A 54,887-nucleotide genomic window follows, 5' to 3' on the forward strand; every position below is an offset into this window, starting at 1 on the left:
ACAGCAGCGCGTACTGGGTGGCGGAAAAGGAGCGGTTGCACAGCGTCATCAGCAGCGCCACGAAGGCGGCCGTGCCCATGCCGCCGCACAGGTTCTCCACGAAGATGGTGGCGCCCATGCTCCACAGGTGCGGCGGCGTCACCGCCAGCAGCCAGTAGCCGAGGTTGGACACGGCCTGCAGCACGCCGAACAGCAGCAGCGAGCGGTACAGGCCAAGGCGCACCATCAGCGTGCCGCCAAACAGCGCGCCGACGATGGTGGCGGCCAGTCCCAGCGTCTTGTTGACCAGGCCCACTTCGCCGGCCGAGAAGCCCACGCCGCGGATCAGGAAGGTGGTGGAAAGGCTGCCGGCAAAGGCATCGCCAAGCTTGTACAGCACGATCAGCAGCAGCAGCCACCACGCGCCCGGACGCGAGAAGAAGTCGCGCAGCGGCCCCAGCACCGCCTCCTCCATCGAGCGCGGCGTGCGTGCCGGCGACTCGGCCTCGGGCGCCCACCACAGCGAAAAGATACCGATGCCCATCAGGCCGGCCATCAGGATGTACATCTGCTGCCAGCCCATCACGCGGTCGGCCAGCCACAGCGCCAGCCCGCCCGACACCAGCATCGCCAGCCGGTAGCCCAGCACCTTGACCGCCGCGCCGACGCCGCGCTCGGGCGCGCGCAGCACGTCGGTGCTGTAGGCGTCGAAAACGATGTCCTGCGAGGCCGACAGGAAGGCCACCAGCGTGGCCAGTGCGGCCAGCGTCCACAACGCCTCGCGCGGCGGGCAGAAGGCCATCCCGGCGATGCCCAGCACCAGCGCGAGCTGCGTGACCAGCAGCCAGCCGCGGCGCCGGCCAAGCAGCGGTGGCGTGTAGCGGTCCATCAGCGGAGCCCACAGGAACTTGAAGATATAGGCCTGGCCCACCAGCGAAAAGAAGCCGATGGTCTTGATGTCGAGGCCTTCCACCGTCATCCAGGCCTGCAAGGTGCCGGAAGTGAGCGCCAGCGGCAGGCCGGAAGCAAAGCCCAGCGTCAGCATGGCGCCGATGCGGCGGTTGCGGAAAATGTCGAGATAGTCTTGGAAGGTCATGAATCAGTGGGCATCAGGCCGGGCGAGGCGCCGTGTATTATTGCATTACCGTTGCGGCCGGCCCCGGTGGATGTCCGGCCCTTTTCCAGTCCAAATCGTTCCGCGTGCCGCCGACCGCTTCCGGGGAATCTTCCATGTCCGATTGCCAGCGTTGTCAGAACCGCCACCGGCGGGCCGGGATGGCGATGCCGCGGCGGTTCGCCGCACTGGCCCTGGCCGCCTCGGCCGCGTTCGGCATGACGGCGGGCCTGGCGCAGGAGGCCGGGCCCGACGACGGCATCCGCGTGCAGCGCGGCGGCGCCTCGGTGCGGCAGATCGTCCCGGTCGAGGTGATCGAGCAGCAGGCCTCGCAGGAGTACGAGCAGCTCAAGGAAGAGGCGCAGTCCAAGCGCACGCTGATGCCGGACAGCAATCCGCAGCTGATCCGCCTGCGCGCCCTCGCCAAGCGGATCCTGCCGCAGACGCCACGCTGGAACGAGCGTGCGCGGCAGTGGAAGTGGGAGGTCAACCTGATCAGCTCGAAGCAGGTCAATGCCTTCTGCATGCCGGGCGGCAAGATCGCTTTCTACACCGGCCTGCTCGAGCAGCTAAAGCTGACCGACGACGAGGTCGCCATGGTGATGGGGCACGAGATCGCCCACGCCCTGCAGGAGCATGCGCGCGAGCGCGCCGCCAAGTCCGAGATCACCAATCTCGGCGCCAATGTCATCTCGCAGCTGTTCGGCTTCGGCAACCTGGGCAATATGGCCATCGGCGCCAGCGCGCAGCTGCTCACGCTGCGCTTCTCGCGCTCCGACGAGACCGAGGCGGACCTGGTCGGCATGGATATCGCCGCGCGCGCCGGCTTCGACCCGCGCGCCGCGATCTCGCTGTGGCAGAAGATGGGCATGGTGTCGCAGGTCGCGGCGCAGCCCGGCTCCGAGTTCCTCTCCACCCATCCCTCCGGCCGGACCCGTATCGCCGAGCTCGAGAAACACATGCCCGAGGTGTTGCCGCTGTACGCGCGCGCCATCGAGTCCAACATGGCCAGGCTGCCGGCTTACCGCGCCAATATGGCCAACCTGGGCGACGCGCCGGTCGACAGCGGCGACGACGACCGCCAGGCGCCACTAAAAAAGTAAAGACGGCCAGGGCCTCCGCCTTGCGGCGTATCGCATACGATGAAAGGCAGGCGTGGCTGGCGTGGTCCGGGCCGCCCGCCGGGTGCCATGGCGCGCAGCGCCGATGGCATTTCCCGTTGCGTCGCTGAGCAAGGAGCGGAACATGAAACGATGGGTGCGGTTCAGCCTGATGGCCGGTGCCCTGCTGGCCGGAGCCAACGCGCAGGCCGGCGACCAGTTGCTCAACCAGCCGATCGACAAGGCGCTGGCGTCGGCCGATGCCAAGGCGCGCGTCGATCCGTCGATCAAGCTCCAGTTCGGCTTGAACCGGCCGGCCGATGTCCAGGGCGGGCAGTCGTTCAAGACCGTCAAGCGCATCCGCCGGCCCATCGACACTAGCAGCGCCACCGGCGGCCCGCCGCCGCCGGGCGACGAGGAACTGTGCGCCACCACCTTCGTGCAGGCCGTGCAGGAGCTGCAGCAGCGCGCGATGAAGGAGGGGGGCAACGCGGTGATCGATATCCGCAGCAACTGGAAGAACGACGAGACCGCCAGCGACAGCACCTATGTCTGCGCCAAGGGCGGCGTCTTTATCGGCGTCGCGCTCAAGGGCGTGGTGGTCCGCACGGGCAGCTGAGCCCGGCTGCGGCCGCCCACGAAAAAAGCCGGCGGCTGCCGGCTTTTTTCGTTTGCCGCGAGCGGCAGGGCGAGGATCAGGCGCTGAGCCCGGTTGCCTCGTCCGCGCCCACGTGCACGTTCATGCATTGCACGGCGGCGCCGGCGGCGCCCTTGCCCAGGTTATCCAGGCGCGCCATCAGCACGATGCGCTCGGCCGAGCCGAACACGAACAGGTCCACGCGGTTGGTATCGTTGCTGGCCTGCACGTCGAAGAAGCCGCCGTCGAGATTGGCCTCATCGCCCACCGGCATCACGCGCACGAACTGCTCGCCTTCATAGTGCTTGCGATAGATGTCGGCGATCTGCTCCGGCGTGACCTTGCGCGCCAGGCGGTCCGGGTACACCGGCACGGTCACCGCCAGGCCCTTGAGGAAGTTGCCGACGATCGGGTTGAAGATCGGTGCCTGCGCCAGGCCGGTCTGCACGCGCATTTCCGGCAGGTGCTTGTGCGCCAGGCCCAGGCCGTAGGGACGCGGGCTGTTCAGCTTCGGGTTACCGCCGGCTTCGAACTCGGCAATCATCTGCTTGCCGCCGCCGCTGTAGCCGGTCAGCGAGAAAGCCGAGACCGGATAGTCGGCCTGCATCACGCCGGCTTCCACCAGCGGGCGCACGGCCAGCACGAAGGCACTGGCATGGCAGCCCGGCACGGCGATGCGCTTGCTCGCGCGGATCTTCTCGCGCTGGCCGCGCGTCAGTTCCGGCAGGCCGTAGGCCCAGCTGTCGGTGGTGCGGAAGGCCGTGCTGGCGTCGATCACGCAGGTGTCCGGGTTGGTCACCAGAGACACGGCTTCGCGCGAGGCCACGTCGGGCAGGCACAGGAAAGCGACGTCGGCGGCATTCAGGAATCGTGCTCGTTCGGCCGGATCCTTGCGCTTGTCGTCGGCGATACGCAGCAGTTCCACGTCGGAACGGCCGGAGAGATAGTCGAGCAACCGGAGGCCGGTGGTGCCTTCCTGACCATCTACGAACACTTTGAAAACCATGGCGGACTCACTCGGAAATACGAAGGTTCCCGTGCCGGAATCGGACGGGAGCCTGCATTGTAACTAGGTTGGAACAGGTTCGGGCCGCTACAGCGGGAAGTCGTAGTCGATCGACAGCGGCGCATGGTCGCTGAACTTCTCGTCCTTGTAGATCGAGGTGGCGTGCGCCGTCCCGGCGATCTTCGCGGTCGCCAGGTGGTAGTCGATGCGCCAGCCGACGTTCTTCGCGTAGGCCTGGCCGCGGTTGCTCCACCAGGTGTACTGCTCGGGGCGCGGGTCCAGCTTGCGGAATACGTCCACATAGCCGTGCACATCGAACAATTCGCCGATCCAGCTGCGCTCTTCTGGCAGGAAGCCCGAGTTTTTCAGGTTGCCCTTCCAGTTCTTGATGTCGATTTCCTTGTGCGCGATGTTGACGTCGCCGCACAGCACGATCTCGCGTCCGCTGGCCTTGAGTTGCAGCAGGTGGGGCAGGAAGGCTTCCATGAAGCGGAACTTGGCGAGCTGGCGCTCTTCGCCGCTGGAGCCGGACGGCACGTAGACGGAAATCACGGCCAGGTGCGGATACTGCACCTCGACGTAACGGCCCTCGCTGTCGAACTCGGCGCAGCCGAAGCCGGTGATCACGCGCTCGGGCTTGTGGCGGGTGTAGAGGCCGACGCCGCTATATCCTTTCTTCTCCGCGTAGTGGAAATAGCCGTGGTAGCCGTGCGGCGCAAGGAACGCTTCGGTCATGTCGGCGGCCTGGGCCTTGAGCTCCTGGACGCAGACCATGTCGGCGTCCTGCTTGGCCATCCATTCGAAAAAGCCTTTCTTGGCCGCGGAGCGGATGCCGTTGAGGTTGGCGCTGATAATCCGTAACATCTCGGGAAATTTTGAAATCAGAGAGAAAAGATGACGCAGCAGACGACGCCGCAGCCCGGCGCTGGTGACCTCAGCCAGACTTTCATCCGCTTCGCGCTGGACGCCGGCGTGCTGTCCTTTGGTGAATTCGTGACCAAGGCCGGCCGCAAGTCGCCGTACTTCTTCAACGCGGGCCTGTTCAACCAGGGTGCAATGCTGGGCCAGGTGGCGCAATTCTATGCGAAAACCCTGCTGGCCTCGGGTCTGGACTTCGACGTCCTGTTCGGACCGGCCTACAAGGGCATCACCCTGGCCTCGGCCACCGCGGTGGCGCTGTCCGGCCTCGGACGTGACGTGGGCTTCGCCTACAACCGCAAGGAGGCCAAGGACCACGGCGAAGGCGGCACGCTGGTAGGCGCCAAGCTCAAGGGCAAGGTGGTGATCGTCGACGACGTGATCTCCGCCGGCACCTCGGTGCGCGAATCGATGCAGATGATCCGCGCCGCCGGTGCCGAGCCTGCCGCCGTGCTGATCGCGCTCGACCGCATGGAAAAGAGCGGCACGGCCGATCAGGTCGGCACCCATTCCGCGGTGCAGGATGTACAGCGCGAATATGGCGTGCCGGTCATCTCCATCGCCAGCCTGAAGGACCTGCTCGCCTACCTGGACGCTTCCCAGGATCCCGCTCTGGGCGGCTCGCGCGAGGCGGTTGCTGCCTATCGCCAGCGCTACGGCGTATAGTCTGGTTTCTGTCGCCCGGGGCATTGCAAGGTTTTGTCGCCATGCAGCAGGCCACGGGAACCGCGCGGAAAAATCGCCGGTCTGATTGATCTCGCTGGCCGGCCGGGATGGTCCCGTCGCCAGCGATTCGCCTTGCCGCCCGGCAAGGCGGCGCAGCATCTCTTCAGGAGGTTAGCTGGCGATGGACATCAAGACGATCCGCGAGCAGGCATTCGCCATGCCGCTCACCAGTCCGGCCTATCCGATGGGGCCGTACCGCTTCATCCACCGGGAATTCTTCATCATCACCTACCGCACCGATCCCGCGCTGCTGCGCGCGGTGGTGCCGGAACCGCTGGAGATCACGGATGCCGTGGTCAACTACGAGTTCATCCGCATGCCCGATTCCACCGGGTTTGGCGACTACACCGAATCGGGCCAGGTGATTCCCGTCACCTACGAAGGCAAGGCCGGTACCTACACCCATGCCATGTACCTGGACGACCATCCGCCGCTGGCGGGCGGGCGCGAGTTGTGGGGCTTCCCGAAGAAGCTCGCCAGCCCCAGGCTCGAGGTCCACACCGATACCCTGGTCGGCACGCTCGACTACGGTCCGGTGCGCGTGGCCACCGGCACCATGGGCTACAAGCACCGCGAACTCGACAAGGACGCGCTCGGCCTGGCGCTCTCCAGCACGCCCAACTACCTGCTCAAGGTCATTCCGCACGTGGACGGCAGCCCGCGCATCTGCGAGCTGGTGTGCTACTTCCTCAAGGACGTGGAGATGAAGGGCGCCTGGACCGGCCCGGCAGCACTGTCGCTGTCGCCGCACGCGCTGGCGCCGGTGGCCGCGCTGCCGGTGCTGGAGGTGCTCGGCGCCAGGCACTTCGTGGCCGACCTCACGCTCGGGCTGGGCGAGGTGGTGTTCGACTACCTCGCCTGAGCGGCCCGCACGCTCGCCGGTGCGGCCGGCCCTGCCCGGCCTGCCGTCCGGTTCTTCGCTCTTTTCGATTCCCGCGCACCGCGGGCATTGCGCCCGCAGCAACCAACCCGCATCAACCATACGAGGTGTCTTCATGAAGCTCCAGGGAAAAACCGCCATCGTCACCGGCGCCGCCAGCGGCATCGGCAAAGCCATTGCCGACCTGCTGGCCAGGGAAGGCGCGGCGGTCGCCATCGCCGACCTGAATCTCGAAGCGGCGCAGAAGGCCGCGGCCGACATCGAGGCGGCCGGCGGCCGCGCCATCGCGGTGGCGATGGACGTAACCAGCGAGGATGCCGTCAACAGCGCCACCGACGAGGTCGCCAAGGCCTTCGGCGGCATCGATATCCTGATCTCCAACGCCGGCATCCAGATCGTCAACCCGATCCAGAACTACGCCTTCTCCGACTGGAAGAAGATGCAGGCCATCCACGTCGACGGCGCGTTCCTCACCACCAAGGCCGCGCTCAAGTACATGTACAAGGACAAGCGCGGTGGCACCGTGATCTACATGGGCTCGGTCCACTCGCACGAAGCGTCGCCGCTGAAATCCGCCTACGTCGCCGCCAAGCACGCGCTGCTCGGCCTGGCGCGGGTGCTGGCCAAGGAAGGCGCGGAGTACAACGTGCGCTCGCACGTGATCTGCCCGGGCTTCGTGCGCACGCCCCTGGTGGACAAGCAGATCCCGGAACAGGCCAAGGAGCTGGGCATCAGCGAAGAGGAGGTGATCCGCCGCGTGATGCTGGGCGGCACCGTGGACGGCGTCTTCACCACCGTGGACGATGTGGCCCAGACCGCGCTGTTCCTTTGCGCATTCCCGTCGGCGGCGCTGACCGGCCAGTCGTTCATCGTCAGCCACGGCTGGTACATGCAGTAAGCAAGGACGGCCGGCGCGGCGGCACCATGCCGCCTGCCGGCCGCGCGAAGGACAAAACCATCAAGGAGAAGCCGTGGCAGGCGGACGTCGGCAGAAAGCAAATCAGGCAGTGACGAAGATCGAGAAGAACGGCGCGCGCAGCGAAGCCGCGGCCGTGGTGGCCGACCCCGCCGCGCCCGAGGTGAGGCAGGCGGTGGCAAAGGCGAAGGCCAAGGCACCAAGGGAGCCGGAACCCAATTTCCTGCCTCCCGGCGGCTGCGCGGCGCCCGACCTGGCGCCCGAGGGCGCCGGCCGCAAGCGCCCCGCGCACCACGAATACACGGTCAGGGCGCTGGTGCTGCAGGGCGGCGGCGCGCTCGGCTCCTACCAGGCCGGCGTGTACCAGGGCATGGCCGAAGCCGGTATCGAGCCCAACTGGGTGGCGGGCATCTCCATCGGCGCGCTCAACGCGGCGGTGATCGCCGGCAACGCCCCCGAGCGCCGGGTCGAGCAGCTGCGCGCGTTCTGGGAGTACATCTGCCAGCAGCCCTGGCTGCCCAGCCTGCTGCCTTACGAGATGGTCGCGCAAAGCGCCAGCCAGTGGCCCGACCCCGTGCGCATCTGGTTCGACGGCATCGAAGCCGCCCGTGCCGTGCTCGAAGGCCAGCGCGGCTTCTTCCAGCCGCGTCCATGGCCGATGCTGTTCGAGCACCAGGGCGGACCCGGCCAGGCCAGCTACTACGACACCGGGCCGCTCAAGACCACGCTCGAACGCTTCGTCGACTTCGACCGGATCAACCACCACCACAACGAAATGCGGGTATCGGTGGGCGCGGTCAATGTGCACAGCGGAAATTTCGCCTATTTCGACAACACGCGCCGCAAGCTGCGCGCCGAACACTTCATGGCATCCGGCGCGCTGCCGCCCGGCTTCCCGGCCGTGGAGATCGACGGCGAGTTCTACTGGGACGGCGGCCTGGTTTCGAACACCCCGCTGTCCGAAGTCCTCACCGCCCAGCCCCGCCGCGATGCGCTGATCTTCCAGGTCGACCTGTGGAGCGCGCGCGGCAAGCTGCCGCACAACCTGCTGGACGTGGCCGAACGGCAGAAAGACATCCAGTACTCCAGCCGCACGCGCACCATCACCGACTACATGGGCGAGCAGCAGAACTACCGCCGCATGCTCAGCGAAATCATGGCGCTGGTGCCGCAGGCGCAGCGCGACAACGACTGGTACCGCAAGGCAGCCGAGTACGCGTGCGACGCGCGGCGCAACGTGATTCAGCTCATCTACCGGGACAAGACCTTCGAGGGCAACGCGAAGGATTACCAGTTCGGCCTGCTCACCATGAACGAGCACTGGACGAGCGGGCTGGATGATATCCGCGAAACGTTGCGGCATCCGGAGTGGCTGGCGATGCCCACCCACGAGAGGCCGTTTGTCACGCATGACATCCATCGGGGGAATGGCGGGAAGTAGCGGGAAGTAATGAGAAGTAGCGGCGCGAAGTGACGGGATTTGCGTGGTTTCGCCTTGGCGATACCACGTTCAAATTCAAAGGCTTAAAGTCTTAAAGGCTTAGAGGCAGCCTGGAAAGCCTTTGGATCTGCCTTCGTTGCCGAACCTGATCCCGGATTTGCGGCGAAAGCCCCGGGCCCCGCAAAACCGGAGCCCCCCAGGAAAGACCTCCTGCCCTCATACCACTTTCAATTTCCCTAAGCCCGGAGCCGCGGCCGGGTAAGCCGGCTTCAACCTGGAAAACACCTCGGAAATAATCTCCGCCACCATCAGGTTCCGATGCGTCTTGGAATCCGCCGGAACGATATGCCAGGGTGCTTCCGGCGTGCTGGTCGCGGCGATCGCGGCCTCGTAGGCCGTCATATAGCTCTTCCAGTACTGCCGTTCCTCCAGGTCCTTCGGGTCGAATTTCCAGTGTTTCTGCGGATCTGCCAGGCGGGCTTCCAGCCGGGATTTCTGCTCATCCCTGGAGATGTGCAGGAAGCACTTGATGATGGTGGTGCCAGTTTCCATCAGCAGCGTCTCGAAGGCGCGCAACTGCTTGTAGCGGCGCTGGCATTCGTCTTCGTCGATCCACTCGTGCACGCGCGTGATCAGCACGTCTTCGTAATGGCTGCGGTTGAACACCACGATCTCGCCGGTGCGCGGGACCTGGGCGTGGATGCGCCACAGGTAGTCGTGCGCGAGTTCTTCGGCGGTGGGGGATTTGAAGCTGACCACGCGGATGCCCAGCGGGTCGAAGCTGCGGAAGACGCCACGCACGGTGCCGTCCTTGCCGCTGGTGTCCATCCCTTGCAACACCACCAGCAGCTTGCGCTTGTGCTCGGCGTAGAAAATGTCCTGCTGCTGGTCGAGCTGGACGCTCAGTTCCGCGATGCGGGCCAGGTCGGCGGCCTTGTCGCCGCTGGAGAGCGGCTTGGCGCCGGCGTCGAAGTCGGCCAGTCGGAAGTTCTTGCCAGAGGTGACGCGGAAATCGGCGAGCGGCATTGGCACTCCATCAGGGGGGCGGCCCGGCCGGGCCGCGAGCCCCTATGGTCAGCCAGGCAGCCGCTCCAGGTCAATGCTGCCTTCGAACACGGTGGTGGCCGGGCCGGTCATGCGTACCGGCTCGCCTTCGCCGTCCCAGGCGATGGTGAGGTCGCCGCCGTGCGTATGCACCAGCACCGGCGAGTCGAGCAGGCCGCGGCGGATGCCCGCGACCACCGCCGCGCAGGCGCCGGTGCCGCAGGCCAGCGTTTCGCCGGCGCCGCGCTCGAACACGCGCAGGCGCACGGTGTGGCGTTCCTGCACCTGCATGAAGCCGGCGTTGACGCGGTTGGGGAAGCTCGCGTGATGCTCGATGATGGGGCCGTCCTGCAGCACCGGGAAGGCCTCGGTGTCGTCCACCACCTGCACCGCGTGCGGGTTGCCCATCGAGACGGCGGAAATCCATTCCGTGCGGCCGTTTACCTCGAGCCCGTAAAGGGTGTCGCGGCCTTCGGCGCGGGTCGGCAGGCCGTCGGGGCGGAAGGGCACACGGGCCGGTTCCAGTTCGGGCGCGCCCATGTCGACGGTGACCTGGCCGTCGTCCTGCAGCGTCAGCGTGATCACGCCGTTCATGATTTCCACGCGCACCGAGCGCTTGTCCGTCAGGCCCTGATCGGTGACGAAACGCACGAAGCAGCGTGCGCCGTTGCCGCAGTGCTCCACTTCGCCGCCGTCGGCGTTGAAGATGCGGTAGCGGAAGTCGACGTCGTCGCGGGTGGGCTTCTCCACCACCAGGATCTGGTCGGCGCCCACGCCGAAATGCCGGCTGGCGAGCGCGCGCCACTGCGCGGGTGTCAGGTTCAGGGTCTGGCGGATGCCGTCGAGCACGACGAAGTCGTTGCCGGCGCCATGCATCTTGGTGAACTGGAGTTTCATGGTGCGATTGTATTCCTCGCCGGGCGTGCCTGCCGGACACGCCGCGGGCGGTTTCAGTAGATCTCGGGCTCGCCCGGCGGGCGGTGCTTGAAGCGCTTGTGCACCCAGTAATACTCGGCGATGCGCGGGCGGATGCAGTCTTCGAAGAAGGCGTTCATGCGCCGCGTGTCGTCGGTCACGCTGTCGCCGGGATAGTCTTCCCAGGCAGGCAGCACATGCAGCACATAGCCCTGGTAGTCGGGCAGCATCTCGGTGTAGATCGGCACCACCCTGGCACCGGTCAGGCGCGCCAGGCGCGACACGGAGGTCAGCGTCAGGGCCTGCACGCCGAAGAAGGGGACGAACTCGGAGTCGCGCTCGCCGAAGTCCATGTCGGCGATCAGTTGCAGCGCTTCGCCCTTGCGCAGGCAGCGGATGATGTCGCGCGCGCTGTCGTTGCGGGCGATCATGTTGGCGCCGAAGCGGCCGCGCGCATGCTTGAGGAAGCCGTCGAACAGGTCGTTCTTCTGCTTGGTGTAGAGCGAGGCGCCCGAACGGCCCACATGGTCGCGCAGGTGGATGGTCAGGCGGATCGCGCCGGCTTCCACGCCGGACAAGTGCTGCGTGACCAGGATGTGCGGCTTGCCGTCCAGCGCCACCAGGTCGGCATGATCCTCGATGCGCACCCAACGGCGCATCTGCTTCTCGCTGCCGGTCCAGAAGATGCCGCGCTCGGCAAAGCTGCGGAACACGGTGCGGAAGGTCTGGCGCGACAGCGCCTCGATCTCGGCGTCGCTGCGCTCGGGAAAGCACAGGCGCAGGTTGGTCTGCACCACCTTGCGGCGGCTGCTGGGGATGAGGTAGAGCAAGCTGCCCAGTCCTTCGCCGAAGCGCGCCACCAGCGGATAGGGCAACTTGCCCAGCACGGTCAGCAGGGCAATGCCCAGCCAGGTAAAGATACGGCTCATTTGTTCTAGTTGGAGAGCGGCGCGGGTTCGGGAGGGGCCTCGGCGCCGCGCGGTTGCTTGTATCGGTTGTAGCCCCACAGGTACTGCGTGGGCGCGGCGCGGACCAATGCCTCGATGGCCTGGTTGAGCACGGCGGCAGCCTCGCCCGGATCGTCCGGCAAGGGTTCTTCGATCACCTTCATATGCCCGAGGAAGCCTTCGCCGCGCGGCAGGCGCTCGGCGAAGATCGCGGCGATGGGCGAGCCGGTGTGCTGCTGCAGGCGCTGCACCAGGGTCATGGTGTAGGCGGGCTTGCCGAAGAACGGCGCCCACGCGCCTTCACCGCCAGGCGGTACCTGGTCAGGCAGGATGCCAACCGCTTCGCCGCGCTTGAGTGCCTTGAGCAGCATGCGCACGCCGCGCGGCTCCGCGGGTGCCATGGCAAGATTGTGACGAGTACGCATCTTCAGGATCCAGGCGCGCAGCCAGGCCTGGTGGGGTGGCTTGTAGAGCGCGGTGACCGGATGCTTGAGCGCGAACGCCTGCGGCAGCACTTCGAAGCAGCCCAGGTGGGGAACCAGGATGATCAGCCCGCGGCCTTGCGCCATCAGGCGGTCCAGTTCAGGCCACAGTGGCAGGGCAAAGCCGTACAAGCGCCGCGGCGGGTTGCGGCGGCACCAGAAATACGGCATCTCCAGGATCATGCGGCCGGTGGCGCGCGCGGCTTCTGCCAGCGTGGCCGCGTCAGCGCCCGGATAGGCCTGGCGCATGTGCGCGGTCAGCCGCGTGCCGTAGCGTCCCGGCAGGCGCGCTGCCAGCAGGCCCAGCGCACCGCCGGCGGCGTGCAGCCACGACAGCGGCAAGCGGGAAATCAGCCAGAACAAAAAGGTCATCGGATCGTGCTCTGCGGCACGGTGGCCGGGTTCAGTGATTCATGTTTTGCCCGCCGCTGCCGTTAGAGGGGGCAATCGAAATGACATGGGGATCCGTTACCGGGCCCGCACACCGCTTGCACTGTCAGACAGGCGCCTGTGCCTGCGGTTTCACTGCGAAAAGGCCGCCACCGGCCCCGGCAGCGCCGCACGGGCAACCCCAATCGGAACGGGGGCGCTGCAGGCCGGCTCGCAGCCGCGTATAATAACGCGTATCGCCGAGTTAACTGACAACTTGCGGGGCGATACCGTTCTACCGGAACGGCTTGAAAATACCGCTAAAGCGTCGCCGCCAGGACTGAATAGGTTGGCACGCAATAGCCAACCTGGAGAATAAGTTCGTGGCAAACGACTTCCTGTTCACTTCGGAATCCGTCTCCGAAGGCCATCCCGACAAGGTCGCAGACCAGATTTCCGACGCAGTCCTGGACGCCATCCTGGCCCAGGACAAGTACGCGCGTGTAGCGGCCGAAACCCTTTGCAACACCGGGCTGGTAGTCCTCGCCGGGGAAATCACCACGACCGCCAACGTCGACTACATCCAAGTCGCGCGCGACACCATCAAGCGCATCGGCTACGACAACACCGACTACGGCATCGACTACAAGGGCTGCGCCGTGCTGGTCGCCTACGACAAGCAGTCGCCCGACATCGCGCAGGGCGTGGACCGCGCCTCCGACGACTACCTGAACCAGGGCGCCGGCGACCAGGGCCTGATGTTCGGCTACGCCTGTGACGAGACGCCGGAGCTGATGCCCTTCCCGATCTATTACTCGCACCGCCTGGTCGAGCGCCAGTCGCAGCTGCGCCGCGACGGCCGCCTGCCCTGGCTGCGCCCGGATGCCAAGTCGCAGGTGACCGTGCGCTACGTCGATGGCCGCCCGCACAGCGTGGACACCGTGGTGCTGTCGACCCAGCACGCGCCGGACATCAGCCAGGCGCAGATCCGCGAAGCCGTGATCGAAGAGATCATCAAGCCGGTGCTGCCGGCCGCGATGCTCAAGGACACCAAGTACCTGGTCAACCCGACCGGTCGCTTCGTCATCGGCGGCCCGCAAGGCGACTGCGGCCTGACCGGCCGCAAGATCATCGTCGACACCTACGGCGGCGCCTCGCCGCACGGTGGCGGCGCGTTCTCGGGCAAGGATCCGTCCAAGGTCGACCGCTCGGCCGCCTATGCCGCCCGCTACGTGGCCAAGAACGTGGTCGCCGCCGGCCTGGCGCGCCAGTGCCAGGTGCAGGTCAGCTACGCCATCGGCGTGGCCCGCCCGATCAACGTGACCGTGTACACGGAAGGCACCGGCAAGATCTCCGACGAGGCGATCGCCGCGCTGGTGCAGGAGCATTTCGACCTGCGCCCGAAGGGCATCGTGCAGATGCTGGACCTGCTGCGCCCGATCTACGAGAAGACCGCCGCCTACGGCCACTTCGGCCGCGAAGAGCCGGAATTCTCGTGGGAAGCGACCGACAAGGCTGCCGTCCTGCGCGCTGCCGCCGGCCTGTAAGGCTGTCGCGTCCGTACCGAAAAGCGCCGCCTCCGGGCGGCGTTTTTCTTGTGCCCGCGGCAGGGGCGCGAAAGCCGCCCGGCTTGCCGGAGATCAACCGCGGCGCTGGCCAGGCGTGGCGCGGCGGGGCCGCGAGGGTAGAATCGCGGGATCGCAAGGCTGCCCGTGCAAGTGGCGCCTTGTCATCCCGCCGGAGCCCGCTGGATTCCGCCGGAGCCCGCATACCGAGGATGCCCATGCCACAAGAATCGACTCATTCGACCCGCCCGGTCTCCACGCCCGCCGTCTCCGGCCCGGCTACCGTGCCCGGGGCGAGCGAGCCTGCCTTCAACCTGATCCGCACGCAGCCCTACACGGACTGGGCGCCGCAGGTCGACGCCGCCACCGCGGCAGGCCTGCGCCAGCAGCTGGAGCAGGGCGCGGTGCTCTACTTCCCGCAGTTGCAATTCCGCTTCGAGCCCGGCGAGGAGCGTTTTCTCGACAGCCGCTGGTCCGACGGCAAGTCCAAGAACATCAACCTGCGCGCCAACGACCGCGCCGTGCGCGGCGCCACCGGCAGCGAGCAGGATCTCGGCGACCTGTACCGGCTGATCAAGCGTTATGCCGAGTCCAGCGAAAAGCTGGTGCTGAGCCTGTTCCCGGAATACGGCCCGCACATGGTGCGCGCCGGCACCTCGCTGCGCCCGAGCGAAATCGCCGGCCGCCCGGTGAGCTGGCGCAAGGACGACACCCGGCTGCACGTGGATTCCTTCCCGTCCAACCCGCTGCTGGGCCAGCGCCTGCTGCGCGTGTTCCACAACATCGACCCGCAGGCGCCGCGCGTGTGGCGCGTGGGCGAGCCCTTCGGCGATTTCGCACGCCGCTTCGTGCCGCAGACCAAGGGCATGTGGCCGGGTCAGGCCCGCCTGATGGAGTTGCTGCGCATCACCAAGCGCCGCCGCTCGGAGTACGACCATCGCATGCTGCAGCTGCATGACCTGGCCAAGGCGGACCTGGCATACCAGGCCAGCGTGCCGCAGCAGGAATTCCACTTCCCGCCGGGTTCCACCTGGATCGTGTTCAGCGACCAGGTGCTGCATGCGGCCATGCGCGGCCGGGCGATGATGGAACAGACCTACTACCTGTCGCCGAAGGCCATCAGCGATCACACGCACTCGCCGGAGGCGGTGCTGGCGCGCATGCTGGGCCGGCCAATGCTGTCATCCTGACGCGGGTCCGGCCCTGGGGCGCGGGCCGGCGGCGCCGCGTCAGCGCATCAGCATCCGGATCATCGTCTCGAAGCGCTTGCCGTACGGCGGCTTGAGCAGTCCGGCGCCGTTCAGTCCGGATTGCCGGAAGATCGGCTTGAGCTTGGAGAACGTCTCGAAGCCCGCTTCGCCGTGGTACGCGCCCATGCCGCTGGGCCCTACGCCGCCGAAGGGCAGGTCTTCCTGCGCGATGTGCAGCAAGGTCTCGTTGATGCTGACGCCGCCTGCCACGGTCTGCGCCATCACGCGGTCGATCGCGCCGCGCTCCTTCTCGAACAGGTAGAGCGCGAGCGGCCGCGGGCGCGCGTTGACATAGCCGATGGCCTCGTCCAGCGAGCGGTACGTCACCAGCGGCAGCACCGGGCCGAAGATTTCTTCCTGCCTCACGGTCGCGCCGTCGGGCACGTCGAGCAGCAGCACCGGCGCCAGCCGGCGCCGCTGCGGGTCGGAGTGCGCCTGCGTCAGCGGCACCACGCGGGCGCCCGCGCGGGCGGCGTCGCCGACCAGGCCGTCGAGCCGCGCGAAATGGCGCGCACTGATGATGGTGGTGTAGTCGGGATTGCTGCCGAGGTCCGGGTAGAGCCTGCCCGCGCAGGCGCGCGCCGCTTCGACGAAGCGATCGCGCATCGCCTCCGGCAGCAGCACGTAGTCGGGCGCGATGCAGGTCTGGCCGGCGTTGAGCAGCTTGCCGACCAGGATGCGCTCGACCGCGCGCTCCAGGTCGGCACCCGGGCCGACGATGGCCGGCGACTTGCCGCCCAGCTCCAGCGTGACCGGCGTGAGGTTGGCGGCCGCCGCGCGCATCACATGGTGGCCGACCTGGGTCGACCCGGTGAACAGCAGGTGATCGAAGGGCAGGGCGGAGAAGGCGCTTGCCACCCCGGCGTCGCCGTTGACCACCGTGAGCTCGTCGGCGGCGAAGGCCTGCTGCGCCAGCGTGGCGAAGAGCGCGGCAAAGCGCGGCGTGTACTCGGAGAGCTTGACCATGGCGCGGTTGCCCGCGGCCAGCGCGCCCGCGAGCGGGCCGATGGTCAGGTAGAGCGGATAGTTCCATGGCACCACGATGCCGATCACGCCCAGCGGCTGCGGCATCAGCCGCGAGCTGGCCGGCTTGAACCACAGCCCGGTGCGCGCGCGCCGCACCCGCATCCAGCGCTTGCCGTGGCGCAGCGCGCCGTCGATGCCGGCCARGCTCGGGAAGACCTCCAGCAGCGCGGTTTCCTGGCGCGGCCGGTTGCCGAAATCCGCGCTGATGGCCTGCGAGATCTCGTCCTGATGATCCGTCACCAGCTTGCGCAGACGGCGCAGGCGGTCGGCGCGCACGGTCCAGGCCGGTGCCTGGTCGCTGCGCGAGGCGGCGCGCATGGCGTCGAATACGGATGACATCTCGGGCACTTCTCTCATGTGGCGATCTCCCATGGGCCATGCGCTGCCCGTGGCGCGCGCGGCGTTATCGATTCCCGCACCATATGCCATGCCGTGCGCGGTGACAATGCCGGCCGCCCTGGCGGGAACCGCTTCAAACGGGCGTATTCCGGCCGTATTCCGGGCGTATTCCCGCAGGACTGGCGGGTGTCTCCGGGCGCATGCGGCTGCCTCCGCGGGACCTGCCGCCGGCACGCTCGCAGGTGCATTCCCCGCCCCGCTTCCGGCTTGGTTCCGCCTTCGTTCCGCCTGCGTGCCCGTGCATCTCCGGCGGCCGGCCAGCCACCTTGCGCGTCTCCCGCTTCCCCCTTTTCAGCTCCCGTGCAAAGCGCCTACACTGGTTTTCAGACCGGATCTGCGGGCAGCCGCGGCGGGCGCCGCAAGCCCGGGCGCACCGACCTCCGACCACGCGGAGAGACAGATGGAAACCACCTTTGACTATCTCGTCGTCGGCGCCGGTTCGGCCGGCTGCGCACTGGCCGGGCGCCTGGCCGACAGCGGCAGCGACAGCGTGGCGGTGCTCGAGGCGGGCGGGCACGATCACCATGTGCTGGTTTCCGCGCCGGCGGGCGCCGCCCTCATGCTGCCGCGCGCGGGTGCGCGCAATTACGGCTACCGCACCGTGCCACAGCCCGGCCTGGACGGGCGCCGCGGCTACCAGCCGCGCGGGCGCGGGCTCGGCGGGAGTTCCTCGCTCAACGCCATGATCTACACGCGCGGCCGTCCGTCCGACTACGACGGCTGGGCCATGGGCGGCTGCGACGGCTGGGCCTGGGACGACGTGCTGCCCTACTTCCGCCGCGCCGAATGCAACGAACGCCTGGCCGGACGCGACGACGACCCGCTGCACGGCGGCAGCGGCCCGCTGCACGTATCGGACCTGCGCACGCCCAATGCCTTCGGCCAGCGCTTCATCGAGGCGGCGCAGCAGGCCGGCTACCGCCGCAACGACGATTTCAACGGCATGGAACAGGAGGGCGCAGGCTGGTACCAGGTGACCCAGCACGGCGGCGAGCGCTGGAATGCCGCGCGCGCCTATCTCCATCGCGGCGATGCCGACGATCGCGCCAGCAACGCCGGGCGCGCCAACCTGCATGTGCTGACCGGTGCGCAGGTGCTGCGCATCGAATTCGACGGCCGCCACGCAGTGGGCGTGACGGTGCGGCTGGACGGCCGCGAGACCTTGCTGCGGGCGCGCCGCGAGGTGATCGTCTCGGCCGGCGCCTTCGGCTCGCCGCAATTGCTGATGGTGTCGGGGGTAGGCCCGGGGGCGCATCTGCGCGAGCTGGGCATTCCCGTGGTGCACGACCTGCCGGGCGTGGGCGCCAACCTGCAGGACCATCTCGACATCATCGTGCACAAGCGCGTGGCGGCGTCGGAGCTGTTCGGCGTGTCGGTGGGCGGTGCCTTCCGCCTGCTGGCCGAGATCCTGCGCTACCGGCGCGAGCGCACCGGCATGCTGACATCCAACTTCGCCGAGGCCGGCGCCTTTCTCAAGAGCCGGCCCGAGCTGGAGGAGCCCGACCTGCAGCTGCACTTCGTGGTCGGCATGGCCGACGACCATATGCGCCGCATCCGCTTCGGCCACGGCTATTCGTGCCACGTCTGCGTGCTGCGCCCGCACAGCCGCGGCGAGGTCACGCTGGCCTCGCCCGATATCCGCGAGGCTCCGCTGATCGATCCGCGCTATCTGTCCGACCCGCGGGATCTCGACGACCTCGTGTCCGGCGTGCGCATCGTGCGCCGCATCCTGGCCCAGCCGCAGCTGGCGGCGTTCGGCGGCAAGGAGCTCTATTCGGGGCACCTGCCCGCGGAGGGCGGCGATGACGGCGTCATCCGCGCCATGATCCGCGAGCATGCCGACACCATCTATCACCCGGTGGGCACCTGCCGCATGGGCATGGACGAAGGCGCGGTGGTCGACCCGCAGCTGCGCGTGCGGGGCGTGGAGGGTTTGCGGGTGGTCGACGCATCGATCATGCCGACGCTGATCGGTGGCAACACCAACGCGCCCGCCATCATGATCGGCGAACGGGCGCATGACCTGATCCGCCAYGGCCCGCGCGTGGTGCTGCGCCTGGCGGAGACGCTGGCGGTGTAGCCGGCGCCGGCAGGCAAGGGCCCGGCGCGCGGCCGGGGCCGATGCGCCGCGCCGCTCAGGCCTTGGCCAGGCGGAAGGACGATACCGTATCGCGCAGCTTGCCGGCCTGGTCGTCCAGGGACTGCGCCGCCGCGGCCGCCTCTTCCACCAGCGCCGCGTTCTGCTGCGTGACCTGGTCCATCTGCCCGACCGCCTGGTTGACCTGTTCGATCCCTGCGCTCTGCTCGTCCGACGCCGCGGCGATCTCGGCGATGATGTCGGACACGCGCTTGACTGCCTGCCGCACATCGTCCATGGTCTTGCCGGCGTCCTGGGCCTGCGAGGAGCCGGCGCGCACGGTGCCGACTGATTCGTCGATCAGGTCCTTGATCTCCTTCGCCGCGCTGGACGAGCGTTGCGCCAGGCTGCGCACCTCGCCGGCCACCACCGCAAAGCCGCGGCCCTGCTCGCCGGCGCGCGCGGCTTCCACCGCGGCGTTGAGCGCCAGGATATTGGTCTGGAACGCGATGCCCTCGATCAGGCTGGTGATCTCGGCGATGCGGCTGGAGCTGGTGGCGATCGCGCCCATGGTCTGCACCACCTGCTGCACGGCGGTGGTACCGTGTTCGGCCACGCGGGCCGCATCGCCGGCCAGGCCGCTGGCCTGGCGCGCGTTGTCCGCGTTCTGCCGCACGGTGGTAGTCAGCTCCTCCATGCTCGATGCGGTTTCTTCCAGCGACGCCGCCTGCTGCTCGGTGCGTGCCGACAGGTCGGTGTTGCCCGCCGCAATCTGGCGTGCCGCCACGCCCACGGACTCCGTCGAGGTGCGGACTTCGCGCATCGCCACGCCCACCCGCCCAAGCAGGGTGTTGAAGGCCGCCGCGGTACGGCCGATCTCGTCCAGGCGGCCGACCGGCGCGCGGCGCTCCAGGTCCAGGCTTTCGCTGACGTATTCCAGGGTCTGCTCGATCTCGGCCAGGCTGCCGTGGATGCGGCGGTACAAGGTCACCGCCAGGGCGCCGGTGACCAGCACGGCCACGGCGATCACGACCGAGAACACCACCACTGCAGTGCGGTACTGCCCGCGGTTTTGCACGACCGCCCGCTCGCCCAGTTCGCCGTTGTAGGCGATGTGCTCGTCGAGCGCCTTGCGCAGGACGGCGGAAGCGTCGTGCAGTTCGCCGCTCAACAGCATTGCCTGGGCGCCGAGGTAATCGTTGGCCCGCGATTTTTCCAGCAGGGCGGGGCGCGCATCGCGATAGCGCTTGAAGGCCGCGCGGTCCGCTTCCAGCAGCTTGCCGTCGGTGTCGTCGCTGATATCGTCGCGGCCGTACTTGGCGGTGGTGGCTTCGAATTTCTGGTCGGCGCGCGCCATGGCTTGCTCCGCGCCGGCCTTGGCCTTGGGGTCCTCGCTCATGGTGTGCTGGTACATCGCGATGCGCATCGCATTCACGTCGTCCTTGAGGCTGCCAAGGGTGCGCACGCTGCCCAGCGTGTTGTCGTTGAAGTATTCGAAGCGATCTTCCGACTGGCTGAGCTGCCAGATGCCGCCGAGGCCGACCACCAGCAGGGCCAGCAGGGCAAGAGAGAGGGAAAGCAACAAGCGTTGACTGATATTCATGTCGGGATGGGCGGCGCCCGCCTCGGCGGAGCGCGGCACTGAGTCAGGAAAATGGACGATCCGGCACTTATGTATGCAATGTATGCCATTAGTGTCAAAGGCTGTTTACGGCAGGACCGGCAGCAGCTGTAGCGCTGCCGGGGAATTAAGAAGGGGGGGCGGGCCGGGAAGATGGCCCGGGGGCAGGCCGGAGCGGGCCGGCTTTCAGGCCGGCCAGGCGCGCGCCACCACGCGCGCCAGCCCGGCCGCGTCGCCCTCCAGCGTGCCGAACACGCGGCCGTGCTGGCGCCCGAGGCGGCTTGCCACGAAGTGCTCGGCATCCTCGGCATCGGCATGGCCCAGCATCAGCGCCGCCTGCGCGGCCAGCACCAGGCCCTGGGCAAAGCGCCGCGCGCCGGCCTCCATGTGTTCGGGGGCGTCGCGCAGCATGGCCTGCAGCGAGGCCAGCTCGGCGCGCACTGCCGGATGTCCGCCGGCGCGCCGGGCCAGGTCCTGCAGCAGCCGGGCGCCGTCTTCGGGATTGCGCTGCAGCGCGCGCAGCACGTCCAGGCACATGATGTTGCCCGAACCCTCCCAGATCGAGTTGACCGGGGCTTCGCGATACAGCCGCGCCATCGGCCCGTCTTCCACGTAGCCGTTGCCGCCCCATACCTCCATGGCTTCGCCGGTGACCTCGATGGCGCGCTTGCAGATCCAGAACTTGGCCGCCGGCGTGACGATGCGCTTCCACGCGGTGGCCAGCGGATCGGTGTCGGCGCGCTCGAAGGCTTGCGCCAGCTCCATCATCAGCAGGGTCGCGGCCTGGCTTTCCAGCGCAAGGTCCGCCAGCACGTTGCGCATCAGCGGCTGGTCCGCCAGCAGGCGGCCGAAGGCCATGCGGTGGCGCGCGTGGTGGAGCGCCTGCACCAGCGCGGCGCGCGTGATGGCGGCGCTGCCGATCACGCAGTCCAGCCGCGTATGGGTGGCCATTTCGATGATGGTCGGGATGCCGCGGCCTTCCTCGCCGATCAGGATGCCGGTGGCGCCGCGGAACTCCACCTCGCTGCTGGCGTTGGAGCGGTTGCCCAGCTTGTCCTTGAGGCGCTGGATCTGCACGGGGTTCTTGCTGCCGTCGTCGCGAAAGCGCGGCACGAAGAAGCACGACAGCGGCCCGTCCTCGGCACCCATGCGCGCCACCACCAGGTGCGCATCGCACATCGGCGCGGAGAAGAACCACTTGTGGCCGGTGAGCTCGTATTCGGCGCCGCGGCCCTCGCCGCGCACGGCGCGCGCCACGGTGGTATTGCTGCGCACGTCCGAGCCGCCCTGCTTTTCCGTCATGCCCATGCCGATCATGACGGCGCGCTTGTCGCGCCAGGGCAGGTCGCGCGCATCGTGTTCCGTGGCGAACAGCTTCGGCCCCAGTTCGGCAAACAGCGCGGCCTCCTTCTGCAGCACCGGGATGCTGGCGAAGGTCATGGTGGGCGGGCACAGCGAGCCCGATTCGGCCTGCGCCTGCAGGTAGTAGCCCGCCGCGCGCGCCACCCAGGCGCCGTCGCGCGGCTGCGCGAACGGCAGCGCCTGCAGCTGCTGGCCGCGCAGCAGCCCCAGCAGTTCGTGCCATGCCTGCGGGAATTGCACCTCGTCGATGCGCTCGCCAGTGCGGCTGTGCGTATGCAGCTGCGGCGAATCGCGGTTGGCCTCGGCCGCCCAGCGCTGCACGTCGGGCTCGCCCAGGCGCGCGCCGAATGCCTCCAGCGCACCGGCATGCCAGCCGCCTCCCAGCCGTTCCAGCGCGGCGCGCAGCACCGGGTCGCCGGCGAACAGGTTGTGGCCGGCGAGATCCGGAACCTGGTTGAACACGCGATGGGTGGCGGCTTCGGTCATGCGGTCTCCAGGGTGGCGTGGTGCGTGATGTCGCAGTGTTGTCCTGTTTTCTGCATGGTAGAGCAAGCCGCGCATCATGTGACGGCAAGGGGCGGCCCCGCACGGCGTCAACCATGCCGCTCCGGTGTGGTGCCCGCGTCCCACGATGCCTGCCGCGCTGCAACAAGCGCCAATGCTGACTTCCGCGCACGACTGTCCAGATTGAAACAGGGGTGGTCAAGCCCCGGCCCTTGTGCTTAAATTCACCCCGTTGGATGAAACAGGGGTGCCGTACGGATGGGCCGTGCGGCTGAGAGAGTCCCTTCGAACCCGATCCGGCTAGTACCGGCGTGGGAAGTTTCATGGTTACCGAACAGCTCCAGCCTCCAGCGAGGCACATGACCCGGACACAGCGCCGCGTCCATGCTCAGGGCTCCTGGTTTCGTCCATCCCCGCAAGAGAGAGGACGATACCCATGGCCCGCACAAACTCCGCCCCCGCCGCTTCCTTCGAGTCGCTCGAGACCGATCTCGACAAGAAGTTCGCCTATCCCGCTTCCAGCAAGACCTACCTGAGCGGCAGCCGCCCGGACATCCGCGTGCCGCTGCGCACGATCCTGCAGACGTCCACGCGCACGGACAAGGGCGAGATGTCCAACCCGCCGATCCCGGTGTACGACACCTCCGGCCCGTACAGCGACCCGGACGTGCATATCGACCTGAAGGCAGGCCTGCCCTCGGTACGCGGCAAGTGGATCGAAGAGCGCGGCGATACGGAAGTGCTGGCCGGCCTGTCGTCGGAATACGGCCTGGCGCGCGCCGCCGATCCGGCCACCGCCCACCTGCGCTTTGCCCAGCTGACCAACCCGCGCCGCGCCAAGGCCGGCGCCAACGTGTCGCAGATGCACTATGCGCGCCGCGGCATCATCACGCCCGAGATGGAATACGTGGCGCTGCGCGAGTCGCTGAACCTGCAGGCGCTGTACGACAAGCCCGAATACAAGGCGCTGCTGCGCCAGCACCCGGGCAATGCGCTGGGTGCGTCGCTGCCGCTGCGTCCGGAAGACATGACGCCGGAATTCGTGCGCAAGGAAATCGCCTCTGGCCGCGCCATCATCCCCGCCAACATCAACCACACCGAACTGGAGCCGATGGCGATCGGGCGCAACTTCCGCGTCAAGATCAACGGCAACCTGGGCAACTCCGCCGTGACCTCGTCGCTGGCCGAGGAAGTGGAAAAGATGGTGTGGTCGATCCGCTGGGGCGCGGACACCATCATGGACCTGTCCACCGGCAAGCACATCCACGAAACCCGTGAATGGATCCTGCGCAACTCGCCGGTGCCCATCGGCACGGTGCCCATCTACCAGGCCCTGGACAAGACCGGCGGCATCGCCGAGGACCTGACCTGGGAGATGTTCCGCGACACGCTGGTCGAGCAGGCCGAGCAGGGCGTGGACTACTTCACCATCCACGCCGGCGTGCTGCTGCGCTATGTGCCGATGACCGCCGACCGCGTCACCGGCATCGTCTCGCGCGGCGGCTCGATCATGGCCAAGTGGTGCCTGGCGCATCACAAGGAAAACTTCCTGTACACGCATTTCGACGAGATCTGCGAAATCATGAAGGCCTACGACGTCTCGTTCAGCCTCGGCGACGGCCTGCGTCCGGGCTGCATCGCGGACTCCAACGACGACGCCCAGTTCGGCGAGCTGCGCACGCTCGGCGAGCTGACCGACAAGGCCTGGAAGCACGACGTGCAGGTCATGATCGAAGGCCCGGGCCACGTGCCGCTGCAGCGCATCCAGGCCAATATGGACGAGGAACTCAAGCACTGCTACGAGGCCCCGTTCTACACGCTCGGTCCGCTGGTGACGGACATCGCCCCCGGCTACGACCACATCACCAGCGGCATCGGCGCGGCCAATATCGGCTGGATGGGCACGGCCATGCTGTGCTACGTCACGCCCAAGGAACACCTGGGCCTGCCGGACAAGGAAGACGTGCGCGAAGGCATCATCACCTACAAGATCGCCGCCCACGCGGCCGACCTTGCCAAGGGCTGGCCGGGCGCGCAGCTGCGCGACAACGCACTGTCCAAGGCGCGCTTCGAGTTCCGCTGGGAAGACCAGTTCAACCTCGGCCTGGACCCCGAGCGCGCGCGTTCGTACCACGACGCCACGCTGCCGGCCGAAGGCGCCAAGATCGCGCATTTCTGCTCGATGTGCGGTCCCAAGTTCTGCTCGATGAAGATCACGCAGGAAGTGCGCGACTACGCCGCCTCGCTCAAGCCCGAAGCCGAGCAGGGCATGCAGGAAAAGTCGATCGAGTTCGTCAAGAGCGGCAGCAAGATCTACTCGTAAGGCAAGGGGGGCGGCCCCCGCGCAAGCGGGCGCCGCACACGTAGTACCGTGCCTTCGCGAGGAGGCGCTCCCAGACTTAAAGGAGGCCGGCGCCCGCCGCGCAGTCGCGGCAGCCGCCGGCGCAAAGCATCCCCATGACAGTGCAGTCGTTTGATGTGGCCGTGCTCGGCGCCGGCCTGGCCGGGCGCCTTTCCGCCTGGCAACTGGTGCGTGCCGGCCTGCGCGTGGCGCTGGTCGAGCGAGCCGGCCCCGATGGCGCCGGCTCCGCCGCGCACGTGGCCGCGGCCATGCTGGCGCCGCTGGCCGAATCCGCCATCGCCGAGCGCCGCATCGTCGAGCTGGGCGTGGCCAGCGTCGATCTCTGGCGCGCCTGGGTGGCCGAGCTGCCCGAGCCGGTGTTTTTCCAGGAAGACGGCACGCTGGTGGTCTGGCATGCGCGCGACCGCGGCGAGATGTCATTGTTTACCAGCCGCGTGCGCGCGGTGGCGCCGCCCGCGCTGGTGGCCGAGCGCATGCGCGCGCTCGACGGCAACGGCGTGGCCGCGCTGGAACCCGCGCTCGCGGGGCGCTTCCCGCAGGGCCTGCTGCTGGCCGGCGAAGGCCAGCTCGACAACCGCGGCACGCTGCGCGCGCTGCTGGCGTGCGCGGTGGCCGAAGGCCTGCATTGCGTGTGGGAAGCCGGCGAGATCGAGGCCCGGGACCTGCCTGCGCTGGGCATCAGCGCGGGCGCGGTGCTGGACTGCCGTGGCCTGGGCGCGCGCGCCGCGTGGCCCGCGCAGCCGGCCGCGCGCGGCACCATGCCCGGCCTGCGCGGCTTGCGCGGCGAGGTGGTGCGCGTGCACGCGCCCGAGGTCAAGCTGCACCGCCCGGTGCGCCTGCTGCATCCGCGCTACCCGATCTATATCGCGCCCAAGCCCAACGACCTCTACGTGATCGGCGCCACCGAACTCGAAAGCGAGGACGATTCGCCGATGAGCGTGCGCTCCGCGCTGGAGCTGCTGTCGGCGGCTTACTCGCTGCATCCGGCCTTCGGCGAAGCGCGCGTGCTCGAACTCAACGTGCAGCGCCGGCCCACGCGGCCGGACCACCTGCCCGCCATCCGGGTCGACCAGCATGCCCGCGTGGTGCGCCTCAACGGCCTGTACCGGCACGGTTTCCTGATCGCGCCGGCGGTGACCGAGGCCGCCTGCCAGGTGGTGCGCGCGTTGCTCAGCGGCGATCCCGCCGCCCACGCCGTGCCCGCCGCGCTGCGCTGGCCGGGGATGATCGGCCCGGCGCTCGAGACCGTCGCCGGCGCGCCGGTCCTGCACTGAACAGACAGACTATGGAAATCCTGCTCAACGGCCGCCCGCTGGCCCTTGCCGAGAACGCCACGCTGGCCGACGCGGTGGCCGGCGCCGGCATCGCGCCGCCGTTTGCCGCCGCGCTCAACGGCCAGTTCGTGCCGCGCGCCGCGCATGCCGCCACCGCGCTCGCCGCCGGCGACCGCATCGACCTCGTGCAACCCGTGACGGGAGGCTGAACCAACATGACATTCGATACCACCGATCCCCGCCGCGACCTGCTCGGCGATCCCTTCGTGCTGTACGGCGAATCGTTCACCTCGCGCCTGCTGCTGGGCACCGCGCGCTACCCGTCTCCCGCCACCCTGCAGGCCGCCGTGGAAGCGTCGCGGCCCGCCATGCTGACCGTGGCGCTGCGCCGCCAGGGCGCGGTGGGCGACGGCCAGGGCGGCCAGTCCTTCTGGCAGATGCTCAAGGCGCTCAACGTGCCGGTGCTGCCCAATACCGCCGGCTGCATGGCACCGCAGGAAGTCATCACCACCGCCATGATGGCGCGCGAAGTGTTCGAGACCGACTGGATCAAGCTCGAGCTGGTGGGCGACGACTACACGCTGCAGCCGGACACGCTCAACCTGCCCGCGGTAGCCGAGACGCTGATCAAGGAAGGCTTCAAGGTGCTGCCCTACTGCACCGAGGACCTCGTGCTGTGCCGTCGCCTGCTCGACGTGGGCTGCCAGGCGCTGATGCCCTGGGGCGCGCCGATCGGCACCGGCAAGGGCGTGGTCAACCCGCACGCCATGCGCGTGCTGCGCGAACGCCTGCCCGACACCCCGCTGATCGTCGACGCCGGCCTCGGCCTGCCGTCGCACGCGGCCCAGGTGCTGGAGTGGGGCTACGACGGCGTATTGCTGAACACCGCGGTGGCGCAGGCCGCCTATCCGGTCAATATGGCGCGCGCCTTCGCGCTGGCGGTCGACGCCGGCCGCACCGCCTACCTGGCCGGCCCCATGCCCGAGCGCGAGATCGCCCAGGCTAGCACGCCGGTGGTCGGCATGCCGTTCTGGCACGCCGAAGGCGTGGAGGACCGCGCATGAGTCACGCTGCCGTGAAAGCCGCCGTCGACACGGCGCTGCGCGACACGCTGCTGGCGCGCTACGGCGCCAGCTTCGGCACCAGCGACAAGGGCTGGTCCGCCTGGGCGCGGCCCGGCGCCGGGGCGCTCGGCCACGCCGACGTGGTGCTGTCCGACGGCGAGGCCGATGCCGACGCGCTCGGGCGCATCGCCGCCGCCGGCGCGATCGCCATCGAGAGCGAGCGCGAAGGCGGCCGCTGGATCGACACCGTGCGCTCGCCGATGGGCACCTGGGTCTTTAGCGCCCATGCCGACAGCGACACCGCGCATCCGCCGGCCTTTACCGCCGTGCTGCTGGCCTGCCTGGCGCTGCATTTCCCCGCGCACGACGCGCTCTGCCTGGCCCGCGCCTGGCAGGCGGATTCGCTCGAGTGGCCGGCGGATTTCGCGCGCTTCCCGCAGGTGCGCCATGCCGCGCTGGTGCCGCCCGAGCAGCGCGCCCAGCCCTTCGCGCCGTGCCCGCCGCTGGGCCTGTACGCGGTGGTGCCCAGCGCCGAATGGATCGAGCGCCTGGTGCCGCACGGCGTGCCCACGGTGCAGCTGCGCTTCAAGTCGGACGACGCGCAGGCCGTGCGCGCCGAGATCGCGCGCGCGGCGGGTGCCGCGCGCGGCAGCGCCTCGCGGCTGTTCATCAACGACCACTGGCGCGCCGCCATCGACCTGCACGCGAGCTTCGGCAGCGACAGCGCGCGCAGCGGCATCTACGGCATCCACCTCGGCCAGGAAGACCTCGATGAGGCCGACCTCGACGCGCTGCGCGCCTCCGGCCTGCGCCTCGGCGTGTCCACCCACGGCTATGCCGAGATGCTGCGCGTGGCCACCATCGGCCCGAGCTACCTCGCGCTGGGCGCGATCTTCCCCACCACCACCAAGGTCATGCCGACCGCGCCGCAGGGGCTGGGCCGCTTCCACGCCTACGCGAAGCTGATGCAGCCGGTGATCCCGTCGCTGGTGGGCATCGGCGGCGTCGATGCCGCGCGCCTGCCGCAAGTGCTGGCCGTCGGCGTCGGCAGCGCGGCGGTGGTGCGCGCCATCACCGAGGCGGCCGACGTGCCCGCCGCGGTGAAGCACCTGCTGGGCATGTTCCCCGCCGCCTGAAGCACCTGGCGAACCGGCGGTCCGCGCGCTTCTCCCGCATGCGAGAGAGGCGCGCAGGGAGAAGGGCAACGGCGGAAGGGCAGGCGCCCGAGAAAGCCGGGCACACCTCGCTTTCGCGGCAACGGGCTCTACCTGCTCGACGAACCCGACACTGCGCTCTCGCCGCAGCGGCAACTGGCGGCGCTGGCGCGCATCCACGATCTCGCGCGCGACGACTCGCAGTTCGTCATCGCCACGCACTCGCCGATCCTGATGGCCTACCCCGACGCGTGGATCTATAGCCTCGGCGCCGACGGCGTGCAGCGCATCGCGTACGAGGACACCGAGCACTTCCGCGTGAAGCCGCCGTCCGCGCCATCCACACCGAAGTTGGCGCTACCATTGCGGCCGGCGACGCCGTCATGATGGCAGGGTCCATGAAAATGAAGATCCCGCTCGAATCCGACTATGCTGGCGTGGTCAAGGCCATCCTGGTGCAGGCCGGCGATGCCGTTGCCGAGGCCGGGTGGTCGTCGAACTCGAATCATTGAACGCGAAAGGAACAACGTTTTGGAAAGTCCCGCACAGATCGTCCCGGTGGCGCCCGGCACCCCGGATAAGCCCTATTTCGGCATTGATGTGCCGCTGATGCGCCACCTTGGACTGCAGCCGGTGCATATCGAGGAGGGCCTGTGCCGCACGCGCCTGCCGGTCGGCCCGGCGCTGGTCAACAGCCGTGGCGATGTGCACGGCGGCACCTTGATGGCCACGCTGGACTTCACGCTCAGCGGCGCGGCGCGCTCGCATGCGCCGCTGGAAACCGGCGTGATCACCATCGACATGTCCACGCACTTCCTCTCGGCCGCGCGCGGCGAGCTGTACCTGGAAGCGCGCTGCATGCGGCGCGGCGCGCGCATCGCCTTCTGCGAGGGGGAGGTGAAGAACGCGCAGGGCGAGGTCGTCTGCGTGGCGCGCGCGGCATTCAAGCTGGTGCCGCTGAGCAGCGGCGGCGACTAGGGACGCGCCCCGGGGCTTCAGGCCTGGCCTTGCGCCGGCCGGTAGACCTGGGCGAAGCGCGCCTGCTGCACGATGCCATAGTCTCCCGGCGCATACTGCATCAGCCAGTCCCCGGCCGCGCCATGCAGCACGTCGCCACCGGCACAGCGCGCAATGCTGAACGCATCTGCCATGCGCCTGGCCAGCACCACGCCCGGCTTGTTGCGGTAGTCGCCGTCCTGGCCATGCGTGCCGGCCTGCAGCGGCTCGTACTTGGCGTCGAAACGGTCGCGGGAAACCACCCAGCGGTCGCCGGTGGAGCCGGTGACGACGGCATCGCCCGGCTGGTAGCGGTTGGGGCCTTCCAGGCTGATGAGTTCCCCGGGCGCGGCGGCGAAGGCCACCTGGACGATTTCGTGCTTCTGGTAAGGCGCGGCGGCGGGATCGGTGCGCAGGTCGATCTGGGTCAGGGCGGGCATGGCTGGCAAGAGGAAGTCGGGAAAATGAAAACGGGCGGCGGATGGCCGGACAATGAAGTGTCCGATCATACCGCCGCCCGCTGTTTTTCCCGGTTTCCGTCCGGCGCGGTCCGTCAGAAGTCGAACTGCGCGCTCAGCCCATCACGCGCGGCGCGAAGGCATGGTTGAGCGGGCCGTTGCCGGCGCCCAGTTCCAGGTCGGCGCCGGCGACGATGGCTTCTGCCACGTAGTCGAGCGCCGCATCGACGGCGTCTTCCAGCGCGTCGCCGCGCGCCAGCTGTGCCGCCACCGCGGCCGCCAGCGTGCAGCCGGTGCCATGCAGGTTGCGCGTGTCGACGCGCGGGTGGGAGAACACGCGCACCGTGCCTTCGGCCGTCATCAGCAGGTCGTCCAGGCCGGCGTCGGCCGGGTCCAGGTGGCCGCCCTTGAGCAGCACCGCGCGGCAGCCCAGCGCCAGCAGGTCGCGTGCGGCCTGCTCCATCTCGCCGCGGCGGCTGATCTTGCGGCCCAGCAGCCAGGAGGCCTCGGGCAGGTTGGGCGTGACCAGCACGGCACGCGGGAACAGCAGGCGCACCATGGCCTGGCTGGTGGCGTCGTCGGCCAGCGTGGCGCCGGAGGTGGAGATCATCACCGGGTCCACCACCAGCTGGCGGATGCCGTGGCGGTCCACCGCGGCGGCCACCGCCTCGACGATGGCGGCCGTGCCCAGCATGCCGGTCTTGGCCGCGTCCACGCCGATATCGCTGGCAACCGCGTCGATCTGGGCCGCCACCATGTCGGCGGGGATCGCATGCACGCCGGTGACGCCGAGGGTGTTCTGCGCGGTGATGGCGGTGATGGCGCTCATGCCGAAGCAGCCCAGCGCGGAAAAGGTCTTGAGGTCGGCCTGGATGCCGGCGCCGCCGCCGGAATCGGAGCCGGCGATGGTCAGGGTGCGCGGAGGGCGGTGTGTCGTCTGGGTCATGTGCGGTACGGGGCAGGCCGCGGGGAAGCGGCAAAGAAAAATCGTGCTGGCGGCGGTGCGCAGCGCCGCCGGGCAGGCTACAATACCGCCACTCCGAGGAGCGTTGCAACGAATGTGGTCATTGTGCCCCAATGGGCCGGTAAGCCATTCGCCAGGCTCGGACTGTCTCAACGGCGCTCGCTGATCCGTGGTCCCACGGAGGCGAGTCGACCTATCCGCCCGCTTGGCATTCCTGTTTCGTCCGGAATGCCGGCGCGGCCGCATATCCCCCCGCACTCGTCACCGTCGCGCCACTCTTCACCGGAGTGAAACATGAACGCAGTGACTGACCTGAAGAACGATTACCTGGTCGCAGACATCGGCCTGGCCGGCTGGGGCCGCAAGGAAATCGCCATCGCCGAGACCGAGATGCCGGGCCTGATGGCCATCCGCGACGAGTTCGCCGCCCAGCAGCCGCTCAAGGGCGCGCGCATCGCCGGCTCGCTGCACATGACCATCCAGACCGCCGTGCTGATCGAGACGCTGGTGGCCCTCGGCGCCGACGTGCGCTGGGCTTCGTGCAACATCTTCTCGACCCAGGACCACGCCGCCGCCGCCATCGCCGCGTCGGGCACGCCGGTGTTCGCCTTCAAGGGCGAATCGCTCAAGGAATACTGGGACTTCACCCACCGCATCTTCGACTGGAAGGACGGCGGCACCCCCAACATGATCCTGGACGACGGCGGCGACGCCACGCTGCTGCTGCACCTGGGCGCGCGCGCCGAGAAGGATGCCTCGCTGATCGCCAAGCCGGGCAGCGAGGAAGAAACCTTCCTGTTCGCCGCCATCAAGGAAAAGCTGGCCAAGGACCCGAGCTGGTACAGCCGCAACCTGGACGCCATCAAGGGCGTGACCGAGGAAACCACCACCGGCGTGCACCGCCTGTACCAGATGGCGCAAAAGGGCGAGCTGCGCTTCCCGGCCATCAACGTCAACGACTCGGTGACCAAGAGCAAGTTCGACAACCTGTACGGCTGCCGCGAATCGCTGGTGGACGGCATCAAGCGCGCCACCGACGTGATGATCGCCGGCAAGGTCGCCGTGGTGGCCGGCTACGGCGACGTGGGCAAGGGCAGCGCGCAGGCGCTGCGCGCGCTGTCGGCGCAGGTGTGGGTGACCGAGATCGACCCGATCTGCGCGCTGCAGGCCGCGATGGAAGGCTACCGCGTGGTGACCATGGACTACGCCGCCGAGCACGGCGACATCTTCGTCACCTGCACCGGCAACTACCACGTCATCACGCATGACCACATGGCCAGGATGAAGGACCAGGCCATCGTCKGCAACATCGGCCACTTCGACAACGAGATCGAGATCGCCTCGCTGGAAAAGTACGAGTGGGACGAGATCAAGCCGCAGGTCGACCACGTGATCTTCCCGGATGGCAAGAAGATCATCATCCTCGCCAAGGGCCGCCTGGTGAACCTGGGCTGCGGCACGGGCCACCCGTCCTACGTGATGAGCAGCTCCTTCGCCAACCAGACCATCGCCCAGATCGAACTGTGGCAGGAACGCGATAGCGGCAAGTACCCGGTGGGCGTCTACACGCTGCCCAAGCACCTGGACGAGAAGGTCGCGCGCCTGCAGCTCAAGAAGCTCAACGCGCAGCTGTCCGAGCTGACCGAGGAGCAGGCTGCCTATATCGGCGTGCAGAAGCAAGGCCCGTACAAGGCCGACCACTACCGTTATTGATCGCGGTCGCGGCCAGGGCGGCCGGCTGGCAGCCCTGGCCGCGCGCGGCGCGGTATCCCGCGCCTGTCTGTCGTGGATCTGTCTGTCGTCTGTCCGTCTGACCCGAGCGAAGGAGTCGTCATGAGATTGCTGGCCGTCTGGATCATCAACGCCGCCGCGCTGTTCCTGGTGGGCAACCTGATCAGCGGGATTCACCTGGGCGGCTTCGGCTCGGCCATGATCGCCGCGCTGGTGCTGGGGCTGGTCAACACCCTGATCCGGCCGATCCTGGTCATCCTCACGCTGCCGGTGACGCTGCTCACGCTCGGCTTGTTCATCTTCGTGATCAACGCGCTGCTGTTCCTGTTCGTGGGCAAGCTGCTTTCCGGCTTCGTGGTCACGGGCTTCGGCGCGGCCCTGCTCGGCTCCATCCTGTACAGCGTGATTTCCTGGCTGCTGTCGAGCGTGCTGCTGGGCGAACGTCGCAACGCCTGAGAGGCCGCACCGGACAGCTCCTGTCGTCGTCGCGCGGCCTTGCCGTACCGCCCGACTGTCCGCGGCCGCGCCTGGCCCAGGACCGCTACGCTTCATTTCGAGGCAACCGTCTCGCGCAGACGGGGGATCAAAACCAACTTTCCAGCGCGCCGCGCCACACGCGGCGCGCCACCATCATGCAAGACCGCTACTTCAGCTTCGAGTTTTTCCCGCCCAAGACTGCCGAGGGCGCCGAGAAGCTGCGCAACACGCGTGCGCAGCTGGCTCCCTTGCATCCCAAGTACATCTCGGTGACGTTCGGCGCCGGCGGCACCACCCAGCAGGGCACGCTGGATGCCGTGCTGGAAATCCAGCGCGAAGGCATCGAGGCCGCGCCGCACCTGTCGTGCGTGGGTTCCTCGCGCGAGAGCATCCGCCAGGTCCTGCAGACGTACCGCGACGGCGGCATCCGCCATATCGTGGCGCTGCGCGGCGACATGCCCTCGGGCATGGGCGAGATCGGCGAGTTCCGCTTTGCCAACGAGCTGGTGGAGTTCATCCGCGCCGAAACCGGCGACTGGTTCAATATCGAAGTGGCGGCCTATCCGGAGTACCACCCGCAGGCCAAGTCGCCGCGCGTCGATCTCGAGAACTTCGTGCGCAAGGTCAAGGCCGGTGCCGACTCGGCCATCACCCAGTACTTCTTCAACGCCGACGCCTATTTCCGCTTCGTCGACGACGTGCGCGCCATGGGCGTGGAAGTGCCGATCGTGCCGGGCATCATGCCGATCACCAATTCCTCGCAACTGATGCGCTTCTCGGAGATGTGCGGCGCCGAAGTGCCGCGCTGGGTGGCCAGGCGCCTGGAGGGCTTCGGCGACGACCGCGAATCGATCCGCGCCTTCGGCCTGGACGTGGTCACCGCGCTGTGCGAGCGCCTGCTGGCCGCCGGCGTGCCGGGGCTGCATTTCTATACGCTCAACTCGGCCGGCGCGACCAAGGCCATCTGGCAGCGCCTCAAGCTCTGACGCCATGCCGGCGCGCCGCCCGGATCCCTTCATCGACCACCTGCTCGAGCTGATGGGCCCGCTGGCGGCGCGCATCGGCCCGATCGGCGCGCGCCGCATGTTCGGCGGCCACGGCCTGTACTATGACGGCCTGATGTTCGCGCTGGTGTCGGGCGGGCGCTGCTGGCTCAAGACCGACGACCAGACCCGCGCGCGCTTCGAGGCCGAGGGCGGCGAGCCGTTCCGGTACAGCAGTGCCGGGCGCGAAGTCACCATGCGCCATTACCTGAGCCTGCCGCCGGCCTGCCTGGAATCCGCGGAGGAGATGACCGCCTGGGCGCGGCTGTCGGTGGAGTCCACGCTGCGGCTGGCCAACCAGGCGCGCTGAGCGGCCCGGCGATGGCCTAAACTGGCATATGGCCACAACCGCCGCCGAAGCCACCGCCGTCACCGCCACGTTCCGTTTCTACGAGGAACTGAACGACTTCCTGCCGCGCGCGCAGCGCGGCGTGGACCGTGCTTGCGCCTGCGCGCGCGCCGCCACCGTCAAGCACATGATCGAGGCGCTGGGCGTGCCGCATACCGAGGTCGAGCTGATCCTGGTCAACGGCGAATCGAGCGCCTTCGAGCGGACGCTGGAGGACGGCGACCGCGTGGCCGTCTATCCCCGCTTCGAAACCTTCGACGTCACGCCGCTGCTGCGCGTGCGCACCGCGCCCTTGCGCGAGACACGCTTCGTGGCCGATGCGCATCTCGGCGGGCTGGCGCACCTGCTGCGCCTGACCGGCTTCGATACCCTCTACGACAACCATTTCGCCGACGCCGAGATCGAGGCCATCGCCCTGCGCGAGGGCCGCATCGTGCTCACGCGCGACCGCGAGCTGCTCAAGCGGCGCGGTGTCACCCATGGCTGCTACGTGCGCGCCATCAAGGCGCTGCCGCAATTGCACGAGATCTTCGCGCGGCTCGACCTGGCGCGTAGTGCGCGGCCGTTTTCGCTATGTCTTGACTGCAACGTGCCGTTGCGGCGCATCGACAAGGCCGAGGTGGCGGTGATGGCCGGACGCGTGCCGGCTGGCGTGTTGGCGAGACAGGAGCGGTTTGCTACTTGCGATTGCTGCCAGAGGGTGTTTTGGGAGGGGTCGCATTGGCGGCGGATGCGGGGGGTGGTGGATGATTTGTTGTGGAAGGGGTGATTGGTATGGTTGCTTTTGCGGGCCTGGCGGCGGGGGCCTTTTGGGTCTTTCGGGTGTCTGTGGGCTTGGCGGCCTGGGCCTTTTGGGTCATTCGGGCGCATGCAAGTGCGCCTGCCTCTGTGGGCCTAGCGGCGCGGGCTTGGTAGCCCGTTCGGACACATGTAAGTGTCACTTTTCTTTTCTCGAAAAGAAAAGTAACCAAAAGAAAGCGATTCTTGCAGAAGGCTGGGCGCTCAGACTTTATGGGTGGTGGTGGTTTCGTGGTGGGCGCGTTGGCTTCGATTGGACTGCTGACGCTACCGGCGCTAGCCGCGGGGACATCTCGACTGATGTCCGATTCGTGGTGGCGCTGCATGGTGGCGTTGGCCCAGGTAGTTCAAACTGCTGCCGCGACCGGGGCGGATGGGTGCGGCATAGGAACGGCACTGGATTCGTGGTGGGCGCGGTGGCTCCCGGGCGGGAGCACTCAGCCGCAGCACACCGGCCCACCGGTTTGGGAAGCCGAGGCTTTCGCGTTCGGGTCCACCGCGCCCACCACGAAAACACGAGGGTGCTATATCGCGGCCGCCCGAGCCGGTAACGGCAGAAGCCTGAGCGGCCTGGGCCTCGGCCATCATGGAGCCGTAATGTGAAACGGCCACATCCGGGATGGCACCGCGGCCAGCGCCGGTAGCGTCAGCAGTCGAGCCGAAGCCACAAGACCCACCACGAAACCAGCGAGAGACGAGAAATCTGAGCGCCCAGCCTTCTGCAAGAATCGCTTTCTTTTGGTTACTTTTCTTTTCGAGAAAAGAAAAGTGACACTTACATGTGTGCGAACGGGCTACCAAGCCTGCGCCGCTAGGCCCACAGAGGCAGGCGCACTTGCATGCGCCTGAATGACCCAAAAAGCCCGCGCCGCTAGGCCCACAGAGACAGGCGCACTTGCATGCGCCTGAAGGACCCAAAAGGCCCAGGCCGCCAGGCCCACAGTCTGAACAGCCAATCAAGCTCGGGCCGCCAGGCCCACAGACACAGGCGCACTCCCATGCGTCAAAAAATCCCCCCCTCACTAACCACCCAATCCATCCCCACATCATGCCCCTCCGCCAGGAGCCCGATCCGGCAAGCCTCGAACCCGATGCCAATCGCCACCGGCGGTGTACCGCCAGCGGCAGCCAGCGCCGCCAACGTGCGGTCATAGAAGCCCCCGCCATATCCCAAGCGGAACTTATCGGAGCTGAAACCGACACAAGGAATCAGCAGCGCGTCCGGCACCACGGCCGGCGTGCCGTCGGGGACCGGGATGCCGTAGCGTCCAGTGGCCATCGCGGTGCCGGGTTCCCACAGGTGGAAGTCGAGCGGCGCGCCGGGGCGGCTGACCACCGGCAGGGCCGCCTGGCGGCCGGGCGCGGCGGCCAGCCAGCGCGTTACCGCGGGGCGTGCGTCGAACTCGTGCTGGATCGGCCAGTAGAAACCGAGGCGCCGCACCGCTGCCTGGCGTTCCAGCAGCGTGGCCAGCGCGGCTTCGATGGCGGCGTCGGCGCGGGCGCGCGCGGGCAGGGCGGCGCGCAGCGCCAGCAGGCGCTGCCGCAGGGCGTTGCGTTCCTCGCCGGAGCGGTTGCGATGCTCGTCGCTGGGCATGGCTGCGTGGGATAATGTCTGCTGTTGACCAAATATTGCACGGTCGGAAAAGGCGCGCTCCGAGAAGGCGATGCCGTCCGGCCGTCACAACAAGGAAGCTAAGAATGCCGAAGGGAGTATATCCGCAGCGTGCGGCCAAGGCCGCCCTGACGGCGATCGCGTGCGCGCTGCTTGCCACGCCGGTATTTGCACAAAAGCGCCCGTCGCCGCAGGTCCAGTCCCAGGCGCCCTCGCTGAGCATCCCGAGCAATCCCGACGACGCTTTCGTGGCACTGCGCGAGGCCGCCCGCAAGAACGACGTGGTGCGCACCGATGCCATCTCGGCCACGCTGGTGGACTACCCGATCCCGTCGTACGTCGAGTATTTCCGCATCAAGCCGCAGATGTTCGACGCCAGCGGCCTGGCCCGCATCGACGCGCCGGACGACCAGGTGCGCGCCTTCCTGCAGCGCTACAAGGGCGAGGCCATTGCCGACCGCATGCGCAACGACTGGCTGCTGGTGCTGGGCAAGAAGCGCGACTGGGCCAATTTCGACGCCGAGTACCCGCAGTTCGTGCTCAAGGACGACACCCAGGTGGAGTGCTATGCGCTGCTGTCGCGCGCGCTCAAGGGCCAGAACGTGGCGGCCGATGCGCGCGCCGTGCTCAGCGATCCCAAGTACTTCGGCGAAGGCTGCGTCGACCTGATCGCTTACCTGGCGCAGAGCCGGCAGATCGAGCCCAGCGACGTGGCCTTCCAGGCACGCCAGGCGCTCGAGCAGAATTTTGTGACGCTGGCGGGGCGCATTGCCGCCGCGGTCCCCGACGCGCGCGGCGACAGCAACACACTGGCCACGGTGGTCAAGATGGCGCGCAACGATCCCTCGCAGGCGGCGGCCTACCTGAACGCCAGCGCCGGCGGCCTGTCGCGCGACGAGCAGGGCGCGGGCTGGGGCGTGATCGGCCAGTTCGCCGCCAAGAAGCTGGCGCCCGAGGCGGCCGGCTACTACAGCCGCCAGATGGACCTGGGCGGCAACCAGTGGCTGTCCGACGAGACCCAGGAATGGCGCGTGCGTGCCGCGCTGCGCCAGGGCGACTGGAAGCAGGTGCGCCTGGCGGTGGAACTGATGCGCCCCGAGCTGCGCGCCAAGGACCCGGCCTGGACCTACTGGTATGGCCGCGCGCTCAAGGCGGACAACCGTGCCGGCGAGGCCCAGCAGCAGTTCCAGTCGATCGCCGGCCAGTTCAATTTCTATGGCCAGCTGGCCAACGAGGGACTGGGCAACCGCACGGTGCTGCCGGTGCGCACCCAGGTCGCCGACGCCGATGTCAACGCCATGCGCGGCCGCCCGGGCTTCGTGCGCGCGCAGAAGCTCTATGACCTCAACCTGCGTTTCGAGGGCAACCGCGAGTGGAACTGGGAGCTGCGCGGCATGACCGACCGCCAGCTGCTGGCCGCCGCCGACTACGCGCGCCGCATCGAGCTGCTGGACCGCGCCGTCAACACCGCCGACCGCACCCAGGCCGAGCACGACTTCTCGCTGCGCTTCCTGATGCCCTACCGCGACATCATGCAGCGCGCCACCGACGACGTCGGCCTGGACATGGCCTGGGCCTACGGCCTGGTGCGCCAGGAATCGCGTTTCATCATGAACGCGCGCTCGTCCGCCGGCGCCCATGGCCTGATGCAGGTGATGCCGGCCACCGCCAAGTGGGTCGCGCGCAAGATCGGCATGACGGATTTCTCGCCTTCGATGATGAGCGATCCGAACATCAACATCATGCTCGGCACCAACTACATGAGCATGGTGTTTACCGACCTGGACAGCTCCTGGACGCTGGCTTCGGCCGCGTACAACGCGGGCCCGGGCCGTCCCAAGAGCTGGCGCTCGAGCCTGCCGCGCCAGGTCGAGGGCGCGATCTTCGCCGAGACCATCCCGTTCTCGGAGACGCGTACCTACGTCAAGAATGTGCTCTCCAACGCCACGTACTATGCTGCATTGATGAGCGGCCGGCCGCAGTCGCTCAAGGATCGCCTGGGCTCGGTGTCGCCGTCGCAGATCACCACCACCGCCTTGCCCTGAGGCAGCGCGGGCGGCGCGGTCTGCCGGCCGGTGCGGTCACCGGCGCGTGCTCCATCCCGGGCGCGCGCCAGTCGTCCCTTGCCACGGAGAAATCCATGCAGACCAGCAATGTCCTAGTGATCGGCGGGGCCGGTTTCGTCGGCAGCCACCTGGTGGCGCGCCTGGCGGGTGTCGCCACCGCCTCGGCCACGCCGCTCGAACCGGGCAGTGTGACCGAGCCGCCCCTCGACCCCGAGCGCATCGTCGCCGCCACGCGCGACGCCGAGCACGCCCAGCACCTGCTGCTGCTGCCGCGCGTGGAAGTCACCGAACTGGACGTGCGCAACGAGGCCGACCTGAACGCCGCCATCGGCTCGCTGGGTACCGACGGCATCGTGGTCAACCTGGTCGGCATTCTCCATGGCGAGCGTGCCGAGCCCTATGGTGGCGCCTTCGCCGGCGCGCATGTGGATCTTCCCCGCTGCGTGGTGGAAGCCTGCCGCAGCACCGGCGTGCGCCGGCTGTTGCACATGAGCGCGCTGGGCGCGGACAGCGCGGGGCCGTCGATGTACCTGCGCAGCAAGGGCGACGGCGAGCGCGTGGTGCGCGAAAGCGAGCTGGACTGGACCATCTTCCGCCCCTCCGTGATCTTCGGTCCCGACGATCATTTCCTCAATCTCTTCGCCCACATGCAGCAGATCGCGCCGGTGGTGCCGCTGGCCTGCGCGCAGGCGAGGTTCCAGCCGGTCTACGTGCAGGACGTGGCCCAGGCCTTCGTCAATGCCATGGCCGCGCCCGCCACCATCGGCCGGGCCTACGACCTGGCCGGGCCGCAGGTCTACACGCTGGAGGAACTGGTGCGCTTTGCCGGCCGCGCCAGCGGCCATCCGCGCCCGGTCCTGCACCTGCCCGACGCGCTCGCGCGCCTGCAGGCAGCCGTGCTCGAGCACATGCCGGGCGCGCCGGTGATGACGCGCGACAATCTCGATTCCATGCGGCTGGACAATGTCATGCAGGGCCAGATCGCGCCGGAGCTGGGCCTGCGCCAGCCCGTCAGCCTGGAAGTGGTGATGACCGACGTGCTGGCCGGCCGCGGCCACGAGAGCCAGATGCAGGTGCTGCGGCGAAGCATCTACCGCTGAAGCGGCCCGGGCGGCAGGTCCGCGCGGGGCCTGCCGGTGGCCTGCCCGCGTCCTGCCGCCGGCGGCGCATGTGACCTGGCTTCACATCGCTGCGAGCGCAATTCGCTTGGAGGGGCCCGGCGCCGCTGGCTACAATGACCTGTTTCGCTGGTGTGCTGTCCCGGCCTCTCTTTCCCCATTTCCTGCAAGGATTCCGCGATGAAGCTCGTCATCGGCAACAAGAACTATTCGTCCTGGTCGCTGCGTCCGTGGTTGCTGATGCGCCATGCCGGCATTGCCTTCGAGGAAGTCAAGGTGCGCCTGTTCGCGCCGGGCTTCGAGCAGGAGATCGCGCGCCACTCGCCCACCGGCAAGGTGCCGGTGCTGATCGACGGCGACCTCACCGTGTGGGACACGCTGTCGATCGCGGAATACCTGGCCGAATGCTTCCCCGAGAAGCAGCTGTGGCCGGCCGAGCGCAACGCGCGCGCGCTGGCCCGCTCGGTCTGCGCGGAGATGCATTCCGGCTTCGGCAACCTGCGCAGCCAGCTGCCGCTGAACGTCACCGCGGTGCTGCCCGGCATGGGCTGGAACGTGGCCGTGCAGCGCGACGTGGACCGCATCGCCGCGATCTGGTCCGACCTGCGCGCGCGCTTCGGGGCCGGCGGCCCCTTCCTGTTCGGCGCGTTCACCATCGCCGACGCGTACTTCGCGCCGGTGGTCAGCCGCTTCGCCACCTATGGCATCCACCTGCCCGACGATGCGGCCAAGCCCTACGCCGACTTCATGCTCGCGCTGCCGGCCATGCAGGCCTGGATCGCCGACGCGCGCGAGGAGCGCGATTTCCTCGCATCCGATGAACCCTACCGGCTCGTCCCCGACCGCGACGACGCCATCGTCATCAATCACTGAGATCCGCTTATGCAGGTGTATGCCGTAGGCGGCGCCATTCGCGACGCCCTGCTGGGCAAGCCCAGCCAGGACTGCGACTACGTGGTGGTGGGCGCGACCCCGGCCGGGATGGAAGCCGCGGGCTACAAGCCGGTCGGCAAGGATTTCCCGGTCTTCCTCCATCCGCAGACCAGGGAGGAATACGCGCTGGCCCGCACCGAGCGCAAGACCGCGGCCGGCTACAAGGGCTTCGCCTTCTACTGCGCCCCGGACGTCTCGCTCGAGGACGACCTGGTGCGGCGCGACCTTACCATCAACGCCATGGCGCGCGCGGTCGATGCGGACGGCGCACTCACCGGCCCGGTGATCGACCCCTACGGCGGCCAGCGCGACCTGGCCGCGCGCCAGTTCCGCCATGTCTCCGAAGCCTTCGCCGAAGACCCCGTGCGCATCCTGCGCGTGGCCCGCTTCGCGGCGCGCTTCCACGATTTCACCGTGGCCGCCGACACGCTCGCGCTGATGCGCCGCATGGTCGAAGCGGGCGAGGTCGACGCCCTGGTGGCCGAGCGTGTGTGGCAGGAAATCGCGCGCGGCCTGATGGAAGCGAAGCCCTCGCGCATGTTCGAGGTCCTGCGCGCCTGCGGCGCGCTGGCGCGCCTGCTGCCCGAGCTGGACCGGCTGTGGGGCGTGCCGCAGCGCGCCGACTACCACCCCGAAGTCGATACCGGCGTGCATGTGATGATGGTGGTCGATACCGCTGCCGCCATGGGCGCCTCGCTGGCGGTGCGCTTCGCCGCGCTGATGCACGACCTCGGCAAGGGCACCACGCCGGCAGACATCCTGCCGCGCCATATCGGCCACGAACAGCGCAGCGTGGCGCTGCTCGAGGCCGTCTGCAAGCGCTTGCGCGTGCCCACCGAATGCCGCGACCTCGCGGTCGTGGTCGCGCGCGAGCACGGCAATATCCACCGCTCCGACACCTTCGGCGCCGCGGCGCTCACGCGCTTGCTGGAGCGCTGCGACGCGCTGCGCAAGCCCGCCCGCTTTGCCGAAGTGCTGCAGGCCTGCGAGGCCGATGCCCGGGGGCGTCTCGGCTTCGAGGAACGCAGCTATCCGCAGACCGCGCGGCTGATGGCGGCGCTCGACGCCGCGTCGTCGGTGGATGGGGGTGCGGTGGCCAGGGAATGCGCGGGGAATGCGACGCTGATCCGCGACCGCGTGCATGTGGCGCGGGTGGCGGCGGTGGAGACTGCGCTGGGGGCGTGAGCGGACGCTCGCAGGGGCCGGGGCAGGGGCCGGCGCATGCCGGCGCTATCCCCGCTCCCTCCCGCTCCCGTCCCTAGATCAGCTTGCCCACCAGCAAGGCCACCAGCGACAGCAGGATGGTGGAGGCAAACGGCAGCATGAAATCCCGCCCGAACAGCCGGAACCGCACGTCGCCGGGCAGCCGCCCGAGCCCCAGCTTTTGCAGCCAGGGCAGGGCTGCCGACAGCAAGATGACGGCCAGGAAGATGGTGAGGGTCCAGCGCAGCATGGTGCGTGCCTGAGGGGGTGGATGCCTGACTATAGCGCGTGGCTGCGGTCGCCGCGCGCGAAACCGGCCAGCGGCAAGGTGTCGTCGAGCCCGCGGGTCAGGGCGATGACCTTGAACAGCTCGCCCATTTCCGCCTCGGACAACAGCTTTTGCACCGCATTGGCGGCGGGCAGGAAGCTTTGCGTGTCGTTGGGGTCCAGCGCCATCAGCAATTCGGTGATGCCGGCGTTCATCAGGAAACGCGCCTGCGAGGCGAAACCGGCTACCGTCAGGCCGGCGTCGACGGCGGCGTGGGCGATGCCGCTGAAGTTGACGTGGGCGGTGATGTCCTGCAGGCCGGGGTAGAGGAAGGGGTCCGGGTGCGCATGATGGCGGTAGTGGCACATCAGCGTGCCTTCCATGCGCTGCGGGTGATAGTACTCGGCGGCGGGGAAGCCATAGTCGATCAGGAAAGCGGCGCCGCGCGCCAGCATCGCGCCCAGCGCGCGCGTGAAGCCCTCGGCTTCGGCGTGGGTCTCGGTGACGATGTCGTGGTCGCCGGGGATGGCGTGCAGCGCTTCGGGCAGGGCGTCGGCCGGCAGCGGGCGGTCGGAGAACGCGAAGGCGCCGGCGCCATCGGTAGCCTCCGCGCCATCCTCGCTCTCCCGGCGGATCACGCCGCGTTCGAGCCAGCGGCCGTGGCTGCGGGCGAACAGGCGCACCGGCATGGCGTCGAGTACTTCGTTGCCGACCACGATGCCTTCGAAATGCTCCGGCAGCGTGTCAAGCCATTGCACGCGCGCGGCCAGGTGCGGGGCGCGCCCGGCCAGCGTGGCCTGCTGGCGCGCGCGCAGCTCGCCGGAGAGTTCGACGATGGCGTAGCGTTCGGGCAGCTGGCCTTCCTGTTCCAGGGCCAGCAGCAGGTCGGCGGCGAGGCGGCCGGTGCCGGCGCCGAATTCGAGTACCTCGGACAGGCCTTGCGCCAGCAGCGGCGCGAACTGGCGTGCCAGGGTGCGCGCGAAGAACGGACTCAGTTCGGGGGCGGTGATGAAGTCGCTGCCGTCGCGCGCGTCGCGGCCGAACTTGGCGGCGCCGCCGCTGTAGTAGCCAAGGCCGGGGGCATATAGCGCAAGCGCCATATAGCGGTCGAAACCGAGCCAGCCGCCGGCGTCGACGATGGCCTGGCCGATATGTGCGCTGAGCGCGGCGGACGCGGCCAGCGCGTCGGCGGGGGGAAGGGGTAGACTAGCGCCTTTGTGCATACCGCGATTGTAGCAATGCCAGACTCCGTATCCCCTGACTCCGCCGCGCCCGGCGCGGCACCTGCCGCAGCGACTGCTGCCACCGCCGCCCCGGCGCGCGGCGTCGCGCTCGTCACCGGTGCCGCGCGCCGGCTCGGCCGCGTGATCGCGCTGGAACTGGCCGCGCGCGGCTGGGACGTGGCGGTGCACTGCCACCGTTCGCTGGCCGAGGCCGAGGCGCTGGCCGCGCAGATCCGCGCGGGCGGGCGCCGCGCCGCGGTGCTGCAGGCCGACCTGGCCGACGAAGCCTCCACCGGCAAGCTGGTCGCCGACTGCATCGCGGCGCTGGGCGTGCCGACCTGCCTGGTCAACAATGCCTCGCTGTTCCAGTACGACGTGGCGACCAGCTTTTCCTATGCCTCGCTCGACACCCACATGCGCACCAACGTGGCGGCGCCGCTGCTGCTGTCGCGCGAGCTGCACCGCGCGTTGCCGGACGGGCAGACCGGCGTGGTGATCAACCTGCTCGACCAGAAGCTGGACAACCTCAACCCGGATTTCCTGTCGTACACGCTGTCCAAGTCCGCCCTGCAGACCGCCACCGTGCAGTTGGCCCAGGCGCTGGCGCCCAAGCTGCGCGTGGTGGGCGTGGCGCCCGGCATCACCATGGTCTCGGGCGACCAGTCCAGTCCCGGCTTCCGGCGCGCGCACTGCATGACCCCGCTGGGCCAGTCGTCCACGCCGGAAGATATCGCGCAGGCCGTGGCCTACCTGGCCGACGCGCGCGCCGTGACCGGCACCACGCTTTACGTCGATGGCGGGCAGCACCTGATGCCGCTCGCGCGCGACGTGATGTTCCTGACCGAATAACCCTTTGACGTACCCCGGCGCGCAAGGCCGGCAACCAGCCCGCGCGCCTTTCAGACTTAGCATCCCATCATGACCATGCTCGCCGCCCTTTCACTCCCCAGCCTGCAAGACTGCCGCCGCATGTTCCTGCGCAACTATGAAGTGCAGATCAATATCGGCGTGCACGAATTCGAGAAGAAGGGCGAACAGCGCGTGCTGATCAATATCGACCTGTTCGTGCCGCTGGCGCAGAGCACGCCCCAGGAGGACAAGCTGCAGGAAGTGGTGGACTACGACTTCATGCGCAATACCGTGGCCGAGCGCATGGCGCAGGGCCACGTGCACCTGCAGGAAACCCTGTGCGACGACGTGGCGCGCGCCATGCTCAAGCATCCCAAGGTGCGCGCCGTGCGCGTGTCGACCGAGAAGCCGGACGTCTACCCGGACTGCGATTCGGTCGGTGTCGAGGTCTTCCATATCAAGAGCGAGTAACAGCCGCGCAAGAAGCGCGCGCCGGCGTTCGGCGCGGCCGGGGCGCTCAAGCTAAAATGGCAGGTTATCCGGCTACGGCCCGGCCGGCAGCAACGCAAGTGACGTGACTGCCGCATCGCACGCCGTTCCGCCCCCGCCTTCCCCGATTCGAGCGCCATGACCGCCACCACGCATTCCAAGAACTTCTTCCGCCTGGAGACCTATCTCCAGTCGCAGACGGGCCGCGCCATCGGCGATTTCAAGATGATCGAGGACGGCGACACGGTGCTGGTCTGCCTGTCCGGCGGCAAGGACTCGTACACCATGCTGTCGGTGCTGATGGCGCTGCAGAAGCGCGCGCCGGTCAAGTTCAAGCTGATCGCGATGAACCTGGATCAGAAGCAGCCGGGCTTCCCCGCGGACATCCTGCCGGCGTACCTGAAGTCGGTGGGCGTGGAATATGTGATCGTCGACGCGGACACGTATTCCATCGTCAAGGAGAAGGTGCCCGAGGGCAAGACCACCTGCTCGCTGTGCTCGCGCCTGCGCCGCGGCGTGATCTACCGCACCGCCAAGGAACTGGGCGCCAACAAGATCGCGCTGGGCCACCACCGCGACGACATCGTCCAGACCTTCTTCCTGAACCTGTTCTTCGGCGGCAAGATGAAGGCCATGCCGCCCAAGCTGGCCACCGACGACGGCCAGCACATCGTGATCCGTCCGCTGGCCTACTGCCCGGAAAAGGACATCGCCGCCTACGCGCGCGCCATGGAGTACCCCATCATCCCGTGCAACCTGTGTGGCTCGCAGGAGAACCTGCAGCGCAAGAAGGTCAAGGAGATGCTGGTGGAATGGGAGCGCACGAATCCGGGCCGGACCGACAATATCTTTGCCGCGCTGCGCAGCGTGGTGCCCTCGCACCTGGCCGATACCGCGTTGTTCGATTTCAATGGCCTGGCGACCGGGCTGGCCAAGGTGGACGAGGCCGCGCTGTTCGGCGAGACCACCTTCTCCCAGCAGCCGCTGGTCTTTGCCGGCGGGATGGAGGAGAACAAGCTGGAATTCGTGCGCTTCGAGAAGTCCGCGCCGGCCGCCACGGCGCCGGCCGTCGCAGACTGAGCAGCGGACGCGGCTAGTTCTCTGCCCGCGCCGGCTGCGTGCCGGCCGTGGCGGGCGGTTTTTCGCGCATCAGCGCGTTGGCGTCCTCGATCCATTTCTGGAAGCGCTCGACCGCGTGGTTCTTCTGCTCGGGCGTGGTCAGGTTGGCAATGGAGGCCGTCAGCACCAGGCCCGCTTCGTTGTTGGCGTCGTGGCGCGCATCGCGCTCGCGCGTGGGCGGGTTCTGCCAGTGGTCGCCGTAGCGCCTGAGCATCTCCACGACCTGGGCCTTGGGCGGACGCGTGGCCTGCACCTGCCTGGCCAGGGCCAGCCATTCCTGCTGGCGCTTGACCCGCTCGTCGTAGCGCGCCTCCGCACCCTGCACCACCGGCGCCATGGCGCGCCGGATGACGGCCTCCTGCTCGCTGGAGAAGCGCCCGTAGATCAGGCGGGCATAATCCATCACCTTGTCGAAGCGGGCTTCCTCGCGGGCGGCCGGGTCAGGGCGCAGGTACTCCTTGCGGTACTTGGCGTTGGCTTCGCCGAACTTCTTCTCCATCCGGGCGATCTGCTCGGGCGTGAGCGTCAGCAGCAGGTCGGCCACGTCGGGCGTGGAGCGGTCGAACGCCACGCGCGCCAGGCGCTGGGCGCCTTCCTGGATCCTGCCCACCTCGGCTGCCGTGACCGGCTGCTGCACTTCGCTCTTGGCCTGGCGCAGCAGGCCGGCGATTTCCGGCAACTGGTCCTTGCGGTGCCAGGCGAAGAAGCGGGCAATGGCGTCGCGCGTCAGCGGTTCCTGGCTGGCCGACACATCCACATAGTTGTCAACCCACCAGAAGGCTAGCCGGTCGCCCTGCTGGTAGCCCAGTTTCATGGCGTTGCATGCGCCCAGCGCGGTCAGCGCGATCAGCGCGCCGGCCAGCGCGAACTTGCGCAGGCCGGCACCGTGGCGCTCGTTCCACGACATGAGAATTGGTGACAAACGGCGTAAAACCCGCATGATAGAATCCTTTTCCGCGTGATTTGGGCCCTGAACGCGCCCGCCATTCCCGGTTGCGGCAGCCTTTGCCGCCTGTCGCGGGATCCGGATCACGAAGCCGGCCAGCCTTGCCGGCCCCCGGGCTGTCCCGGGGGCGGTTTCAAACGGGTTTTTGGACACACTCACTTAGGACCCTCCTTGTGAATATCGTCATTCTCGCTGCGGGAATGGGCAAGCGCATGAACTCCGCGTTGCCCAAGGTCTTGCATCCGCTTGCCGGCCAGCCGCTGCTCGCGCATGTGATTGCTACGGCCCGCAAATTGTCGCCGACGCGGCTTGTCGTGGTGGTCGGGCATGGCGCCGAGCGCGTGCGCGAGGCCGTGGGCGCCGCCGACGTCGCTTTCGCCCTCCAGGCCGAGCAGCTCGGCACCGGCCACGCCGTGGCGCAGGCGCTGCCTCTGCTCGACGACAGCCAGCCCACGCTGGTGCTGTACGGCGACGTGCCGCTGACCGAGTCCGCCACGCTGCAGCGCCTGGTGGCCGAGGCCGGCACGGAACGCTTCGGCATCCTGACCGTGGAGATGGACGACCCCGCCGGATACGGCCGCATCGTGCGCGAGGCAGGCAGCATCGTACGTATTGTCGAGCAAAAAGATGCCACTGAGGCGCAGCGCGCCATCCGCGAGATCAATACCGGCATCATCATTGCGCCCACCGGCCACCTGCGCCGCTGGTTGTCCACGCTGCGCAACGACAACGCCCAGGGCGAGTACTACCTGACCGATACGGTCGAGCGCTCCGTCGCCGACGGCATGGAAGTGGTCGCGACGCAACCCGTCGCATTGTGGGAAACGCTGGGCGTCAACAGCAAGGTGCAGCTGGCCGAACTGGAGCGCATCCACCAGCGCAACCTCGCGCAGCGCCTGCTCGAAGCCGGCGTGACGCTGCTGGACCCCGCACGCATCGATATCCGCGGCGAACTCACCTGCGGGCGCGACGTGACCATCGACGTCAACTGCGTGTTCGAAGGGCGCGTGCATCTCGAAGACGGCGCCCATATCGGCGCCAGCTGCGTGATCCGCAACAGCACCATCGGCGCGGGCGCGCGCCTGCAGCCGTTCTGCCATTTCGAAGACGCCAGCGTGGGCGCGCAAGGCCGCATCGGCCCGTACGCACGGCTGCGCCCGGGCACCGTGCTCGGCGAGGATGTGCACATTGGCAACTTCGTCGAGGTCAAGAACAGCGAGATCGCGGCGCACAGCAAGGCCAACCACCTGGCCTACGTGGGCGACGCCACGGTCGGCTCGCGCGTCAATATCGGCGCCGGCACCATTACCTGCAACTACGACGGCGCCAACAAGCACCGCACCGTCATCGAGGACGATGTTTTCATCGGCTCCGATACGCAGCTGGTGGCCCCGGTGACCGTGCGCCGCGGCGCCACCATCGGCGCCGGCACCACGTTGACCAAGGAAGCGCCCGCCGACAAGCTGACGCTGTCGCGCAGCAAGCAGATGACCCTCGACGCCTGGCACCGCCCGGTCAAGCAAGCGAAGAAATAAGCCCCGCCACCGACCGGCCTGCGCCATGGCCGGCGGCATTGGCAAACCGCGGGTGACGGCGCTGCCGTTACCGCGCAATCTATCAGGCGCGGCCATGACCGCACCTGTCGGGAGAAAGTTATGTGTGGCATCGTCGGCGCGGTTTCCTCGCGCAATATCGTTCCGGTCCTGATCGAAGGCCTGCGTCGTCTCGAATATCGCGGCTATGACTCCTGTGGCGTGGCCGTGGTGCGCGAGGGCGCGCTCGAGCGCGCCCGCACCGTGTCGCGCGTGGCGGACCTGGACGAGCAGACCCGCGCCTCCGGCCTCGCCGGCGTCACCGGCGTGGCGCATACGCGCTGGGCCACCCACGGCAAGCCCGACACCACCAATGCCCACCCGCACTTCTCGGGCGAGACCATTGCGCTGGTGCACAACGGCATCATCGAGAACTACGAGCCGCTGCGCGAAGAGCTGCGTGCGGCCGGCTATGGCTTCGAGTCGCAGACCGACACCGAGGTCGTCGCCCACCTGATCCACCAGGCCTACAGCTATCCCAGCAGCGCCACGCGCGGCGACCTGTTCGGCTCGGTGCGCGCGGTGACCAAGCGCCTGCATGGCGCCTACGCCATCGCCGTGTTCGCCAAGGACCATCCCGAGCGCGTGGTCGGCGCGCGCGCCGGCTCGCCGCTGGTGGTGGCGCTGGGCGAGAACGAATCGTTCCTGGCCTCGGACGCGCTGGCCGTGGCCGGCACGGCCAACCGCATCGTCTACCTGGAAGAAGGCGATGTGGTGGAGCTGACCCGCGAGGGCGCCACCATCCGCGACGTGCACGACCACCTGGTCGAGCGCGAAGTGCGCGTGGTCGAGACCCACGCCGCGGCCGTGGAACTCGGCCCGTACCGCCACTTCATGCAGAAGGAGATCTTCGAGCAGCCGCGCGCGCTGGGCGATACGCTCGAAGGCGTCGATGCGATCACGCCGGAGCTGTTCGGCGAGAGCGCGCAAGGCGTGTTCGGCGAGATCGACAGCATCCTGATCCTGGCCTGCGGCACCAGCTACTACTCGGGCTGCACCGCCAAGTACTGGCTGGAGTCGGTGGCGAAGATCCCGACCCAGGTCGAGGTCGCCAGCGAATACCGCTACCGCGAGACCGTGCCCAACCCGCGCGCGCTGGTGGTGGTGATCTCGCAGTCCGGCGAGACCGCCGACACCATGGCCGCGCTGCGCCACGCCAAGTCGCTCGGCCACACCCACACGCTGTCGGTGTGCAACGTGGCCACCAGCGCCATGGTGCGCGAGACCGAACTGCGCTTCCTGACCCGCGCCGGCACCGAGATCGGCGTGGCCTCCACCAAGGCCTTCACCACCCAGCTCGCCGCGCTGTACATGCTGACGCTGGCGCTGGCCAAGGTGCGCGGCAAGCTCACCGCCGGGGCCGAGGCCGCCGCGCTGGCCAACCTGCGCCACCTGCCGGCCGCGCTGCACGGCGTGCTGGCGCTGGAGCCGCAGATCATCTCGTGGTCGGAGGACTTCGCCCGCCGCGAGAACGCGCTGTTCCTGGGCCGCGGCCTGCACTACCCGATCGCCCTGGAAGGCGCGCTCAAGCTCAAGGAAATCTCGTACATCCACGCCGAGGCCTATCCCGCCGGCGAGCTCAAGCATGGCCCGCTGGCCCTGGTGACCGAGGCCATGCCGGTGGTGACCGTGGCGCCCAACGACGCCCTGCTGGAGAAGCTCAAGTCCAATATCCAGGAAGTGCGCGCGCGCGGCGGCCGGTTGTACGTGTTCGCTGACAGCGATACGCATATCCAGTCCAGCGATGGCATCCAGGTGATCCGCCTGCCCGAGCACTACGGCGACCTGTCGCCGATCCTGCACGTGGTGCCGCTGCAATTGCTGGCGTACCACACCGCCTGCGCCCGCGGCACGGACGTGGACAAGCCGCGCAACCTGGCCAAGTCGGTCACGGTGGAGTAAGGGCGGCGCGGCCGGGGGCCGCCGGCCGGTATCACGCCGCGCACGGCGTGCCGGCACCCTGGTCGCCAGGTATCTGTATCTACATGTCTTCATCATGCGCGAGCGGATGACAGGCTTAAAGGCATCATCCAGCGGGCAGGCCAAGGCTTGCCCGTTGACGTTTGCGGCTCGGCCCCGGCGCGGCGCGCGGCACAGAGCCGCCCGCTTGCCGGCTTGCTGTTCAGCATCGCCCCTGGCGCCGGCCCCTGCTGTCGGTGCATTTCCTACTTTGATATCGGCCAACGCCGCGTGCACCGCGGCGCATGTGTTGTCTTCGCCGTGCCATGCAGACGCGCTACACTGTGCGCCCCGGCGGCGGGTACATGCGGCAGAGCGCGCGAAGCGCACCATGTCCCCGCCCCGCGGGAGCAAGCCTGTCGCTGCGCGGGAACACGCAGATTCACCGCGGCGCGGCCGGCACGAAGACAAGAAGCAGGGAGCAGGGATGAGGCAAGGCGAGCTACTGGGCAGATTGGTCGACGGCGCAGTCCTGCGCCTGTCTCGCGATCCCTGGGGCAATCTGCTGCCGAGCGTTTCGCTGACGGAGCCGGGCCCGCAAGGCAAGGCTCAGTTCGTGCATTGCTGGCAGATCCGCAAGATGATGGATTCGGGTTTGCTGATGTACGACAGGGGCGTGGCGGAGGAATCGGACCGGCTGCTGCCGACGGCGGGGGGACTCGCCGCGGGGCAGGCCTGGAACCGCGCGAAGACGCGCGGCGAAGGGCAGTGCGGCTGAACGCCGGCCAGGGCCGCTGCCCTCGGGGGCGGCGACAGGAAAATCTGCCGCCGCCGCTCGTGGCAGCGCGGGCAGGACGGCCGTCATGCGGCCACCATGCGGGCGATGTGGTGCCGACATGGGGCCGAGGCGGGGCCGAGGTGGGGCCGAGGTGGGCCCGATGCGCGCCCGTTATGCGGCAGGGCCTTGCGGCGCGCGCGTCCAGGCGCCGTCCACCTGCCGGTTGATGCCCAGCGGATTGGCATCTTTCAGTGCCTCGGGCAGCAGCGCGTCGGCAAAGTTCTGGTAGCAGACCGGACGCAGGTAGCGGTCGATGGCCAGGCTGCCGACCGAAGTGCCGCGCGCATCCGAGGTGGCCGGGTAGGGGCCGCCATGCACCATTGCTTCGCAGACCTCCACGCCGGTCGGATAGCCGTTCACGAGAATCCGGCCCACCTTCTGCTCGAGCCGCGCCACCAACGCGGCACAATCCGCGATCTCGTCGTCCTCCGCGATCAGCGTGGCGGTGAGCTGCCCGCGCAGGCTGTCGACCAGCCGGCCTAGTTCTTCCGCGTCCGCGGCCTCGACCACCACCGTGGAGGGGCCGAAGACTTCCTCCTGCAGCAGCGCGTCGCCTTCGAGCAGCAGTGCCGCATCTGCCCGGAACACCTGAGCGCATGCCTTGCCGTCGCGCTGCGCCGTGCCTGCCAGCAACGCCACGCGCGGGTGCGTCGCGAGCGCCCGCGAGCCATGCGCGTAGTGGTCCATCCCGCCCGCGCTCAGCATGGTTTGCGCAGGCTGGGCCTCGACCGCCGCGCACAGGTGCCGCACGAACGCGGAGAACGCCTCGCCGCGCACGCCGAGCACCAGGCCCGGGTTGGTGCAGAACTGCCCGGCGCCCAGCGCGACCGACGCCGCCAGTTCCTCCGCCACCTGCCCGCCGCGCCGCGCCAGCGCGAGGGGCATGAGCAGCACCGGGTTGATGCTGCTCATCTCGGCGAACACGGGAATCGGCTGGGGCCGCGCGGCGGCCATGTCGCACAGGGCGCGCCCGCCGCGCAGCGAACCGGTGAAGCCGACGGCCTGGATGGCGGGATGCTTGACCAGGCGCTCGCCCACGCGGTCGCCGAAGATCATGTTGAACGTGCCGGCCGGCATGTCGAGCCGGTGGGCCGCGCGCAGGATGGCGTCCGCGACTTCCTGCGCGGTCGCCATATGGCCCATGTGGGCCTTGAACACGACCGGGCAGCCGGCGGCCAGCGCCGATGCGGTGTCGCCGCCCGCGGTCGAGAAGGCCAGCGGAAAATTGCTGGCGCCGAACACGGCCACCGGGCCGATGCCGGTGCGGCATTGGCGCAGGTCCGGCCGCGGCAGGGGCTGGCGCCCGGGCTGGGCGGTATCGATGCGGGCGCCGAGGAAGTCGCCGCGGCGCAGTACCTGCGCGAACAGGCGCATCTGGTTGCTGGTGCGGCTGCGTTCGCCGCGGATACGGGCGGCCGGCAGGGCGGTTTCGCGGCAGACCAGCTCCACGAAGGCCTCGCCGAGCGCATCGATCTCATCGGCGATGGCATCCAGGAATTCGGCGCGGCGCCGCGGCGCCAGCGCGCGGAATGCCGGAAAGGCCTGCGCGGCAGCCTGCGCGGCCGCGTCGATCTCCCCGGGGGTCGCTTCCACGAAGCGCAGCGGCAGGCGTTCGCCGCTCGCCGCATCGACACTGTAGAGGAAGGCCGAGCCCGCCGCGCGGCGCTCGCCGCCTATGTAGTTGTAGCCCGACATTGCCGGCATGACGATGGTCTCCTGAAGGTGGGGGAACGGATCGGCGAAAGGCGCCGGGCGCGGGTGCGCCGCACCGCGTGCCTCCGGCGGTCGACTGTAGCGGCCGTGCCCGCCCGGGGCCAATGACATCTGGGCGCGGGGCGATAAGCATTCGTTATCGCTTTGCACGCGGGCAGCCGGCCGGCCGATTCTTGCCTGCGGCGCAAGACTGTCTGGATGCGCCGGCAAGAGCGGCGGGGCGCGGCAGCCGATATAGTGGCCACTTCTTTCCCCGATGCCGTCCACATGAGCCACACCGTCCCCTCGCTGCACATCCTCGCCTCCCGCCTGCGGCTCAAGCAGCTGCGGCTGCTGATCGAGCTCGACCGCCACGGGTCGCTGCACAAGGCCGCCGACGAGATCGCCATTTCGCAGCCGGGCGCGACCAAGGTACTGCGCGAGATCGAGAACCTGCTGGGCATGCCGCTGTTCGAACGCCAGCCCAAGGGACTGGTGGCCAACGACCTGGGCCGCTGCGTGATCCGCTATGCGCGGCTGATCTACAGCGACCTGGAGCACTTGCGCGAAGAAATGACCGCCATTGCGCAGGGTCACGGCGGCCACCTCGCGGTGGGCGTGATCATGGGCGCGGTGCCGCTGCTGACCAGGGTGCTGGCGGCGCTGCGCCGCAAGCATCCGACCCTGTCCGTGGAGGTGGTGGAGGACACCAGCGCGCGCCTGCTCGATCTGGTCGACGAGGGCCGGGTGGACGTGGCGATCTGCCGCAGCGGCGTCAGCCGGCGGCCCGACGCCTACGCCTGCCTGCGCCTGGACGAGGAGCCGCTGTCGGTGGTGGTGGCGTGCGGCCATCCGCTGGCCGGCGCCGCTTGCGTCGCGCTGGAGGCGCTGAGCGGCTCCAGCTGGATCGCCTATCCGGTCAACATGCCCATGCGCGTGGCGCTCGAGCGCGAGCTTGCCAACGCGGGCATCAAGGCGCCGCGCTTCCCGCTGGAGACCGCCTCCACCTTCACCACCTTCACCATGCTGCAGGAAGACCCCACGCTGGTTGCCGTCATGCCGCGCGAAGTGGCGCTGTTCGGCGAGCGCTTCGGGCTGGCGGCGCGCCTGCCGGTCACGCTGCCGCCACTGGAAGAGCCGTTCGGCGTGATCAGCCGCGCCGGCTCGACTCCGTCGCCCGGCGCGCGGCTGCTGATCGACGAGTTGTTCGCCGGGCGGCCGGACGGCGGGCAGCAGCCTACTTGATGACGAGCGGATTGACCGGCGCGCCGGTGCCGCCCACGATCTTCAGCGGCGCCGCGGTGTAGAGGAACTGCCACTGGCCGTCGGCGGCGCAATCCTCGGCCAGTGCGTCGAGCTGCGCGACCTCGGCGAAGGCTACGCCGAGATTGCGCATCAGCGCGGCGTGCAGCGGGATCATGACGCCCGATTGCGGGTCCACCGTCACCTCGTTGCCCATGGTGTCGGTCACCAGGTTGGGGATCTCCATGGCGTGGAACCACTCCACCAGTTCGCGGCTGAAGGTCAGGCCCGGCTCGACGAAATCGCTGTAGAACTCGGCGGCCTCGCGCTCGTAGAACGAGCCGATCCAGCCGGTGCGGATGATGAGGATGTCGCGCGGCTCGATGGTGGTGCCCTGGGCCTGCGCCGCGGCCAGCACGTCGAGATGGGTGAAGGTCTCGCCCTTGTCCAGCACGGCCTTGCCGCGATGGCGCGCCATGTCGACGAGCACCGCGCGGCCGGCCACGCCGCGCTCGGCGATGGGGACGATGCTGGCGCGCGCCATGCTGCCGATGGTGCTCATGGCGTCGTAGCCGTTCCACAGCTTGTCGTCGTACCAGACGTGGCCGAGCGCGTCGTACTGCGTGGAGCCCTGCACATGCATGAAGATCACGTCGTCGGAGAACTCGACGTTGCCGTCGAAGTGCGCCTTGCCGGCCAGGTAGTGCCCTTTGTCCAGCACGTTCATGCGCATCGACGGCCGGCGGCCCGGGAACAGCGGCTCGCCCTTTTCGTGGCCGATCGGGATCTGCAGCGTGAAGGTCTTGCCTTGCCTGACCGCCGCGATGCCGCGCAGCACCTGCGCGGCCTG

Annotated in this window: 50 protein-coding genes, 1 pseudogene and 2 riboswitches (2 of these 53 only partly in view); of the genes and pseudogenes, 33 read left to right on the forward strand and 18 right to left on the reverse strand. The window is 68.6% G+C overall.

Going from position 1 to position 54,887, the window contains the following annotated elements:
* Positions 1-1,075, reverse strand: the 5' portion of a protein-coding gene (locus AB4Z48_RS21100) for a muropeptide transporter (protein ID WP_441617495.1). The gene continues 185 nt to the left of window position 1, outside the view; the window shows 1,075 of its 1,260 coding nt (coding positions 1-1,075); the start codon lies at positions 1,073-1,075; the stop codon falls past the left edge of the window.
* Between the two features lie 185 nt (positions 1,076-1,260).
* Here AB4Z48_RS21100 and AB4Z48_RS21105 point away from each other — a divergent pair, with 185 nt between their 5' ends.
* Positions 1,261-2,196 carry a M48 family metallopeptidase gene (locus AB4Z48_RS21105; protein WP_441617656.1) on the forward strand — a complete coding sequence of 312 codons (936 nt, stop codon included), beginning with the start codon at positions 1,261-1,263 and terminating at the stop codon, positions 2,194-2,196.
* Between the two features lie 142 nt (positions 2,197-2,338).
* Complete coding sequence (locus AB4Z48_RS21110; protein WP_441617497.1) at positions 2,339-2,812, forward strand: excinuclease ATPase; 474 nt, start codon at positions 2,339-2,341, stop codon at positions 2,810-2,812.
* Between the two features lie 76 nt (positions 2,813-2,888).
* Here the strand turns inward: AB4Z48_RS21110 and argC are convergent, their stop codons facing one another.
* A complete protein-coding gene (argC, locus tag AB4Z48_RS21115; protein ID WP_441617499.1) occupies positions 2,889-3,836 on the reverse strand; it encodes an N-acetyl-gamma-glutamyl-phosphate reductase in 948 nt (315 codons plus the stop codon).
* An 87-nt stretch (positions 3,837-3,923) separates the two neighbouring features.
* A complete protein-coding gene (locus AB4Z48_RS21120) occupies positions 3,924-4,700 on the reverse strand; it encodes an exodeoxyribonuclease III (protein ID WP_441617501.1) in 777 nt (258 codons plus the stop codon).
* A 30-nt stretch (positions 4,701-4,730) separates the two neighbouring features.
* On the opposite strand from AB4Z48_RS21120, the gene pyrE reads away from it, so the two are divergent.
* The 4 genes from pyrE to AB4Z48_RS21140 all read left to right on the forward strand — a co-directional run bounded on the left by pyrE (position 4,731) and on the right by AB4Z48_RS21140 (position 8,717).
* Positions 4,731-5,420, forward strand: a complete 690-nt coding sequence (pyrE, locus tag AB4Z48_RS21125; RefSeq protein ID WP_441617503.1) for an orotate phosphoribosyltransferase — start codon at positions 4,731-4,733, stop codon at positions 5,418-5,420.
* A gap of 181 nt (positions 5,421-5,601) precedes the next feature.
* Positions 5,602-6,342, forward strand: a complete 741-nt coding sequence (locus tag AB4Z48_RS21130) for an acetoacetate decarboxylase (protein WP_441617505.1) — start codon at positions 5,602-5,604, stop codon at positions 6,340-6,342.
* A gap of 133 nt (positions 6,343-6,475) precedes the next feature.
* Complete coding sequence (locus AB4Z48_RS21135) at positions 6,476-7,258, forward strand: 3-hydroxybutyrate dehydrogenase (RefSeq protein WP_441617507.1); 783 nt, start codon at positions 6,476-6,478, stop codon at positions 7,256-7,258.
* A 271-nt stretch (positions 7,259-7,529) separates the two neighbouring features.
* Positions 7,530-8,717, forward strand: coding sequence for a DUF3734 domain-containing protein (locus tag AB4Z48_RS21140; protein ID WP_441617658.1), 1,188 nt, complete (start codon positions 7,530-7,532; stop codon positions 8,715-8,717).
* A gap of 216 nt (positions 8,718-8,933) precedes the next feature.
* On the opposite strand, the gene AB4Z48_RS21145 is transcribed toward AB4Z48_RS21140, so the two are convergent.
* The 4 genes from AB4Z48_RS21145 to AB4Z48_RS21160 are packed head-to-tail and all read right to left on the reverse strand — an operon-like array spanning position 8,934 to position 12,477.
* Positions 8,934-9,743, reverse strand: a complete 810-nt coding sequence (locus tag AB4Z48_RS21145) for a polyphosphate kinase 2 family protein (protein ID WP_441617508.1) — start codon at positions 9,741-9,743, stop codon at positions 8,934-8,936.
* 48 nt (positions 9,744-9,791) lie between these two features.
* Positions 9,792-10,658 carry a diaminopimelate epimerase gene (dapF, locus tag AB4Z48_RS21150; protein WP_441617510.1) on the reverse strand — a complete coding sequence of 289 codons (867 nt, stop codon included), beginning with the start codon at positions 10,656-10,658 and terminating at the stop codon, positions 9,792-9,794.
* Positions 10,659-10,711: 53 nt separating this feature from the next.
* Positions 10,712-11,605, reverse strand: coding sequence for a lipid A biosynthesis lauroyl acyltransferase (locus AB4Z48_RS21155; protein ID WP_441617512.1), 894 nt, complete (start codon positions 11,603-11,605; stop codon positions 10,712-10,714).
* A 5-nt stretch (positions 11,606-11,610) separates the two neighbouring features.
* Positions 11,611-12,477 carry a lysophospholipid acyltransferase family protein gene (locus AB4Z48_RS21160; protein ID WP_441617514.1) on the reverse strand — a complete coding sequence of 289 codons (867 nt, stop codon included), beginning with the start codon at positions 12,475-12,477 and terminating at the stop codon, positions 11,611-11,613.
* A gap of 380 nt (positions 12,478-12,857) precedes the next feature.
* Here AB4Z48_RS21160 and metK point away from each other — a divergent pair, with 380 nt between their 5' ends.
* Together metK and AB4Z48_RS21170 are read left to right on the forward strand one after the other, a co-directional pair.
* Positions 12,858-14,021: a methionine adenosyltransferase gene (metK, locus tag AB4Z48_RS21165; RefSeq protein WP_441617516.1), complete on the forward strand. Its 1,164-nt coding sequence runs from the start codon at positions 12,858-12,860 to the stop codon at positions 14,019-14,021.
* 236 nt (positions 14,022-14,257) lie between these two features.
* Complete coding sequence (locus AB4Z48_RS21170; RefSeq protein ID WP_441617517.1) at positions 14,258-15,229, forward strand: Kdo hydroxylase family protein; 972 nt, start codon at positions 14,258-14,260, stop codon at positions 15,227-15,229.
* A gap of 39 nt (positions 15,230-15,268) precedes the next feature.
* Here the strand turns inward: AB4Z48_RS21170 and AB4Z48_RS21175 are convergent, their stop codons facing one another.
* Entirely contained in the window at positions 15,269-16,672 is a 1,404-nt protein-coding gene (locus tag AB4Z48_RS21175; protein ID WP_441617519.1) for a coniferyl aldehyde dehydrogenase, read from the reverse strand.
* A gap of 442 nt (positions 16,673-17,114) precedes the next feature.
* On the opposite strand from AB4Z48_RS21175, the gene AB4Z48_RS21180 reads away from it, so the two are divergent.
* Positions 17,115-18,794 (forward strand): GMC family oxidoreductase, encoded by a 1,680-nt coding sequence (locus AB4Z48_RS21180; protein ID WP_441617521.1) that lies wholly within the window; start codon positions 17,115-17,117, stop codon positions 18,792-18,794.
* A 55-nt stretch (positions 18,795-18,849) separates the two neighbouring features.
* Here the strand turns inward: AB4Z48_RS21180 and AB4Z48_RS21185 are convergent, their stop codons facing one another.
* A complete protein-coding gene (locus AB4Z48_RS21185) occupies positions 18,850-20,394 on the reverse strand; it encodes a methyl-accepting chemotaxis protein (protein WP_441617523.1) in 1,545 nt (514 codons plus the stop codon).
* A 204-nt stretch (positions 20,395-20,598) separates the two neighbouring features.
* The gene (locus tag AB4Z48_RS21190; RefSeq protein WP_441617524.1) at positions 20,599-22,260 is read right to left on the reverse strand and encodes an acyl-CoA dehydrogenase family protein; all 1,662 of its coding nucleotides are present in this window, start codon (positions 22,258-22,260) and stop codon (positions 20,599-20,601) included.
* Positions 22,261-22,511: 251 nt separating this feature from the next.
* Positions 22,512-22,613, forward strand: a riboswitch (TPP riboswitch).
* Between the two features lie 101 nt (positions 22,614-22,714).
* On the opposite strand from AB4Z48_RS21190, the gene thiC reads away from it, so the two are divergent.
* The 8 genes and pseudogenes from thiC (at position 22,715) to AB4Z48_RS21230 (ending at position 29,110) form a co-directional block, all read left to right on the forward strand.
* Entirely contained in the window at positions 22,715-24,601 is a 1,887-nt protein-coding gene (gene thiC, locus AB4Z48_RS21195) for a phosphomethylpyrimidine synthase ThiC (protein WP_441617526.1), read from the forward strand.
* Positions 24,602-24,735: 134 nt separating this feature from the next.
* Positions 24,736-25,914: an FAD-dependent oxidoreductase gene (locus AB4Z48_RS21200; RefSeq protein ID WP_441617528.1), complete on the forward strand. Its 1,179-nt coding sequence runs from the start codon at positions 24,736-24,738 to the stop codon at positions 25,912-25,914.
* Positions 25,915-25,925: 11 nt separating this feature from the next.
* The gene (gene thiS, locus AB4Z48_RS21205) at positions 25,926-26,123 is read left to right on the forward strand and encodes a sulfur carrier protein ThiS (protein WP_441617530.1); all 198 of its coding nucleotides are present in this window, start codon (positions 25,926-25,928) and stop codon (positions 26,121-26,123) included.
* Between the two features lie 6 nt (positions 26,124-26,129).
* A complete protein-coding gene (locus AB4Z48_RS21210) occupies positions 26,130-26,978 on the forward strand; it encodes a thiazole synthase (protein ID WP_441617531.1) in 849 nt (282 codons plus the stop codon).
* Positions 26,975-28,114: a thiamine phosphate synthase gene (locus AB4Z48_RS21215; protein WP_441617533.1), complete on the forward strand. Its 1,140-nt coding sequence runs from the start codon at positions 26,975-26,977 to the stop codon at positions 28,112-28,114. Before AB4Z48_RS21210 ends, AB4Z48_RS21215 begins: the two co-directional genes overlap by 4 nt.
* A gap of 108 nt (positions 28,115-28,222) precedes the next feature.
* Positions 28,223-28,519: pseudogene (locus AB4Z48_RS21220) on the forward strand (AAA family ATPase); the annotation flags it as partial.
* Positions 28,516-28,644, forward strand: a complete 129-nt coding sequence (locus tag AB4Z48_RS21225; RefSeq protein ID WP_441617535.1) for a biotin/lipoyl-containing protein — start codon at positions 28,516-28,518, stop codon at positions 28,642-28,644. The pseudogene AB4Z48_RS21220 and the gene AB4Z48_RS21225, both read left to right, overlap by 4 nt.
* A 19-nt stretch (positions 28,645-28,663) precedes the next feature.
* Positions 28,664-29,110, forward strand: coding sequence for a PaaI family thioesterase (locus AB4Z48_RS21230; RefSeq protein ID WP_441617537.1), 447 nt, complete (start codon positions 28,664-28,666; stop codon positions 29,108-29,110).
* Between the two features lie 17 nt (positions 29,111-29,127).
* Here the strand turns inward: AB4Z48_RS21230 and AB4Z48_RS21235 are convergent, their stop codons facing one another.
* Both AB4Z48_RS21235 and thiD read right to left on the reverse strand, forming a co-directional pair.
* Positions 29,128-29,568 (reverse strand): PGDYG domain-containing protein, encoded by a 441-nt coding sequence (locus AB4Z48_RS21235; RefSeq protein WP_441617660.1) that lies wholly within the window; start codon positions 29,566-29,568, stop codon positions 29,128-29,130.
* Positions 29,569-29,701: 133 nt separating this feature from the next.
* The gene (thiD, locus tag AB4Z48_RS21240) at positions 29,702-30,532 is read right to left on the reverse strand and encodes a bifunctional hydroxymethylpyrimidine kinase/phosphomethylpyrimidine kinase (RefSeq protein WP_441617539.1); all 831 of its coding nucleotides are present in this window, start codon (positions 30,530-30,532) and stop codon (positions 29,702-29,704) included.
* 89 nt (positions 30,533-30,621) lie between these two features.
* A riboswitch (S-adenosyl-L-homocysteine riboswitch) is annotated at positions 30,622-30,718 on the forward strand.
* Between the two features lie 126 nt (positions 30,719-30,844).
* Here thiD and ahcY point away from each other — a divergent pair.
* From ahcY to AB4Z48_RS21265, 5 genes are all read left to right on the forward strand, one after another.
* Positions 30,845-32,263: an adenosylhomocysteinase gene (gene ahcY, locus AB4Z48_RS21245; RefSeq protein WP_441617541.1), complete on the forward strand. Its 1,419-nt coding sequence runs from the start codon at positions 30,845-30,847 to the stop codon at positions 32,261-32,263.
* Between the two features lie 120 nt (positions 32,264-32,383).
* Entirely contained in the window at positions 32,384-32,737 is a 354-nt protein-coding gene (locus AB4Z48_RS21250) for a phage holin family protein (protein ID WP_441617543.1), read from the forward strand.
* A gap of 176 nt (positions 32,738-32,913) precedes the next feature.
* A complete protein-coding gene (gene metF / locus AB4Z48_RS21255) occupies positions 32,914-33,744 on the forward strand; it encodes a methylenetetrahydrofolate reductase [NAD(P)H] (protein WP_441617545.1) in 831 nt (276 codons plus the stop codon).
* Between the two features lie 4 nt (positions 33,745-33,748).
* Positions 33,749-34,111, forward strand: a complete 363-nt coding sequence (locus AB4Z48_RS21260; protein WP_441617547.1) for a TfoX/Sxy family protein — start codon at positions 33,749-33,751, stop codon at positions 34,109-34,111.
* 28 nt (positions 34,112-34,139) lie between these two features.
* Complete coding sequence (locus AB4Z48_RS21265; RefSeq protein ID WP_441617549.1) at positions 34,140-34,919, forward strand: Mut7-C RNAse domain-containing protein; 780 nt, start codon at positions 34,140-34,142, stop codon at positions 34,917-34,919.
* 1,032 nt (positions 34,920-35,951) lie between these two features.
* Here AB4Z48_RS21265 and AB4Z48_RS21270 read toward each other — a convergent pair.
* The gene (locus AB4Z48_RS21270; protein WP_441617551.1) at positions 35,952-36,542 is read right to left on the reverse strand and encodes a 5-formyltetrahydrofolate cyclo-ligase; all 591 of its coding nucleotides are present in this window, start codon (positions 36,540-36,542) and stop codon (positions 35,952-35,954) included.
* 104 nt (positions 36,543-36,646) lie between these two features.
* On the opposite strand from AB4Z48_RS21270, the gene AB4Z48_RS21275 reads away from it, so the two are divergent.
* From AB4Z48_RS21275 to AB4Z48_RS21290, 4 genes are all read left to right on the forward strand, one after another.
* Complete coding sequence (locus AB4Z48_RS21275; RefSeq protein ID WP_441617553.1) at positions 36,647-38,605, forward strand: transglycosylase SLT domain-containing protein; 1,959 nt, start codon at positions 36,647-36,649, stop codon at positions 38,603-38,605.
* Between the two features lie 95 nt (positions 38,606-38,700).
* Positions 38,701-39,726, forward strand: a complete 1,026-nt coding sequence (locus tag AB4Z48_RS21280) for a complex I NDUFA9 subunit family protein (protein WP_441617555.1) — start codon at positions 38,701-38,703, stop codon at positions 39,724-39,726.
* 198 nt (positions 39,727-39,924) lie between these two features.
* The gene (locus AB4Z48_RS21285; RefSeq protein WP_441617557.1) at positions 39,925-40,617 is read left to right on the forward strand and encodes a glutathione S-transferase family protein; all 693 of its coding nucleotides are present in this window, start codon (positions 39,925-39,927) and stop codon (positions 40,615-40,617) included.
* A 9-nt stretch (positions 40,618-40,626) separates the two neighbouring features.
* Entirely contained in the window at positions 40,627-41,862 is a 1,236-nt protein-coding gene (locus AB4Z48_RS21290; protein WP_441617559.1) for a multifunctional CCA addition/repair protein, read from the forward strand.
* 73 nt (positions 41,863-41,935) lie between these two features.
* Here the strand turns inward: AB4Z48_RS21290 and AB4Z48_RS21295 are convergent, their stop codons facing one another.
* Both AB4Z48_RS21295 and AB4Z48_RS21300 read right to left on the reverse strand, forming a co-directional pair.
* On the reverse strand, positions 41,936-42,130 hold the full coding sequence (locus AB4Z48_RS21295) for a DUF2905 domain-containing protein (protein WP_441617561.1): 195 nt from the start codon (positions 42,128-42,130) through the stop codon (positions 41,936-41,938).
* 29 nt (positions 42,131-42,159) lie between these two features.
* A complete protein-coding gene (locus AB4Z48_RS21300) occupies positions 42,160-43,371 on the reverse strand; it encodes a class I SAM-dependent methyltransferase (RefSeq protein ID WP_441617563.1) in 1,212 nt (403 codons plus the stop codon).
* Positions 43,372-43,386: 15 nt separating this feature from the next.
* Between AB4Z48_RS21300 and AB4Z48_RS21305 the strand changes: the two genes are divergently transcribed.
* From AB4Z48_RS21305 to ttcA, 3 genes are all read left to right on the forward strand, one after another.
* Positions 43,387-44,220, forward strand: a complete 834-nt coding sequence (locus tag AB4Z48_RS21305; RefSeq protein ID WP_441617565.1) for an SDR family oxidoreductase — start codon at positions 43,387-43,389, stop codon at positions 44,218-44,220.
* A 69-nt stretch (positions 44,221-44,289) separates the two neighbouring features.
* On the forward strand, positions 44,290-44,691 hold the full coding sequence (locus AB4Z48_RS21310) for a dihydroneopterin aldolase (protein ID WP_441617567.1): 402 nt from the start codon (positions 44,290-44,292) through the stop codon (positions 44,689-44,691).
* 156 nt (positions 44,692-44,847) lie between these two features.
* The gene (gene ttcA, locus AB4Z48_RS21315; protein ID WP_441617569.1) at positions 44,848-45,789 is read left to right on the forward strand and encodes a tRNA 2-thiocytidine(32) synthetase TtcA; all 942 of its coding nucleotides are present in this window, start codon (positions 44,848-44,850) and stop codon (positions 45,787-45,789) included.
* A gap of 13 nt (positions 45,790-45,802) precedes the next feature.
* On the opposite strand, the gene AB4Z48_RS21320 is transcribed toward ttcA, so the two are convergent.
* Positions 45,803-46,735 (reverse strand): DUF6279 family lipoprotein, encoded by a 933-nt coding sequence (locus AB4Z48_RS21320; protein WP_441617571.1) that lies wholly within the window; start codon positions 46,733-46,735, stop codon positions 45,803-45,805.
* A 212-nt stretch (positions 46,736-46,947) separates the two neighbouring features.
* Here AB4Z48_RS21320 and glmU point away from each other — a divergent pair, with 212 nt between their 5' ends.
* The 3 genes from glmU to AB4Z48_RS21335 all read left to right on the forward strand — a co-directional run bounded on the left by glmU (position 46,948) and on the right by AB4Z48_RS21335 (position 51,043).
* Positions 46,948-48,309 carry a bifunctional UDP-N-acetylglucosamine diphosphorylase/glucosamine-1-phosphate N-acetyltransferase GlmU gene (gene glmU, locus AB4Z48_RS21325; protein WP_441617573.1) on the forward strand — a complete coding sequence of 454 codons (1,362 nt, stop codon included), beginning with the start codon at positions 46,948-46,950 and terminating at the stop codon, positions 48,307-48,309.
* Between the two features lie 120 nt (positions 48,310-48,429).
* Complete coding sequence (glmS, locus tag AB4Z48_RS21330; RefSeq protein WP_441617575.1) at positions 48,430-50,268, forward strand: glutamine--fructose-6-phosphate transaminase (isomerizing); 1,839 nt, start codon at positions 48,430-48,432, stop codon at positions 50,266-50,268.
* 484 nt (positions 50,269-50,752) lie between these two features.
* Positions 50,753-51,043, forward strand: a complete 291-nt coding sequence (locus tag AB4Z48_RS21335; protein WP_441617577.1) for a hypothetical protein — start codon at positions 50,753-50,755, stop codon at positions 51,041-51,043.
* A 171-nt stretch (positions 51,044-51,214) separates the two neighbouring features.
* On the opposite strand, the gene AB4Z48_RS21340 is transcribed toward AB4Z48_RS21335, so the two are convergent.
* Complete coding sequence (locus AB4Z48_RS21340) at positions 51,215-52,807, reverse strand: aldehyde dehydrogenase (NADP(+)) (RefSeq protein WP_441617579.1); 1,593 nt, start codon at positions 52,805-52,807, stop codon at positions 51,215-51,217.
* 276 nt (positions 52,808-53,083) lie between these two features.
* Here AB4Z48_RS21340 and AB4Z48_RS21345 point away from each other — a divergent pair, with 276 nt between their 5' ends.
* On the forward strand, positions 53,084-54,040 hold the full coding sequence (locus AB4Z48_RS21345) for a LysR family transcriptional regulator (RefSeq protein WP_441617581.1): 957 nt from the start codon (positions 53,084-53,086) through the stop codon (positions 54,038-54,040).
* Here the strand turns inward: AB4Z48_RS21345 and AB4Z48_RS21350 are convergent.
* Positions 54,033-54,887 carry the 3' portion of a cyclase family protein gene (locus AB4Z48_RS21350; protein WP_441617583.1) on the reverse strand. 114 nt of this gene lie beyond the right edge of the window, so 855 of the gene's 969 nt are visible here — the last part of the coding sequence; its start codon lies beyond the right edge, outside the window; it ends in the stop codon at positions 54,033-54,035. The genes AB4Z48_RS21345 and AB4Z48_RS21350 overlap by 8 nt on opposite strands.

Source organism: Cupriavidus sp. 2TAF22, from assembly GCF_052115045.1.
Taxonomy (GTDB): domain Bacteria; phylum Pseudomonadota; class Gammaproteobacteria; order Burkholderiales; family Burkholderiaceae; genus Cupriavidus.

What these genes read in the sequence shown, in the direction of transcription:
- AB4Z48_RS21105 (WP_441617656.1), top strand. Translation starts at nt 1,261, where the DNA reads ATGCCGCGGCGGTTCGCCGCACTGGCCCTGGCCGCCTCGGCCGCGTTC.
- AB4Z48_RS21110 (WP_441617497.1), top strand. Translation starts at nt 2,339, where the DNA reads ATGAAACGATGGGTGCGGTTCAGCCTGATGGCCGGTGCCCTGCTGGCC.
- argC (WP_441617499.1), bottom strand. Translation starts at nt 3,836, where the DNA reads ATGGTTTTCAAAGTGTTCGTAGATGGTCAGGAAGGCACCACCGGCCTC.
- AB4Z48_RS21120 (WP_441617501.1), bottom strand. Translation starts at nt 4,700, where the DNA reads ATGTTACGGATTATCAGCGCCAACCTCAACGGCATCCGCTCCGCGGCC.
- pyrE (WP_441617503.1), top strand. Translation starts at nt 4,731, where the DNA reads ATGACGCAGCAGACGACGCCGCAGCCCGGCGCTGGTGACCTCAGCCAG.
- AB4Z48_RS21130 (WP_441617505.1), top strand. Translation starts at nt 5,602, where the DNA reads ATGGACATCAAGACGATCCGCGAGCAGGCATTCGCCATGCCGCTCACC.
- AB4Z48_RS21135 (WP_441617507.1), top strand. Translation starts at nt 6,476, where the DNA reads ATGAAGCTCCAGGGAAAAACCGCCATCGTCACCGGCGCCGCCAGCGGC.
- AB4Z48_RS21145 (WP_441617508.1), bottom strand. Translation starts at nt 9,743, where the DNA reads ATGCCGCTCGCCGATTTCCGCGTCACCTCTGGCAAGAACTTCCGACTG.
- dapF (WP_441617510.1), bottom strand. Translation starts at nt 10,658, where the DNA reads ATGAAACTCCAGTTCACCAAGATGCATGGCGCCGGCAACGACTTCGTC.
- AB4Z48_RS21155 (WP_441617512.1), bottom strand. Translation starts at nt 11,605, where the DNA reads ATGAGCCGTATCTTTACCTGGCTGGGCATTGCCCTGCTGACCGTGCTG.
- AB4Z48_RS21160 (WP_441617514.1), bottom strand. Translation starts at nt 12,477, where the DNA reads ATGACCTTTTTGTTCTGGCTGATTTCCCGCTTGCCGCTGTCGTGGCTG.
- AB4Z48_RS21170 (WP_441617517.1), top strand. Translation starts at nt 14,258, where the DNA reads ATGCCACAAGAATCGACTCATTCGACCCGCCCGGTCTCCACGCCCGCC.
- AB4Z48_RS21185 (WP_441617523.1), bottom strand. Translation starts at nt 20,394, where the DNA reads ATGAATATCAGTCAACGCTTGTTGCTTTCCCTCTCTCTTGCCCTGCTG.
- AB4Z48_RS21190 (WP_441617524.1), bottom strand. Translation starts at nt 22,260, where the DNA reads ATGACCGAAGCCGCCACCCATCGCGTGTTCAACCAGGTTCCGGATCTC.
- thiC (WP_441617526.1), top strand. Translation starts at nt 22,715, where the DNA reads ATGGCCCGCACAAACTCCGCCCCCGCCGCTTCCTTCGAGTCGCTCGAG.
- AB4Z48_RS21200 (WP_441617528.1), top strand. Translation starts at nt 24,736, where the DNA reads ATGACAGTGCAGTCGTTTGATGTGGCCGTGCTCGGCGCCGGCCTGGCC.
- thiS (WP_441617530.1), top strand. Translation starts at nt 25,926, where the DNA reads ATGGAAATCCTGCTCAACGGCCGCCCGCTGGCCCTTGCCGAGAACGCC.
- AB4Z48_RS21210 (WP_441617531.1), top strand. Translation starts at nt 26,130, where the DNA reads ATGACATTCGATACCACCGATCCCCGCCGCGACCTGCTCGGCGATCCC.
- AB4Z48_RS21215 (WP_441617533.1), top strand. Translation starts at nt 26,975, where the DNA reads ATGAGTCACGCTGCCGTGAAAGCCGCCGTCGACACGGCGCTGCGCGAC.
- AB4Z48_RS21225 (WP_441617535.1), top strand. Translation starts at nt 28,516, where the DNA reads ATGATGGCAGGGTCCATGAAAATGAAGATCCCGCTCGAATCCGACTAT.
- AB4Z48_RS21235 (WP_441617660.1), bottom strand. Translation starts at nt 29,568, where the DNA reads ATGCCCGCCCTGACCCAGATCGACCTGCGCACCGATCCCGCCGCCGCG.
- thiD (WP_441617539.1), bottom strand. Translation starts at nt 30,532, where the DNA reads ATGACCCAGACGACACACCGCCCTCCGCGCACCCTGACCATCGCCGGC.
- AB4Z48_RS21250 (WP_441617543.1), top strand. Translation starts at nt 32,384, where the DNA reads ATGAGATTGCTGGCCGTCTGGATCATCAACGCCGCCGCGCTGTTCCTG.
- metF (WP_441617545.1), top strand. Translation starts at nt 32,914, where the DNA reads ATGCAAGACCGCTACTTCAGCTTCGAGTTTTTCCCGCCCAAGACTGCC.
- AB4Z48_RS21260 (WP_441617547.1), top strand. Translation starts at nt 33,749, where the DNA reads ATGCCGGCGCGCCGCCCGGATCCCTTCATCGACCACCTGCTCGAGCTG.
- AB4Z48_RS21265 (WP_441617549.1), top strand. Translation starts at nt 34,140, where the DNA reads ATGGCCACAACCGCCGCCGAAGCCACCGCCGTCACCGCCACGTTCCGT.
- AB4Z48_RS21270 (WP_441617551.1), bottom strand. Translation starts at nt 36,542, where the DNA reads ATGCCCAGCGACGAGCATCGCAACCGCTCCGGCGAGGAACGCAACGCC.
- AB4Z48_RS21275 (WP_441617553.1), top strand. Translation starts at nt 36,647, where the DNA reads ATGCCGAAGGGAGTATATCCGCAGCGTGCGGCCAAGGCCGCCCTGACG.
- AB4Z48_RS21280 (WP_441617555.1), top strand. Translation starts at nt 38,701, where the DNA reads ATGCAGACCAGCAATGTCCTAGTGATCGGCGGGGCCGGTTTCGTCGGC.
- AB4Z48_RS21285 (WP_441617557.1), top strand. Translation starts at nt 39,925, where the DNA reads ATGAAGCTCGTCATCGGCAACAAGAACTATTCGTCCTGGTCGCTGCGT.
- AB4Z48_RS21290 (WP_441617559.1), top strand. Translation starts at nt 40,627, where the DNA reads ATGCAGGTGTATGCCGTAGGCGGCGCCATTCGCGACGCCCTGCTGGGC.
- AB4Z48_RS21295 (WP_441617561.1), bottom strand. Translation starts at nt 42,130, where the DNA reads ATGCTGCGCTGGACCCTCACCATCTTCCTGGCCGTCATCTTGCTGTCG.
- AB4Z48_RS21300 (WP_441617563.1), bottom strand. Translation starts at nt 43,371, where the DNA reads ATGCACAAAGGCGCTAGTCTACCCCTTCCCCCCGCCGACGCGCTGGCC.
- AB4Z48_RS21305 (WP_441617565.1), top strand. Translation starts at nt 43,387, where the DNA reads ATGCCAGACTCCGTATCCCCTGACTCCGCCGCGCCCGGCGCGGCACCT.
- AB4Z48_RS21310 (WP_441617567.1), top strand. Translation starts at nt 44,290, where the DNA reads ATGACCATGCTCGCCGCCCTTTCACTCCCCAGCCTGCAAGACTGCCGC.
- ttcA (WP_441617569.1), top strand. Translation starts at nt 44,848, where the DNA reads ATGACCGCCACCACGCATTCCAAGAACTTCTTCCGCCTGGAGACCTAT.
- AB4Z48_RS21320 (WP_441617571.1), bottom strand. Translation starts at nt 46,735, where the DNA reads ATGTCGTGGAACGAGCGCCACGGTGCCGGCCTGCGCAAGTTCGCGCTG.
- glmS (WP_441617575.1), top strand. Translation starts at nt 48,430, where the DNA reads ATGTGTGGCATCGTCGGCGCGGTTTCCTCGCGCAATATCGTTCCGGTC.
- AB4Z48_RS21335 (WP_441617577.1), top strand. Translation starts at nt 50,753, where the DNA reads ATGAGGCAAGGCGAGCTACTGGGCAGATTGGTCGACGGCGCAGTCCTG.
- AB4Z48_RS21340 (WP_441617579.1), bottom strand. Translation starts at nt 52,807, where the DNA reads ATGCCGGCAATGTCGGGCTACAACTACATAGGCGGCGAGCGCCGCGCG.
- AB4Z48_RS21345 (WP_441617581.1), top strand. Translation starts at nt 53,084, where the DNA reads ATGAGCCACACCGTCCCCTCGCTGCACATCCTCGCCTCCCGCCTGCGG.